Source organism: Pseudomonas sp. E315, assembly GCF_055406205.1.
This window is the reverse complement of record NZ_JBUZPJ010000003.1, coordinates 1-57,671: the sequence shown is the minus strand read 5'-3', so window position 1 is coordinate 57,671 and position 57,671 is coordinate 1. Positions and strand designations below refer to the sequence as shown.

Sequence of the window (57,671 nt, the reverse complement as noted above, 5' to 3'; positions counted from 1 at the left end):
CAGTTTTTTAAAATAATGGCTCTCCAGCTCATCGGCATAGATGATTTCGATACCTTGCAAAGCATCTAGCGCCTGACCGTAGTGCTCTACCAAACTATCAAGCACTTCTTGGCGTTCACGGGAGCTGAGTTCGAGTGTATTTAGTTCAGCGTGGGTGCGTACATGTTCTTGCAGAGGGTCAACGACAGCTTCCAGGCTATTAATCAGGTTGAGTGACTGCTCTTTGATGCTGGGTAGCTTCAGATATTGCAGTTGCAGTTCTTTAATCGCCAAGACGCTGAGCGCGCTCGCTGCGCGCCTGTCGACCAATCGTGCGATTGGCTCAGGTATGGGTATGCCCAAGTTATAGAACTCATCCAAATAGCGTTCTTGGAGTTCAAGCCAATAAATACTGCGCTCGTTGATCATGACCGTTCTTTTGAGGTACAGCACATAACCTATGGAGTCGAGAGGCCCCGAACTGACCTTGCTGGCATTTTTTATGAAAAAGGGTGCCCATTCTTTTTTAAGTGCTTCGCGGCTGTCTTCTGATACTAAGAATGCTTTACTGGTATTGAGCAGGATCCGCTGTATCAGGTAGGCCACGAACTTCAAAGGGAGGGGGATTTGGAGTTCTGTACGCTCTTTGTTGCTGTCTAATAATTGCAGGTAATGGTCTGTCTGTGTTTGCAGCAGGTTGTGGTACTTCTCACGATAAGTAGCACTTTGCTCGGGGCTCATTGAAGCACTTTCTGTCACGGCCTCTGTAATGTCTATTTCTCGGTCTTGAATTTTTTGATTTTCGATGAACTGCTCATAGGTAGCTTGTAGCTCGCTAACTCGCTGAGCTTTGCGCTGGCGTATGGCATCCATCCGCTTGGGTGGATTGCCACCATATAAACGCAGTCGTAGATCCAGCGACCAATGGCCATCATCATCGACTCTTAAATAAGGCCCCTGAACGTTGTGGTCTAACGGGTCGACAATCATCGCGCCTTCAGGCTCTAGACTGACCCGGTACAGATTGTCTTCCACCAAGGCATGCCACTGGCCATCAATTGAATACAGGCCTTTATTGGGGCTATGGGCTGTGGGTTGCGGCAGTGGTTCAGTACGCGGCACTTCAAACTGCGAGAGTCGTGAGCGCTGGCTGGGCGTTAAGCGGTTATGAGCACTGGCGAAACTGAAATCCAGAAGCGTACTTTGGGCGCCGGGCACTTCGCCCGGGAGAACAACAGTACCGGCCACGACGGGCGAAGGTGGCGGCTCAGGCCATTGTTTGGCAATGCGCGCGGGCACGCGAGCGCGCACGACTTGCTCTTTGATGCCCGCGGGTAGCGGGCTTGCAGGTGGCGAATTGGGGAGCATTTGAAACAGCAGCATCCCAAGATTGAGCAGCATGTCGACCACGGCAAGCTCTCGTGTGGTCGGGTCGTCGCTGTCGAGGGCCGGTATGTCCTTGTTCGCGGCCGCGGCCAGCATCAATAGCCAACTGGTTAACATCGCCGGGCCACGTAAAAAGGGCAGTAACAGGGTGTTGAAGAGCAAGCCGCTGCCTTCAAGAAACACGCCCCAACGGCTTTCACTATTGGATACCGAGTCTTTGTCTGCTTGATCGATCAAGGCCTTGGCGTTAGCGCTGTAGAGAAACTGCAACAACTTGCCGTTGTGTTGACACTGCATCAACTCATCACTGACACCATCAACGGACAGCTCGGCAGGTTGTGGGGTTTCAATCGCAGAGAGTTCACTGCCTTGCCCAAAGCGCACGTAATGCGGTTCTTGAAAGCCGCCATTGTCGTAAATCGGCCGGGCCACGTCTGGCAGCCAGACTAGAACGCTGGTTTGCAGCTCCCCGGGTATGGAAATGGCTTCTAATAGTGCTGCTCGCGAGCTGAACTCATGCAAGGACTGGTCGTAAAGCGGTCGGTACAAGAGGTGGGGGCCAGACGTCATGTCTGTGGATTCAATGATGTACATATTGCTGACCACATCAGGGCGTGCGCCAGCTCTGCGTATCAATGCCAGATGGCGAATGACCACTGGTTGCCCATCGATTTGACGTTCGCCTGTTTCGCGACGCATTAATGCCGCGACATAACGAGCGCCCAGAGCGGTCAAGCCGTTTTCTTTCTTGAGGCTCAGCTCCAATGCTTGCAGGGGCAGTTGCACGCGCAGTTGTTCGGCAAAAAGCTGTTCACGCGCGAGTGCGTCCGGGGTGTCATCTAAAAGTAAGTTCTGGAGTTTTTGTGGGTATTGTTGGCCAATATTGACTTGTTCGATCAAGCCGTTGCGCTGGGTGATGTAGTCAGGTGTCAGCCAGATGGGCAGAGTCAACCCGAGACGATGGCGCAGCGTGAGTGGGCCTTGAGGTTTGCCCAGCAGGTTCTTCAGCGCCAGATCGGTCAGGCTCATTGTTACTTTTTCGGTGATGCCAACGGTTCCGGGAAAGCCGGCTGCGATCAAGAAGGTTAATTCAATGTCATCCGGGAGCGGGATTTCAGAAGGGGGCGCCGTGGTTGCTTCTTGCTCCAGACGTTTTTGATCAAGCCGCATTTGTTGGCTCAAGGCATCAACAGTGAATGCGCGGATGTCGGCGATGCCACTGAGAAACGTGCGGCCTTGGTTGTTCTTTTTGACGTGGGCCAGTGCGAGGCTGTATTGGCGGTACAGTGTTTGTTCGGCAACAGAAGCGTGCTGCAACCAATCGGGTAGATGCTCTTTTAGCGTGTTGAGTGCTGGAAGATCGGGTTGCGGGGCGTCCAACAAATATTGCGCAGGGTCGGTAAGTTCCTGACAGATTTTTTGCAGCGCGCTCAACCCGACATGAGTGGGCAGTTTCAGTGCCCCGAGGCGCTCCAATTGCTGAGCCAGGATGACCCCGGCCTGAGCATCGAAAATATTGCCGTCCAGCTCGTAACGTTTGATCCGGATCTCATCAGCTGAATATCGTTTGCCGAGGCGTTGTGCTCCGTACTCAATGAAGGCGTCCAGTGAGGGGAAGGCATTCACCGCGCCATCAGGTTTACAGAGCAGCGCCACATTGGAGCGAACTAACACCAGCAATGAACTTAACCAAGTGTTGGTGGCGTCGCTGTTGATAAAGGTGGTCTCCAGACAATAGGCGTGAGTTGGGTCCTCGGGGTATTGGCGGATTCGTTCCTCGTATTCGGGGCACTGGATCACTTGACTGAGGGTTTCAAGGGCGAGGTCACTTAAAGTACCTGGCTTGAGCGTATTCATGCTCAAGGTGTCCTTGAGCACATCGCTGAGCCAGAGCCAACGGCTGACCCCGGTATCGGTGTTACTAGCCCAATAGTCGCTCAGAGCATTTTGTAGGCCAATGGGCACACTCCAAGGCAACTCCTTGATTAAAGTTTCGAGTACCTGCATGTCCAAGCTGCTGCCGGTTGGCTCCAGCCAGTTGCCAGCCTCATCAGACAAAAAGTAATGCTGGTGGTCAATTGGGCTCAGATCAATGGGCGTGCCATTGGCCAGATAATCCAGAACCAGCGGCATGAGCATCGACAACTCCCAGCCACCACCCGGGCGAGGGGTGGCCAGCCGCACGTGCGGTAAATCCAGACGCAGCGAGGGGTATTTCTCAGTAATGGCATCGCCAAGCATTTGTTGGGTGACGTCTTGCAGTGTTGGGCGACTGGCAAACTGTGCTCTCACAGCATTTGCCGGTGGCACCCAAGCAGGTATTGAAGAAGGGGTAGGCATGAAAACTCCTTTTGGAACCGCAATGGGGTCATGTGACCGATTGCGCATTTACGCCAAAAAGCCTTCAGCTCAGGTGTTATCTAAATATGTTGCGGGGTTAGATCGCTGGACGACGAAGTGTGATGGGTGTTTTTTTAAATCTTGATTCTCTGTTATTGCGGGTATATACATACAAAATGTTACCAACCCAATGTTTGTGTACCCATCTTCGGCGAGCCTCGCGTGGCATCAGCCGGCATTACGACGGCGCCCTCGATGGCTTCGGGATCAACGTTGCGCAGTATTCGTTGATGAGCAATCTCAAGCGCCTTGATCAGCCGAGTATTTCTTCGCTGGCAGAAGCGATGGGGCTCGACCGCAGCACATTGGGGCGTAATTTGCGGGTGCTTGAGCATGCAGGTTTGGTGAAGTTGACTGAGGGTGAAGACCAACGCAATCGTGTGGTTTGCCTCACTGATGCGGGCGAAGAGCGATTGTTGGCCGCCTTGCCAGCTTGGGAGGCCGCGCAGCAGCGTTTGATTGAGCGTTTGGGTGAAGATCGTCGCCAACAACTGGTAGAGCTATTGAATGAGCTGGCAGGTGCGGACTGAAGCATCTGTTGTACGAGTAAATGTGGGTATATACCCGCTACGGAGAATAACAATGACATCGGTGTGGCGTACCAGCGGTTGGGTGCTGCTTGGCAGTGCGTTGATTTTGGCGCTGTCGTTGGGCGTGCGGCATGGGTTCGGGCTGTTTCTGCCGCCCATGAGTGCTCAGTTTGGTTGGGGGCGAGAGGTGTTTGCGTTCGCCATTGCTTTGCAGAACCTGATCTGGGGCTTGGCTCAGCCTTTTACCGGAGCGCTGGCTGATCGCTTTGGTGCGGCTAAAGTTGTTGTGATCGGCGGCGTTTTGTACGCCGTGGGTTTGGTGTTGATGGGCTTGTCCGACTCGTTAGTGACCTTGTCGTTGAGTGCGGGATTGTTGATTGGTATCGGCTTGTCAGGCACTTCTTTTTCGGTGATTTTGGGCGTAGTGGGTCGTGCCTTGCCACCCGAAAAACGCAGCATGGGCATGGGGATTGCCAGCGCAGCCGGGTCGTTTGGCCAGTTCGCAATGCTGCCCGGCACCTTGGGTTTGATTGGCTGGCTGGGTTGGTCGTCTGCGTTATTGGTGTTGGGTATGTTGGTCGCGTTGATCGTGCCGTTGGTGAGCATGCTCAAAGACCGTCCATTGCCCACTGTTGGGGGTGACCAAACCCTCAAACAGGCTCTGCGCGAAGCGTGCAGCCATTCTGGTTTCTGGCTGCTGGCCTTTGGTTTTTTTGTCTGCGGTTTTCAGGTCGTGTTTATTGGCATCCACCTGCCCGCTTATCTGGTGGACCAGCATCTGCCTGCGACTGTGGGCACCACCGTGCTGGCCTTGATTGGCCTGTTTAATATTTTTGGCACTTATACCGCTGGTTGGTTGGGTGGACGAATGTCCAAGCCGCGTTTATTAACCGCCTTGTACTTGGCGCGTGCGGTGGTCATTGTCCTGTTTTTGTGGCTGCCTGTGACGCAGCTCAGTGCTTATTTGTTTGGCATGAGCATGGGCTTTTTATGGTTGTCGACGGTCCCTCTGACCAATGGCACGGTCGCCACAATGTTCGGCGTGCGTAACTTATCGATGCTGGGCGGGATCGTCTTCTTGTTCCATCAATTGGGCGCTTTCCTGGGTGGTTGGCTGGGCGGCGTGGTCTATGATCAAACCGGCAACTACGATTTGATTTGGCAAGGTTCGATTGTATTGAGTGTATTGGCGGCGGCTTTGAATTGGCCGGTACGTGAGCAACCCGTCGCGCGTTTGCAAGGGCAGGGGAGTATGGCGTGAGTTCAACATGGATATGGCTAGGGGCCGTCACTGCTGGCGCTTTGCTACTGGCTTTGGCCTGGTGGGGCTGGCAGCAGAGCGGTTTGGCTGTGATGCAGTTAGGTATGGGCGCTTGCTAGCGTGTATCTGCGCTCGGTTAAGCTGCGTTGAAAACAGGCGCGGAATGCTTGTTTACACGACGCAAACTCTGCTTTATCGCCTGTTTTCGTCTGCCTAACCTTCGCTCGAAAACATTTCGTACAGGCCCTGGGATCGGGGTGCTGGCGAGTAAGTTCTGGGCCTGCCACTTCTTTCAAGGACACCTGTCATGTTTAAACGCTGGATGGCGATGCCTGTATTGCTGTTGATGTGCGCCGGCGCAGTGGGTGCAACTCAATGCCCACCCTTATTGGAGGGCTCGTTGCCCAAGCTACGGGCCAAGGAGCCCATTGATCTGTGCCAACGCTTTGCCGGCAAGCCGCTGTTGATCGTCAATACCGCGAGTTTTTGCGGCTTTGCGCCTCAGTTCAAAGGGCTTGAGGCTTTGAATCAACGTTTTAAGGGGCAGGGGCTGGAACTGATTGGTGTGCCGTCTGATGACTTCAAGCAAGAGGCTAAAGACGGCGAAGAGACAGCCAAGGTCTGTTACGTCAATTACGGCGTGACCTTTACCATGACGGATCCGCAAAAAGTCCGCGGGGCTGATGCAACGCATTTGTTCAAAGTGTTGGCTGAGCAAAGCAGTGCACCGAAGTGGAACTTCTATAAGTACGTGGTAGATCGACAAGGCAATGTTATCGCCAACTTCTCAAGCCTGACCAAGCCAGACAGCCCTGAGTTGATTGAAGCTATAGAAAAAGCCATCGCTTCAAAGCCATAAATCCTACGCAATAAAAAGCCCTGCCTCGGTGAAGAGAGCAGGGCTTTTTTAATTCAGCAGACGAGGGGATTAACGTCGTGGTGAATTAGAAGCGGTAGGTCACACCCAAGGCATAACCGTTAGCGCTGTTTTCGTATTTGGCGCTGTAGTTGTTAAGCAGGTTAGAGTCGTGAACCTTGACCGACTCTTCCTTCAGGTAGGAGTAAGCCATATCAATGGTCAGATCGTCAGTCACGTTATAACCGGCGCCCAAGCTGAAGATCGTCCGGTCACCGGTAGGAATACGTGGTGAGCGGTTTTCGTTGTTGGTAGGCGACTGGTCGAAAGTCAGACCGGTGCGCACAACCCACTGCTTGTTCAACTGATACGAAGTACCAATGGCGTAGGCCCAAGTATCGTGCCAGTTCTGATCTTCTTTGATGGTAGTGAACAGGCCTGGTGCATAAGCACCACCTGCACCCGTTACGCCTTTGTTTTCGACGGTGATGTCTTTAAGGCGGCTCCAGCGGGTCCATGTGGTACCAGCATAAAGCTTCCAGGCATCAGTCAAATCTTGAGTAACCGACAGGTCCCAAGATTCTGGCGTGTCGATTTTCAGCGAAGCGTCATAACGGCCGCTGTTGAGCAGGCCGTTGGCCGAGGTGCCAGGGCTCGCGGAGATAGTCGTGTGGCCTTCGAGCTTGTATTTAACTTTGGAGTGGTAAGTCAGGCCTACACGGGTGGTATCCGTGGCTTGTACCAGCACGCCGAAGTTAAAGCCCAGGGCGGTATCGTCGCCCTTGATTTTCACATTGTTGTCGCCCAACAGAGGGTTGAACGTGATATCTGATTCCAGGGTGCCAGCGATGCGGTTGATCGTTGGGCCAAAACCAATCGAAACCTTGTCGTTGAAGGCGTAACTGACAGTTGGTTGCAAAGTGACAACTTTAACTTCACTTTTGCTGCCGAAAGCACGGCCCTGGAAGCCGCTTTCATAGTCGGTCACCAGGCCGAAAGGCGCGTAAACACCAAAGCCTACGGACCACTGATCGTTGAGCTTGTTCGTGTAAAAGCCCATAGGTACGCCGGTGAACGGCACCATGTCGCCTTTGTTACTACCCGAGTATTTACCCGAGGCATCTTTGATATCGCTCGAAGCATCAATCACGGCGATGCCGCCAGTCACTTGCTGACCATTGAGACGAGACATACCGGCAGGGTTACCGAAAACGGTACTTGCATCGTCGGCAGAAGATGAGCGACCTGCGAAACCGGTCCCCATACCGCTAACGCTTTGTTCGTTGAGGGCGAAGCCGCTTGCGAAAATCTGGCTGGAAGCCAAAGTGACGGCGAGGCTAAGTGTGGTCTTGAGCATTACTTTTTTCATTATTAGAACTCCTTTTGATCACCGGATGGAAAGCTACCAACATTTTTGTTTAAGCGCTATAGGCTAAATCGCAGGAGATAGCCTTGTTTTGTAGGACAATCCTACCGGTTTTGGGTCTTTTCAACGTTATTGTGGGTAGGCTAAATCTCAAGCCACTTGGTTGAGAGGTGTAACGCAGGTGCGCCACGCATCAGTGAAATCGCGTAAACGTCCTTGTGGTTCAAAGGCTTGGCGCCAGACTCTTGCCATGCCGAGTAGATTATCGGCCGTGGGGATGGCTAACTTTTGCTCTTCTATCAGCAACCAGGCAATGGCCGTTGCATAGCGCAAATTAACCGTGAGCTCTAAATGCGGGCTGCACAAGAAGGCATGCTGACTGGCCAGTCCGCGAACCAGGCTGGCCAAGTCTGGGTCTTGGGCCAAGTATTGATCCCATAATGCGGCGTGACGGGCTTCACGAATGCAGTAAAGCCCGTGACCACGACGATCATGCAAGGCCGACCCCAAATTGGACTGGCTGGCCGCAATACCTAGCAACAAAGCTTCTGCATCCGGGTTGTCTTGACCCATATAAAGAAGCGTTGGCCGAATGACGTAAAGGCTCAACTCCTTGGCAGCGATACCCATATTGTCCTCGACGCCTGAAAATAACCGGCGACACCCAAATGCTTGGCAGCGATGAGTCGGAAGGGAACGCCGGGAGCGAGTGAAACCGCTCAAGTTGAAGTGTAGTGTCATATATTCGTTGTAACAGGCTGTTTTAAAAACATTTGAAGCTTCGGGCCAGCGGCAATAGATCTGCAAGTACTTAAGCGATTCTGGATATTTCTTAAATCTCAGTCAGCAAAAAGCCCTGCTAATCAGGCAGGGCTTGTTGTGTAGGCGCTTACTGCGTGATCAGGCGATCAATGCCTGACGAGTACGCTCGATCACAGCTTGCAGAGGTTCTGCGCTGGAATATTGATCGGGGTACAGACGTTCGCTGTGACGAGCGATGCCGTGTTCGTTGACCAGAGTAAAACTAAAGCATCCTTTGCGAGCGGCCATAATCAGGCAGTTCATTGGGGCAAAGGCGTTGGTTAGGGTGCGAATGGCATCCTGAGTATGGATTTGAGTAGACATAGTTATTAGGTGTTCCTACAAATGACACGGATATGATCCGTGCTGCGTTAAAACGTTCCAGTGACGTCGAGCCATCTTTGGCTGGACGAAGAACCTGACTGGAACAAAGCCGCCAGTTGGAGCGCATTAAGTATGTGGCGCTTGGGCTGGCAGGTAGGTACTTAGGAGGGCAGGCAGTCACAACAAGAGCTAAGGTTCCGTGCTCTGGGTGAAGATCCTGATCAATTTGCAGGTTGGTTCGGTCAGAGTAAAAGAACTTCGCGATACCCTTTGCTTCTGTTCAAAGGCCGTATCGTCGCAAGATTTACCTGGAAACCATCGAGGGGGTCGATCCCGTGTATCAGCGCATCTTCTCTTTAGGGGAGGCTTGCTGAGGGGATTTGTTCGGCCCGAATTGACTTTCAGCTTGGTACTAACGCTGCGGATACTAACGGCTTGAATTTTCAAATGCAAGTGTGCTAGCAAAATACTTCTATTGCATGGCTTAAATCATCTCGAAAACGGGCACTTATAAAGAGGGTCAATGGAGCTGCGCCGGTGCATCACTTAGACCCTTTTTGCAGAAAATCCAGCGACTGAGCCGCGCTGAGCCGTAAGGGGGCGTTTCGGGAGTCATGGCCTCTAAGGCACGAAGTCCTACATTTTCTACACAACAATTACCCTGTTGTTTCGTCATGGTGTGAACTTGTGCACATTCGCAGTGCAAGGTTTTAAAGGCTTGAGGGCTTTGTAGCTGTAGGTTGCTTAGCCTGTAAGGCAAATTTAAGTCAATGAAAAACATCGTTTTTTTTAATTGGTGAAAAAAGCGTCAGTTTGAGCGGAGCCCCCGAGCTGTGGGCGTTTGGTGGGATTAAACGCGGGTTGTCCACTGACTTATCCACAGGATCTGTGGATTGTCCCGTGCGTTCGCTCTAGATCAAGGGTGTAGACTTTTTTCGACTTTACCCAAACGAAAAAAGGAGTAGAGTGGCGCGCCTTCTGTTCTGTCCCACAGTGTTATATGAAGTTTCGTACGACCTCATCATCTGTTACTCGCCCCAACCCACCACCTGAACCGCCAAAGCGCTTTGCTTTGCGGGTTGCTATTTGGTTACTCGACAACCCACGGCTGGGCGCCAATCCGAATGTGAAACATGTGGCTGGTCATTTGCTCAAGCAACCCGCTCGCCAAGGCGTGGTGCTGGCACAAAGCCGATTGGGTCAGCTCATGTGTCGTGATTGCGGCAGCGCCCGCGACCGGCGGATTGGCCACGAACTGTTGCGCCAAGCGGCGCGCGCCGGTGACGTGATTGCCCAGCAAGAGCTGAACAAGATCGAAGACTGAGCTGTCTTCGGCTGGACAGCTTAGTTACCCTTGCTCTTTTACCTTGTGTGGAGGGGCTATGGCCCTGGACCTGAGCAGCATTTTGCTGGGCTTGGCCTTGGCGGGCGTTCCGTTACTGGCGTACATCTGGCAATTACAACGCCGTGCTGGTGGGCACCAAGCCGAACTGACGTTACTCGATGAGCGTCTGAATACAGCGCAGCTGGCTCAAGAAGGCCTTAACGCCCAGCTTGACGCGTGTCGTGATGAAATCAGCGATCTTGGGCAGGCTAACGCAGCCAAACAAGCCGAACTGGCTGCGCTGCGTCGTGAAGTTGAGCTGCTGCAGTTAGAGCGTGATAACGCTCGCGATGCGGCCCATGCCTGGAACCTTGAACGTAGTCACAAAGAAACTGAGCTGCGGCGTTTGGATGCTCATGCAGCAGCATTGGCGGCGGAGTTACGTGAGCAACAAGACAGTCATCAGCAACGTTTGAACGACCTGCAAGGTTCGCGTGATGAGTTGCGAGCGCAGTTTGCCGAGCTGGCGGGCAAAATTTTTGATGAGCGCGAGCAACGGTTTGCTGAGACTAGCAATGAGCGCCTCGGCCAGTTGCTCGATCCGCTTAAAGAGCGCATTCAGTCCTTTGAAAAACGGGTTGAAGAAAGTTATCAGCAAGAGGCCCGTGAGCGTTTCTCTCTGGGTAAAGAGCTTGAGCGCTTACAGCAACTGAACCTGCGCTTGAGTGATGAAGCCACCAACTTGACCCGCGCTCTAAAAGGCCAGAAAACCCAAGGCAACTGGGGTGAGCTGATTTTGGAGCGTGTGCTTGAGCATGCTGGCCTTGAAAAAGGCCGCGAGTATCAAACCCAAGTCAGCCTCAAAGGGCCGGATGGCGAGCGCTTTCAGCCCGACGTGTTGATTATGTTGCCGGGCGACAAGCAGGTGGTGGTGGACTCCAAGGTTAGCTTGACGGCTTATCAGCAATACGTTGGCGCCGACGATGAAGTCATAGGGCAGGCCGCGCTCAAACAACATGTGCTGTCGCTGCGCAATCATGTGAAAGGCTTGGCCGGCAAGGACTATAAGCGGCTTGAAGGGCTGCACAGTCTGGATTTTGTGTTGTTGTTCGTCCCGATTGAGGCTGCATTTTCAGCGGCGTTGCAAGCCGAGCCCAACCTGTTCCAAGAGGCTTTTGATCGCAATATTGTGATTGTGAGCCCAACCACTTTGCTCGCTACTTTGCGGGTGATCGACAGCCTTTGGAAGCAGGAACGCCAAAGCCAAAACGCCCGAGAAATCGCCGAGCGGGCAGGTTGGTTGTATGACAAATTCGTGCTGTTTATTCAGGACTTGGACGAAGTGGGTAATCGTCTTCAGCAGTTGGATAAAGCCTACGGTGCTGCGCGCAATAAGCTGACCGAAGGCCGCGGCAACCTGGTCAGCCGCAGTGAGCAGCTCAAGCTGCTGGGGGCCAGGGCCAGTAAAAGCCTGCCGGCTGACCTGTTGGAGCGGGCGCTGACGGACATCGACGGGGTGGCGCACCCCGCCGAGTAAGCTCACAGCGGCACATGCCGACTCAGTAATGCCCGTAATGCCGCAGGTTTTACGGGTTTAGCCAGGTATTCCAAGCCTGCGGCGTGGACTTCGGCAATCATTTCAGGTCGGCCATCGGCGCTGATGACAACCCCCGGCACCGGTTCGCCCAATTGCGCTCGCAGCCAGCGCATGAGTTCTGTTCCGACCTCGCCATCATCCAGATGGTAGTCGACCAACACCAGCTGCGGTCGTACGCCCTCAGCCAGCAAGGCTGCGCACTCCTTGCGGTCGCGTGCTGTCCAGACTTGGCAGCCCCAGCGGGTAAGCAGGCTTTGCATGCCGATCAAAATACTGTCTTCGTTGTCGATGCACAGCACTTGCGCCCCAGTGACGGGTTGGCCATTTTGTTCGGCCACAACCGGCTGCGGCGCAACTTGGCTGCGGGCTAAAGGCACGCTGACACTGAACACGCTGCCAAAGCCCGGCCACGAGCGTACTTGCAACTTATGGCCCAGCACTCGGCACAAGCCGTCGGCAATCGCTAACCCAAGGCCAAGGCCTTTTTCGGCGCGTGTCTGGTGACTGTCCAAACGTTTGAATTCTTCAAAAATGACCTGCAGCTTGTCTTCAGGAATACCGGGGCCGCGATCCCATACTTCAAGGCACAGCTCATCGCCGCGTCGACGAACACCCAGCAATACCGGGCCTTTGGCGTAGCGAAACGCATTGGTCAGGAAGTTCTGCAATATGCGGCGCAGTAACTTGATATCGCTGCTGACGCGCAAGCGGCTGCTGCGCACTCTGAAGCTCAGGCCTTGTTCTTGTGCTTGGGCGGTGAATTCATTTCCCAGGGTGTCGAACAGGTCGTTGATCGCAAAAGGTTTGATGTCAGGAGTGAATTTTCCGTTTTCAAGACGCGAAATATCTAACAGGTCGCTGATCAAGTCTTCGGCTGAGCGCAATGAGCTGTCCAGATGTTGCACCAGCTTTTTCGCTTCTGGGCTCAGACCTTCTTCTTGATGGGAGAGGGCGGCGGAAAACAGTCGGGCGGCGTTCATCGGCTGCATCAGGTCGTGGCTGACGGCTGCTAAAAAACGGGTTTTGGATTGGTTGGCTGCTTCAGCAACCCCTTTGGCGTCGGTCAGCGCCTGATTAAGCTCTGACAGTTCGCGTGTGCGTTCGGCTACCCGCTGCTCCAGTCCTTCATTGGCTTCGGTCAGTGCCTGCTCGGCTTCGCGGAACGCGGTAATGTCAGTAAAACTCATCACGAAGCCGCCGCCTGGCATTGGGTTGCCGATCAATTCGATCACCCGGCCATTGGGGAACAAGCGCTCAGAGGTGTGTGCCCGACCTTGGCGCATCCAGTGCAGGCGGCGGGCCACGTGTACTTCTGCTTCTCCGGGGCCGCACAGGCCGCGCTCTGCATTGTGGCGGATGATGTCGGCAATCGGGCGGCCCACGCTGATCAGGCCGTCGGGGTAATTGAACAACTCCAGATAGCGGCGATTCCATGCCACCAGCCTGAGTGACTGGTCGACCACGCTGATGCCCTGAGTGATGTTTTCAATGGCGCCTTGCAGCAATGCGCGGTTGAACTGCAACACTTCTGACGCTTCATCCGCAATACGTACCACGTCTTCTAGCTGCATTTCCCGGCCTTCAATGGCCGCTTTTACTACTGCGCGGGTTGAGGATGCGCCGAGTACGCCTGCGAGCAGGCGCTCTGTGTGAGCAATCCATTCATCATTGGCGTTTTGGTTGGGGTTGAAGCCTTTGCCCTGACGATAAGCGAAGCGGATAAAGCTCTGGCGGGCGCGTTCTTCTCCGACAAAGCGTGCCGCGAGGGTCAGCAGGTCGTTGATCTGTACCGAAAGCATGGAGCGACCGCTGGGGTGGCTGCTGATCTCTTGGCCAATAAAGCGCCCTGCTTGCCAGTGTTCCGACACGCGTGTGCGCGACAACACAGACACCCAGGCAAACAGCGTGAAGTTACCGGCCAATGACAGCACAACGCCTTGGGTCAGCGGAGTAATCGGCAGGCCGAGCGGGTTGCTGTGTAACCACGCCAGCCCCGGGAAGTGGCTTAACTGCCAACCCAGGCTGTGTGCGATCAGTGGCAACACCAAGGTGTAAAACCAAATAAACGTGCCGGCTGCCAGGCCCGCAAAAACACCACGTCGGTTGGCTTGCTTCCAATAAAGAGCGCCGAGCATGGCAGGAGCCAGTTGAGTGACCGCAGCAAAGGCAATTTGGCCGATGGTGGCCAGACTGGCCGTCGAACCGAGCAAGCGATAACTGACATAGGCCAGCAGCAGAATGACCACAATCGACACACGACGCACCGAGAGCATCCAGTGGCGGAACACCTCGAACGGTCGCTCGGCGTTTTTGCGCCTTAGCAGCCACGGCAGCAGCATGTCGTTGGAGACCATTGTTGACAGGGCAACGCTGGCGACAATCACCATACCAGTGGCGGCGGATGCCCCCCCAATAAACGCCAACAATGCCAGCGCAGGATGGGCTTGGGCTAGCGGCAGGCTGATCACGAATGAATCAGGCAGCACCGAACTTGGCAGCAGCATCTGCCCGGCCAGTGCGATAGGGACTACAAACAGTGCGGCCAGTATCAGGTAAGCCGGGAACACCCATTTAGCCAAGCGCAAGTCTTGCGGCTCAATGTTTTCGACCACTGTTACGTGGAACTGCCGCGGGAGGCAGATGATCGCCATCATTGCCACCCCGGTTTGCACCACCATTGAGGGCCAGTTGATGGTTTCTTTCCAATACTCCTCTAAGCGCGGTGCCAGCATCGCTTGGCTGAACAGGTCGTCAAAGCCGTCATACAGGCCGTAAGTCACAAAAGCACCAACGGCCAGAAAGGCAAATAGTTTGACCAGTGACTCGAAAGCGATCGCCAGCACCATGCCTCGGTGGTGTTCTGTAGCATCCAGGTTGCGCGTGCCAAACACGATGGTGAACAGCGCCAGCACCAGCGACACAATCAGTGCGGTGTCTTGGGCGCGTGTCCCGGTAGCGTCGGCGCCGGCACCAATCAGCAAGTTAACGCCCAGCACGATGCCCTTGAGTTGTAGCGCGATGTAAGGCAAAACCCCCACCAGGCAGATCAAGGCCACCACAATCGCTAACGACTGAGATTTGCCGTAGCGGGCAGCAATAAAGTCAGCGATGGAGGTGATGTTCTCCTGTTTGCTGATCATCACCATCTTTTGCAAGACCCAGGGCGCAAACACCAGCAGCAACACCGGGCCCAGATAAATTGGCAAAAACGCCCACAGTTGTTCAGCCGCCTGACCTACGGCGCCAAAGAATGTCCAGCTGGTGCAGTACACCGCCAGCGACAGGCTGTAGACCCACGCGCGAATTTTCGGCGGCAACGGTTTGCTGCGCCGGTCACCATAAAAGGCAATGGCAAACATGATGGCCATATAGGCCAGAGCGACGGCGGCGATCAGCCCGCTGGACAGCGACATGGAGACTCCTGAACGTGTAATGCCCGGTAGCAATCCAGCTCCGGGGGGCTAGTCTCGCATGATGTTCAAACGGCGTCAGTGTCGACCATGGTCTGAGCGCGGCCAAGGGTCGCAGGGCTTGAAGTCAGTGGTAAAAATTCATATCTGCATAATCGATAACAGATAGAGAAATTACCCGTTATATAGATATTCGATTTGGTTCTACTCTTTAGATCACCTCATACGAGGAGCAGGAGGAACCCATGACTTGCCCTAACAAAGCCCGAGCCGATTTTCGGCCGTTTAGCCAACTACAACACCCGCGCGAAGTGATCCGCCAGTTCACGCCCAACTGGTTTGCCGCGACCATGGGCACAGGTGTTCTCGCATTGGCCTTGGCCCAGTTGCCGGTGCATATCCCCGGTATTCACGCCTTCGCCGAAGGGTTGTGGTTGTTCAATATTGGTTTGTTCATTCTGTTCAGCGTGCTGTATGGCGCACGCTGGGTGATGTTTTACGATGAGGCGCGGCGTATTTTCGGTCACTCCACGGTCTCGATGTTCTTCGGCACCATCCCAATGGGGTTGGCCACCATCATTAATGGCTTTCTGTTATTTGGCGTCCCGCGCTGGGGCGCTGCGATGGTAGATGTGGCGCAAGTGCTGTGGTGGCTCGATGTCGCGATGTCGCTGGCATTTGGGGTCATGATTCCCTACATGATGTTCACCCGTCAGGAGCACAGCATTGATCAAATGACAGCCGTTTGGTTGTTACCTGTGGTTGCCGCGGAGGTGGCTGCGGCCAGTGGCGGGTTGTTGGCCTCCCATCTGGTTGACTCGGTTGCGCAGTTCCATGTGCTGATTACCAGTTATGTGCTGTGGGCATTTTCGGTGCCTGTGGCATTCAGCATTCTGACCATTTTGATGCTGCGCATGGCGCTGCATAAACTGCCCCATGAAAGCATGGCTGCATCGAGTTGGTTGGCTTTGGGGCCGATTGGCACCGGCGCGCTGGGCATGTTGCTACTGGGGGCTGATGCACCTGCAATCTTCGCCGCCAATGGTTTTGTCCGCATCGGTGAAATTGCTGAGGGGATAGGTCTGATTTCAGGCGTTGCCCTGTGGGGCTTTGGTGTGTGGTGGTTGTCGATGGCGGTGTTAATCACCATTCGTTACTTCCGTTCAGGCATCCCGTTCAATCTGGGGTGGTGGGGCTTCACGTTCCCGTTGGGTGTTTACTCCCTGGCAACTTTGCGGTTGGGGAGCCTGCTGCACCTGAGCTTTTTCGATGTGGCTGGTTGTGTGTTGGTTGTGATGCTGGCGCTGATGTGGCTGGTCGTCGGGGCGCGGACCGTGAAGGGGGCTTATCGCGGCGAGCTGTTTGTATCACCTTGTATTGCGGGGCTTAAAAAGTAACAAACGTTGTCCAAGTTCTGTGTTTAGTGCTCAAGGAGGTCGCGTGAAACACAGAACTTGAACAACAGTGTGGCTTGAGTGTTAAAACTGCACTCCAATTACAAAGCCCTTCGGCGTTACTTGAGTGCATGGACGATGAGTCACCCGTCACAGTTCAGTTTGTTGAGGAAGCGTCGCTTCCTGCCTTTTTTCGTAACCCAGTCTTTGGGTGCCCTTAATGACAACCTGTTTAAACAGTCATTAATCCTGGCGATTCTCTACAAGTTGAGCATCGAAGGGGATCGCGGGATTTGGGTCAATTTATGTGCGCTGCTATTTATAGTGCCGTTCTTTTTGTTTTCGGCCTTGGCCGGGCAATTTGGCGAAAAGTACGCCAAAGACCGCCTGATTCGTCTAATCAAACTTGGCGAAATAGCCATCATGGTAGTAGGCGCTATTGGCTTTGCCTTCGATCATCTGGTGTTGATGCTTGTTGCGCTCTTTGCGATGGGCACGCACTCGGCGTTGTTCGGGCCAGTGAAGTACTCGATTTTGCCGCAAACCCTGCACGAGGACGAACTGGTCGGTGGTAACGGTTTGGTGGAAATGGGGACATTCCTGTCGATTCTGGCGGGCACCATTGGTGCGGGGATCATGTTGTCCTCAAACCATTACGCGACCGTTGTTTCGTTGGTCATTGTGTCGGTGGCGGTGTTGGGCTACCTGGCCAGTCGTGCGATTCCGAATGCGCCTGCGGATACGCCCAACTTGCGTTTGAACTGGAACATTTTCAGTGAGTCATGGGCTACATTGCGCATGGGCTTGAACCAGACACCCGCGGTCTCACGGTCAGTGGTCGGTAACTCGTGGTTTTGGTTTGTGGGGGCGATTTATCTCACGCAGATTCCGGCCTATGCCAAAGACTGGCTGCAAGGTGATGAAACGGTCGTTACGTTGATTCTTACGGTCTTTTCGGTCGGTATCGCCCTGGGGTCGATGCTGTGTGAAAAGCTTTCGGGGCGTAAGGTTGAGATTGGGCTGGTGCCGTTTGGCTCGCTGGGTCTAACCGTATTCGGCCTGTTGTTGTGGTGGCATTCCGGGCCGTTGCCGCACAGCCTTCAGGCCTATGACTGGTTGGGCGTGTTGGGCTTTAGCCAGGCGTGGTGGGTGCTGTTCGATATTCTTGGGCTGGGCATCTTTGGCGGTTTTTATATCGTCCCGCTGTACGCATTGATCCAGTCGCGTACCGCAGAAAACGAGCGGGCGAGGGTGATTGCGGCCAACAACATCCTCAATGCGCTATTTATGGTGGTGTCGGCGATTGTCACCATTGTGTTGTTGAGCGTGGCCAAGCTGACGATTCCCGAGTTGTTCCTCGTGGTATCGCTGCTAAACATCGCCGTTAATACCTACATCTTCAAAATTGTCCCTGAGTTCAGCATGCGCTTCATGATTTGGCTGCTCAGCCATTCCATGTACCGCGTGCAGCACAAAAACCTGGACGCGATTCCTGATGAGGGCGCGGCTTTGCTGGTGTGCAATCACGTGTCATTTGTAGATGCGCTGTTAATAGGCGGCGCAGTGCGTCGTCCTATTCGCTTTGTGATGTATTACAAGATCTACAACTTGCCAGTGCTCAACTTTATCTTCCGCACAGCCGGCACTATTCCGATTGCAGGGCGCAGTGAAGACGAAGTGATCTATGAGCGGGCCTTTCGCAAGATTGCCGAGTATTTGAATGATGGCGAGCTGGTGTGCATCTTTCCGGAGGGCAAGTTGACCACTGATGGAAGCATTAACGAGTTCAAGGCGGGGGTTACGCGAATTTTGGAGCAGACCCCGGTGCCGGTCATTCCGATGGCATTGCAGGGCTTGTGGGGCAGCTTTTTTAGTCGTGATCCGAAGAAAGGTGTCTTCCATCGACTCTGGTCACGAGTGACATTAGTGGCGGGGGAGCCGGTTGCAGCCAGCGATGCCACCCAAAAACTGCTGCGTGAGCGAGTGGCGCAATTACGCGGCGAGCGCATGTAAGGCATATGCCGGCACCTCGTAGGAGCTGCCGAAGGTAGCGAGCTTTTAAGAGCAGAGCTCGTAGCCTTCGGAGCGCCTACGAAAGCGCTGGCGGTTTTGCATCTTGGGTGTAGACGGTGTTAAGCGCTCATCTTGAGGCCCACCAGCCCGGCAATGATCAGCGCAACACTGGCCAGCCGGAACAGCGCCATAGATTCACCAAACAAAATGATACCGGCGATGACCGTGCCGACGGCGCCAACGCCTGTCCAGATGGCATAGGCGGTGCCCAACGGCAGCTCTTTCATGGCTAGGCCGAGCAAACCAAGGCTAACGGCCATTGCTGCAATGGTCAGTGCGGTGGGCAAGGGGCGGGAGAAACCATCGGTGTATTTCAGGCCGACGGCCCAGCCAACTTCAAACAGGCCTGCGAACAACAAAATAATCCAGGACATACTGCCTCCATCAAATGATGGGGTCGTCCCCAGAATAATCACTCAATGAGTCGCAAGGTCGTCCTCGCAGTGCGCAGTATATTGCCCACGATTAATCTGACACGCAACCCCTGAAATTTCAGTTCACTGTAGCTTTGGCTGCGTCATCGCGATCTTGTTTCTCACTCATGCGACGGAAATACGTCGACAGCAGCGCCCCAGAGATGTTGTGCCAAACACTGAACAGCGCGCTGGGCACCGCCGCCAAAGGTGAGAAGTGCGCGCTGGCCAATGCGGCCCCGAGCCCTGAGTTTTGCATGCCGACTTCCAGCGCCAGTGACTTGCGTTGGGCCAGTGGCAGTTTGAACAGGCGCCCGGTGAAGTAGCCGAGCAAATAGCCGAAGCTGTTGTGCAACATCACTACGGCCATAATCAACAGACCTGACTTGGCGATCTGCGCTTGGCTGGCAGCCACTACAGCGGCGACGATAATCACGATGCTGATCACCGAGACCAGCGGCAAAACGTCCACAGCAAAACGTACGCGTGCGCCCAGCAGGCGTTGCGCCAATACACCAAGCACGATAGGCAGCAGCACCACTTGAAGGATCGACCAGAACAGCTCCATGAATGAAACCGGCAGCCAGGCGGAGGCCAGCAGCCATATCAGGGCAGGGGTCAGCAAGGGGGCGAGGAGGGTGGTGACAGCAGCAATGGCGACCGATAACGCCAAATCGCCGCGGGCCAGCCACGTCATGACATTGGAAGAGGTGCCACTTGGGCAGCAGCCGACAAGAATCACGCCCACTGCGATTTCGGGCGGCAAGTGAAACACTTGGCAAAGTAACCACGCCACGCCGGGCATGATCACGAAATGAGCAACCACGCCCAATGCTACGCGCCAAGGGTGGCGAGCCACTTCGGCGAAGTCTTCGAGTTTGAGCGTCAGGCCCATGCCGAACATCACCAGGCCCAATAGCGGCACGATGGCGCCTTTAAGGCCCACAAACCAGTTGGGCTCAATAAACGCCAGCACGGCGAAAATCAGCACCCAATAGGCAAAGGTGTTGCCGACAAAGCGGCTTAAAGCAGCGAGTGCGCGCATGGTGTTCCTTTTTATGATTATTGTGTTGGAGCGATACGCTGTAGTCGCTGGCGCTGCCTGCGATGGGTTGCGCAGCGCCCCTGCCTTTGTTGGTGAACCAATGGCGAAGGCCCTGCGGCCCTTATCGCAGCCTGTGGCAGCGACTACAGCTAACGGAGGTTTAGATGCCCTGCGGGATTTCTTCGCCGCCCAATGCTTCAAACAGCTGCGGCAAGAACTCGCCGAAGGTCAGCATCATCAGGGTAAAGCTGGCATCTTGCTGGCCCAGATCGTCATCGCCGCCGTCCTGTTCGGCCTGATCTTGCAGCAGGTCTTCAAACTTCAAACGCTTAACAACCAGTTTGTCGTCCAGTACAAACGACAGCTTGTCCTGCCAGGCCAATGACAGCTGAGTCACCACTTTGCCGGTGCTCAAGTGCAGTTGGATTTCGTCGCTGGTCAGATCCTGACGCTTGCAGCGAATGATCCCGCCATCTTCGTGGGTGTCGCGCAACTCACACTCGTCGAGGACAAAGAAGTTATCAGCGGCTTTTTGGGTTTTGACCCATTCAGTCATGATCGCGCTTGGCGCCACTTTGACGGCCAATGGCCGCACGGGCAGCGAGCCAATCACTTCACGCAAGGTAGACAGCAAGTCTTCGGCGCGTTTAGGGCTAGAGGCGTTAACCAGAATCAAGCCTTGTTTGGGCGCGATGGCGGCAAAGGTCGCTGAGCGACGAATAAAGGCGCGAGGCAAGAAGGCCTGGATGATTTCATCCTTTAGCTGATCGCGCTCCTTCTTATAGACCTTGCGCATTTGCTCGGCTTCGATCTCTTCGACCTTGTCCTTTAAGGCGTCCCGTACGACGCTGCCCGGCAGGATACGTTCTTCTTTACGAGCGGCGATCAGCAAGAAGTCTTGGCTGGCGTGAACCAGAGGCGCGTCTTCGCCTTTGCCGAAAGGGGCAACGAAACCGTAGGTGGCTAATTCCTGACTTGAACACGAGCGGGCCGGTTTGGTGGCCAGTGCAGTTTCCAGCACCTGCGCATCAAAAGGCAGATCTTGGGTCAGGCGATAGATAAGCAGGTTTTTGAACCACATGGGGTGAATCACTCCTTTATACAAAGACGGCATTATTCGCTTCATAACCTTATAGGCCAACCCTGCGCTAAGCCTTTGTCACGCATAAGAAAATTATTTTAAAAAGTGCTTGCCAGACTATAGGACGCTACGTAGAATGCGCGCCACACCGAGAGTGAAAGGGTGATTAGCTCAGCTGGGAGAGCATCTGCCTTACAAGCAGAGGGTCGGCGGTTCGATCCCGTCATCACCCACCATTCGCTCACAGTGTTACGCGCAGCGGTAGTTCAGTCGGTTAGAATACCGGCCTGTCACGCCGGGGGTCGCGGGTTCGAGTCCCGTCCGCTGCGCCATATTTTTACCATAAGCCCCTTGAACGCTTGTGGTTAGGGGAAGCCCGCTGAATGCGGGCTTCTTCTTGAAAGGCTTCGATCTTACAGTTTTCTGTTGGGTCAAAGAGCAGGGCGTTGGAAACGGTGGTTTTTAAACGATTTTGAAAAAAGTCTAATAAAAACAACCACTTACACAAAAAGTGTGAGAGAATGCGCCCCGCATCGAGAGTGAAGTGAAAGGGTGATTAGCTCAGCTGGGAGAGCATCTGCCTTACAAGCAGAGGGTCGGCGGTTCGATCCCGTCATCACCCACCATTCGCTTTCAGTGTTACGCGCAGCGGTAGTTCAGTCGGTTAGAATACCGGCCTGTCACGCCGGGGGTCGCGGGTTCGAGTCCCGTCCGCTGCGCCATATTCGGAATACAAGCCCCTTGAACGCTTGTGATCCACAAGAAGCCTGCCAAGTGCAGGCTTTTTTTTGCGCGTGTGTTTTTAGTGCCCGTAGCAGCTATCGACGGCTGCGCTCGATGGCGCCGCCGTCGTAAAGTCACTCAGTGCAGTGGTCTGATTGATCGGGGGCAGACGTAAAGAAAGCTGCGTGCTCAATCGCAGCCCTCGTCAGCGATTACCCAGGTTGACTCAGAAATCCCAGCGTGTGCTCAGCATCACGTTGCGCGGATCACCGTAGTACGACGAGTTATAGAACCCAATGTTGGTGTAGTACGACTTGTCGAACAGGTTATTGACGTTGAGCGTGGCCGATAGCTGTTCGGTGAGTTGATAGCGTGCCATCAGGTCAACCAGCCAGTACGGGTCTTGTGAGAATTTTTCTTGGGCGCCGCCCTTGCCCCAGTTGGTGAGCACTTGCCAGCCTGTGCCCTGCCAGCGAACGCCACCGCCCAGGGTCAGTTTGTCGAGTGCGCCGGTTAGCTTATAGCTGGTGTAGAGGTTGATCTGGTCTTCGGGCTCCCACGTTGATACCTTCTTTGCACTCTGATCGCGGCTGACCTTATGGGTGTAGCCCGCTTGTAGCTGCCAGCCGGGCATGAGTTCGCCCGAAACTTCTGCTTCGTAACCCTTGGTCGTGGCTTTGATGCCTTTGTAGGCGTAATCAATGTCCGGGTTGGTCGGGCGCGCGTTGTAGGCCATGTCGGCTTCGGGGCGGTTATCTTGATGGACTTCAAAGTACGCGAGACTTGAGTTTAAGCGGCCATCAAAGAACTCGCCTTTCAAGCCCAGCTCATAGTTGGAGCCTTCATCGGGCTCTAGCATTTTGTTGTTGCGGTCTCGGTAGTAAGACTGCGGCAAGAAAATCTCGGTATAGCTGGCGTAGGCCGAAAAATTGTCATTGAGGTCGTAGATCAGCCCCGCATAAGGAAGCACTTTGCCAGTGTCTTTGGCTTGGCTGGTGCCGCTTAGGCTGTAGTTAGCGACGCGCGTACCCAGCATCAGGGTTAAATCATCCATCAAGCTGAAGCGGCCCGTGACGTAAGTACCGGTCTGGCGCGTGATTTCGTCGTTTTTCGAAGTGACCTTTCCCCAATCCGGCTCAAGGCTATCGCCGTCCCAGTGGTAGTAGTCGTAAGCGTTATTGATCATGACGGCATTGGTGTAATCGTTGCCTTTCCAGTGCGATCGGGACACCGAGCCGCCGATTACCAGCTCATGTTCGCGGCCCAGTAAGTCGAACGGGCCTGTGGCGTATACGTCGCCGCTGTCGCTGACGTATTCGCCGGTGTATTTGCGGGCCAGCATTTTAGCTTTGCCAGTGGTTACATCAGGGTCGAGCAGTGCGCCGAGCGGTGCGTTGTAGCCGTTAATCTGATGGTTGTATTGACCCTTTGCGACCCAGCCATTTTCAAAGGTGTGCTCGAGCGTGGCAAAGGCTGTGCGTGTGTATTGCTCCCAACTGCTCCATTTTGCGCCGTTGTTGAACGAGCGCGGGGTGCTGATGCGATCGCCAGCGGAGTTAAACAGCGAGGCGCTGCCTGACCAGCTGGAACCTTTGGGGTTGTTATCTTGATAATCGGCGCCGAGGGTCAGCAGGGTGTCGGGCGTCAGATCCACTTCCAGAATGCCGTAGTAAACCTCGCTGTCTCGTTTGTAGTGATCCATGAACGAGTGCTTGTTCTGATAAGCCGCCACGGCCCGACCGCGCACATTACCGCTCTCGGTTAATGGCCCGCTCATATCAATTTCGGAGCGGTAGTTGTCCCACGAACCCGCACCCAAATCGATATGGCCTTTGAATTCGCGGGTCGGTTTTTTTCGCACCATATTGATAGTGCCGCCGGGGCCGCCCGCACCAGTGAGTAACCCTGTAGCGCCTTTCAGGACTTCTACCCGGTCATAAATTGCAGTGTCGGTGAGGGTGTGACCAGCAGAATATTGCGGGTCTTGCAGGATGGGAATGCCATCGTACTGGAAGTTTTTAATCGCAAAACCACGCGAATAGTAGCTGGTGCGGTCGCTGTCGTAAGTGGCCACAGTGATGCCGGGGGTATGGCGCATCACGTCATCGATAGAGTTGAGGCCAAAATCGTCCATCGCTTGGCGGGTCACCACCGATATCGACTGCGGGGTTTGGCGCGGGGTCAACACCATGCGTGTAGCCGTAGCGATGCTGCCAGGCGTGTAGGACCCCGAGCCTTCGGTAATCGTTCCCAGTTGGTTGGCGCTGACTTGAGTTGCGCCCAGCTCCAGCGTGCCGTTTGCCGTGGGTAATGCGTCGAGCCTATAACCGTTGGCGCTTTTGACTACGGTAAAGCCGCTGCCGCGCAACAAGACTTCGAACCCGGACTGCTCGTTGTAAGGGCCATGCAGGCCGGGCGTGGTCAGGCCATCAAGGTTGTGGGACTGAAAAACAATCGCCACTCCCGCCTGCTGCGCAAACCGATTTAATGCGCTGCCCAGTGGCCCGGCAGGAATGTCGTAGGTTTGTACAGACATCGATTGCGCCTGCGCCATTGTGGTGCTCAGCACCCCGGCGGCCGAGGCAACAATCAAGTGAATGGCCAAGGTTAGTGGCGCGCAGGCTCTCGGGCTAAAACGTGCGCGGTGGGAGTAGGGAGTCAGCATGGGAAAACGCAGTCCTTTATGGGTCTATGTACCTTCCTTGACGGTTGACTCGGAAAAAGCGGAACGAATGCGAATTATTATTCTTTAGGGTCGGGCGTTTGACTGACCACAATCAGCCAAGGCGTATAGGTTTTAATCTTCAGTGGCAGGGTGTCGGCGATCAGTTGCAGTGCCCGGTCGGTGTCGTCCAGTGGCAAGACGGCTGACACGCGAAAATCTGCCAAAGCCTTGCGATCAAATTGGATATGGCCGCGTCGATGGCGAGCAATTTCATCGAGCACCTGGGGCACGGGTTCATTCTCAACCACCAGTTGATGACGCCGCCAAGCCTCATTAATGCTCGACGGATCAATGGTGCCTGACAACTCGATTGAACTGGGGCTGATCACTGCTTGTGAGCCGGCATCCACGTCCAGCGTTTGTTGCTCGTTGGCACTTTGCGCCGCTACACGTGATTGCAGCATGCTCAGTAGCGTGGTTTGGGGTTGGCGTTTGACCACGAAACGGGTACCCAGTGCGCGCATGCGGCCTTGAGCGGTTTGCACAATAAACGGGCGCGTACTGTCGTGAGCAACGTCGACCAATACTTCGCCTTGCAGTAATTCGATGAGTCGCTGCTTGCCATCGAAACGCACATTGACCGCGCTAGTGCCGCTGAGGGTAATGGTTGAGTGATCACTAAGGCGCAAGGTTTTCCAGTCGTTGGGGCCGGTGCTGATATCGGCCATCCATTGCTCTGGGTAGTTGCTTTGCAATAGCAACGTGATGGGCAGTGCCAAGCAGCAGGCAATCAGCAGGGCGCGGACGGCCTGTTTGCGTTGTGTTGAACGTTTGCGCCCGCTAAATGCTGCGTTAAGTCCCGCTTTGGCAGGGGCGCTTTGTTCACGCAAAGACTGTAAGCGCGCAATGACATCCTGCATGCGAAGGGCGGCGGCTGTGTGCTGTGGGCTGAGTTGCTGCCAGCGCTCGAACTCAGCACGTAATGCCTCGCTGAAGCCTTCTTCGTGCAGGCGAAGTATCCACTCAGCGGCTTGCTCATCTATGGTTTGGCGCGAAGCTGGCATGGAAGATCAGGTGTCCAGACTGTGGCTGCAATGCAGCAAGGCTTGAATCAGATACTTGCGAACGGTGCGGTCTGACAGCGCCAGTTGCCGGGCAATCTCGGTCTGGGTGAGGCCGTCCAGGTAATACAGCACAAACGCTTGGCGTGCCTTGTCGTGCATTCCTTCCAGAATAAAAGCGATCTGTTCGAGTGCTTCGAGGGTGGTAAGAATGTGCTCGGGCGATTGAAAGCCTTCAAGTGCTTCGGCTGTAAGAGCCAGTTCTTTCAGATAGGCGTTTTCGATCTGTTTGCGTCGTGCTTGGTCGATGATCAGTCGGCGAGCCGTTGTGCTCAAAAAGGCTCGAGGTTCGCGTAGGGTGGCGACCGACTCGCGGGCCTTGAGGATTCGGGTGAAGGTGTCCTGTGTAAGATCGGCCGCGTTTTGAGCGCAGCCAAGCTTTCGGCGTAACCAGCCAAACAGCCAGCCATGATGCTCGCAGTACAGGTCAGAAATCGCGGTCTGAAACGGAGGTTCACCCGAGGACATAAGACTAGGCTCAAACGCTATTGAGAATAATTGCTAATTCTGGGCGTAAGCCGTGAGTAAACGCAAGGCAGGAATAGGTTAGAGGGGCGGGTGGATGTGTTGCAGGGCAAGCTTGCTCGCGATTCAGGCACCGGTAAACAGGCGGGGTTACCGAGGTGATGCCTTCGCAAGCAAGCTCGCTTCTACGGGTCAGGCTTTGGTGATTAAGTTGCCCGCATGCAGGCCGCATTCTTTTTGGGTGGCTTCTTCCCACCACCAGCGCCCTTCGCGCTCGTGCTGGTTAGGCAGTACCGGGCGAGTGCAAGGTTCGCAACCGATGCTGATAAAACCGCGCTCATGCAGGCTGTTGTAGGGCAGCTCCAGCATGCGGATATAGCCCCACACTTCCTCGCTGGTCATTTGTGCCAGTGGGTTGAACTTGTACAGCGCACGCTCGGCTGTGGAGAATGCCCCGTCTATTTCCAGTGCGGCCACTTGGCTGCGGGTGCCGGGGCTTTGGTCGCGGCGCTGGCCTGTGGCCCACGCCTTGACGGTTGATAGCTTGCGGCGCAGCGGCTCGATCTTGCGTACACCGCAGCATTCGCCATGACCGTCTTTATAAAAGCTGAACAGGCCTTTTTCTTTGACGAAAGGCTCAAGTTTGCTTTGATCCGGTGAGATCAGTTCGATTGGGATGTTGTAGTGCTCGCGTACTTGCTCGATAAATCGGTATGTCTCGGGGTGTAAGCGGCCGGTGTCGAGGCTGAACACCTTAACGTTTTTGTTGAGTTTCCAGGCCATGTCCACCAGCACCACATCTTCGGCGCCGCTGAAGGAGATCCAGAGTTCGTCGCCAAAATGTTCAAAGGCGAGTTTGAGGATGTCTTGCGGTGATTTGTTGGCGTATGTCGCGGCAAGTTCGGTGACGTCGAACGGATGGCTCATCAGGCGGCTTCCTACAATGATTGGCGCTGGGCGCTCTCTAGTGGGCGAGATGGTAGCAAAAACCGCGCGCTACAGGGTTTGCAGGGTATCGAGCAGCACTTTGACTTTGGTGATCGATTCTTGGTATTCGTCCTGCCAGTCAGAGTCGGCAACAATTCCACCGCCCCCCCAGCAACTGACGTGATCGTCTTTGATCAGCAGGCTGCGAATGGCGATTGAGCTGTCCATCTCGCCGCGTACATCCAGGTACAGCAACGAGCCGCAGTAAATGCTGCGTCGTGTCGGCTCCAGTTCATCAATGATCTGCATGGCGCGAATTTTTGGGGCTCCGGTAATGGAGCCGCCCGGAAAACTGTCGCCAATCAAGTCCAGTGCATCTTTGCCTTGCGCCAGCTCGCCAGTCACGCTGCTCACCAAGTGGTGAACATTGGGGTAGCTCTCCAGCGTGAATAGCTCTGGCACGCGCACTGAACCTGTTCGGCAGGTGCGACCCAGGTCGTTGCGCAGCAGGTCGACAATCATTAGATTTTCAGCGCGATCCTTAGGGCTGGCCAGCAGTTCGGTGGCGTTGGCAGCATCTTCGGCGCTGTTGTCGCTGCGCGGGCGTGTGCCTTTGATTGGGCGGGTCTCCACCTGATTGTGGCTTACGCGCACAAAGCGCTCAGGTGACAGGCTCACGATGGCGCTGTTTTTGGGCAGGCTCATAAAGCTCGAAAAAGGCGTCGGGCAAGCTCCTCGTAAGGCGCAATAGGCAGCCCAGGCATCACCTTGGCAGGGCGCGCTGAAACGCTGGGTGTAATTGACCTGATAGCAGTCGCCGGCCTGAATGTAGTGCTGGATTTTTTCAAGCGTCTGTTGGTACTGCGCGGCACTGATATCCGGCTGCATGGGCTGCTTGAGCGAGAAGGTCGCCATTGGCGGCTGCGCGGTCTGCGCGAACAGTTGAGTCAGGCGCGTGCGTTCGTTCGTGGACAGGCTTGGGTGAAACACCAGTTGGCTAGTGGCCAATTGATGGTCGCTGATCAATGCCCACGCATACAGGCCAAGCCGGGCATCAGGCAATTGCAGGTCATCTTGCGAGCTGGTCGGCAGGTGCTCAAGTTGACGGCCGAAGTCGTAACTCAGGTAGCCGATCAGGCCGCCGGCAAAAGGCAGTTCGCAGTGGGAAGGCAGTGTGGCGTTGCCCAGTTGCTTCAGTGCGTCGCGAAGGCGCTGTAAAAAAGCACGCCCCGACTCGTCAGGCTGTACCGTGAGTTCTTCCAGAGGCCAGGCGCTGAGCAAGTCATAACGTCCGCGCTCTGCCGTCGGACGGCCACTGTCCAGCAGTACGGCGCCGGGGGCATGACGCACAGCGGCAAAGTAGTGGGCCGGATTGGCGTGGTAAGGCAGGGGGTGTACAGAGCAGGTCAACATGTGAAGCCAATCAGCCATCGGAGCGGGGTGCTGATTGTAGTCCTCTGTAGGACAGTGGCGCTATGCAACTGCGCGGTGATTGTGTCGCGGCGAGCTTGCTGGCGATGGCTGATGCAAGGTGGTGTGCGCATCGCAAGCAAGCTCGTCTTTTACAGGGTTATTCGTTTTGCGGGATGTGCCCGAAGAGTTCCTGTGCAAAATGCACGCGTTCTTCAGGGGTTTGCTTGATACCTTTGGCCGCCAGTTCGGCGAGGTGAGCCTCTACCGCGTGGGTGCGCAGGGTCAGCCCGCAGTCGTTGGCGATCTGGATGTTTAAGCCCGGGCGGGCGTTAAGCTCCAAAATCAATGGGCCTTTGTCTTGGTCCAGCACCATGTCCACGCCGATATAGCCCAAACCACACAGCTCATAACAGCCCGCAGCCAGCTTCATGAAGCCGTCCCAGTAGGGCAGTTGTACGCCGTCTACCGCGTTGGTGGTGTCCGGGTGTTTGCTGATGATGTTGTTCAACCATGTGCCGCGCAGGGTCAGGCCAGTGGCCAGATCGACACCGACGCCAATGGCGCCTTGGTGCAGATTGGCCTTGCCGCCGGACTGGCGGGTGGGCAAACGCAGCATGGCCATGACCGGGTAGCCCATCAGCACAATAATGCGAATGTCGGGCACACCTTCGTAGCTGATGCTTTTGAAGATTTGATCCGGGGTGACGCGGTACTCGATCAGTGCCCGGTCGCGGTGACCGCCCAGCGAGTAGAGGCCGGTCAGGATGCTGGAGATCTGATGTTCGATTTCTTCGTGGCTGATGATTTTGCCCGAGACAGTGCGAAAGCGGTCTTCGAATCGGTCAGCAATGACCAGAATCCCGTCACCGCCCGCGCCTTGCGCGGGCTTGACGACGAAGTCGCTACGGCCACCGATGATTTCGTCGAGTTTTTCGATTTCTTTCTCGGTGGAAATCACGCCGTACATTTCCGGCACGTGAATGCCGGCTTTGATTGCGCGCTCTTTGGTGATGATCTTGTCATCCACAATCGGGTACAGGCTGCGTTTGTTGTACTTGAGTACGTAGTCCGCATTACGCCGATTGATGCCCATGATGCCTCTGGCTTCCAGGGCCTTCCAGGTCTTCCAGAAGCCAAACATCAGGAGTCAGCCTTCAAGAAGGCTTTGAAACGCATCAGCTCGGTCAGGCGGTAGCCACGATAGCGACCCATTGCCAGCATGAAGCCCACCAGAATCAGCAACACAGCCGGGAAGGTGAAGACGAAGTACACCAGCTCCGGGATGCTCATGATCAGGTGTGCCAGCGATGCTGCGAACAATGTGCCGACCGCAACCTTCATCGCATGCCCTGCGCCGCGCTCTTCCCACGTGATCGACAGGCGTTCAATGGTCATGGTCAAAATCACCATCGGGAACAATGCCACCGACAACCCGCGTTCAAGGCCCAGCTTGTGGCTGAACAGGCTAATAGCGGCGATCAACATCACCACGAACGTCAGCACCACCGATAGCCTTGGCAGCATTTGCAGCTTCAGGTGTTCAAGATAGGAGCGTAGCGTCAGCCCGAGCGCCGTGATCACGGTAAACAGAATGATCCCGAAGCCCAGTTGGGTTTCGCGGAACGCCAGCGCAATCAACACCGGCGTAAAGGTGCCCAGCGTTTGCAGGCCAATCAGGTTGCGCAGCACCAGAATCACCAACACGCCAATCGGGATCATCACCATGATCATGAAGGTTTGCTGGGTTTGCAGGGGCAGGCCGTACAGCGAGTATTCGAGGAAGTTGGCGTCGGTGTTTTCGTCGGTCAGCTTGGCCAGGCGAATGGCGTTCATTTCGCTGTTGTTCAGGCTGAAGGTGACGTTGGCTTTTTTACCGCCATCGACAGTGACCATTGGCTCATCGCCCACCCACCACAGCAGGCGGTCAGACGGCAGGCCTTGCTCGCCCGTCTCCGGGTTGAAATACAGCCAGTCGTTGCCATTGAAGCTGCGCAGCCATAGCTCAGGGTTTTGCGGCTGGTCAGCCACCAGGCGAATGGTGTGAACCTTTTCCATTGGCACGTGGGCAATCGACAACAGCAACTCAATGACCTGCGCTTTATGCGGCGTCGACGGGTCGCCTGCCAGCAGCAGTTTTACGTTGTCATCGTTGGGGTTGTTCACCCGCTTGATGGTTTCGCTGATAAAGGTCTCGACGTCTGCCGAGTGCTGGCGAATCGGTGCGAGCAGTGCCTCGGCAGCAATTTTTTCTGGGCCTTCGACGGCAATGCTGTCACGAAAAACCGGGCCTTTGACCTTGGTTTTGTCGCCCGAGTAACGCTTGGTCAGTACCAAACGGTAGTAAAGGGTTTGCTTGCCGCTAACCCGGCGCGCAGACCAGGTTACTTTGCGGTTGCCATCCACCCGATTGACGCTCACCCCGTAGTTATTGGAGATGAAGCTTTCGTTGAGGCTGACGTAGTCGCGGTTCAATGGCGGCACGAACATTTGAATTTTGACCGGGTCTTTGGAGCTGGCCACAAATTCAACTTTGGCGTCGATGTTCCACAGATCGTCTGTTGCGTCTTCGGTCACAGGGATGCCGAGGACGAAAATCTGATAGGCCGTAATCGAAATGCCCAGCACCACAAGGATGGTGATCAAGATTTTCAGGTGAAGGGTAAGAGCGCGCATTTCAATTACTCTGCGGTTTGAGCGTTGGCGGCGCAGGCAGGTTTGCCAGCAGCGTATTTAAGGCTTGGGTCGACCAGCGCATCAAAGCGTTTTAGTGCTTCGGAGCCAATCAGCAGCGGGTATTGGAACGCACTACGGTCGGTCAAGTTCACTTCAATGGTGCGTAAAGCTTTACCCATGCAGATTTGCAAGGCAATAACCGGGCGCGACGTGTAGTTCTTGTCGGACTCAGGATCATAGTCGCCAGCGCGGCGTTTGATCTTGCTGACCCGTGCCAGCGGGCGTTCGATGGGGTGCGAGTGGGCATCATCAATGGCCAGATAAAAGCGCACCCAACTCTCGCCGTCACGCTTGAAACGTTTTATGTCGCGAGCGCTGAGCGAGGCGGTTTTAGCGCCCGTGTCGAGTTTGGCAGCCACTTGCAGGTCGATACCTGCCAGTTCGGCGTATTCATTAAGGCCGTATACGGTTTTTTCGGCGCCAAAGCTCAAGCTCGGCACGCATAACAGGCAAAGAAGGGTGTAAAGCGGGAAAAATTTCATAAATCCGGGCACGGTCTCTTGCAATCTTTGGGTCAAGGCGACTGGCACAAGCGCAAGTTTCCTCGTGCGGCTGCCCAATGGGTGAGGGCAGGGCTGATGCGGTCGGCATTCTAACATGATGGTTTTATGGCGTCAGCGCTGAGGCGGCTTGAGCGGCCACTATGTGTTGTCAATTGAATCAAGGTCGCATTAGACGATTGTCGACAATCTGTATTTATCCTTTGACTGTTTGCGTTGATATGGCTAGTTTTGGCGCTATTGATTTGCAAGGTGTCGACAATATGCTGCAGGCAGTAGAGCAAGCGCTCATTCCCCAAGACGATTCTGAAACCTTGTCCGAGAACGTCTTCAGGCGTATTCAAGCGGCCATCGTCAAAGGTGAAATTGCCCCCGGCAGCAAGATTTCCGAGCCAGAGCTGGCTCGCACGTATGGCATCAGCCGTGGCCCATTGCGCGAGGCGATCCACCGCCTTGAAGGCCAGCGCCTGCTGGTGCGGGTGCCACATGTTGGGGCGCGAGTCGTGTCCTTGAGCCACGCGGAGCTGATTGAACTCTACGAAATTCGTGAATCCCTGGAAGGCATGGCGTGCCGTTTGGCCGCTGAGCGCATGAGTGATGAAGACATTGCTGAACTGCGCCGCGTGCTGGAAACCCATGAGCGTGATGAGGCGTTTCAGGCGGGCGTTGGTTACTACCAGCAAGAGGGCGACTTCGACTTTCACTACAAAATTATCCAGGGCAGCGGAAACCGCACGCTGACCCAAATGCTCTGCGGGGAGCTGTATCAGTTGGTGCGCATGTACCGCATCCAGTTTTCCGCGACGCCTAATCGCCCGCATCAGGCGTTTGCCGAGCACCACCGTATTCTCGATGCCATTGCCGATCGCGACGGCGAATTGGCCGAGTTGTTGATGCGCCGACATATCGGCGCCTCGAAACGCAATATTGCGCGTCACTACCAAGACAGCGCCCAGCAGACAGCCACTCCACGAGGTGAGTCATGAGCAATAAAAACAGTCCAGGCCAGCGTTTCCGTGATGCAGTCGCCAGCGAACATCCATTGCAAGTGGTGGGCGCGATCAATGCCAACCACGCACTATTGGCCAAACGCGCCGGTTTTAAGGCGATTTACCTGTCAGGTGGTGGTGTTGCGGCGGGTTCGCTGGGCGTGCCAGATTTAGGCATCACAGGCCTGGACGATGTACTGACCGATGTGCGCCGCATTACAGATGTGTGTGACCTGCCGCTGTTGGTGGATGTGGACACGGGGTTTGGCTCCTCGTTCTTTAACGTGTCCCGCACCGTTAAGTCGATGATCAAGTTTGGCGCCGCAGCCATTCACATTGAGGATCAGGTGGGGGCCAAGCGTTGCGGCCATCGCCCTAATAAAGAAATCGTGTCGCTGCAAGAAATGGTCGATCGCATTAAAGCGGCAGTCGATGCGCGTACCGATGACAGCTTTGTGATTATGGCGCGCACTGACGCGCTGGCAGTTGAAGGGCTGGAGTCTGCGCTGGAACGTGCGGCGGCCTGTGTTGAAGCCGGTGCTGACATGGTCTTCCCCGAAGCCATCACCGAGCTTGAAATGTACAAGTTGTTCGCCAATCGTGTGAAAGCGCCGATTTTGGCCAACATCACTGAGTTCGGCGCCACACCGCTGTACACCACCGAGCAACTGGCCGGGGCTGATGTTTCGCTGGTGCTGTACCCGCTGTCGGCGTTCCGTGCAATGAACAAAGCGGCAGAAAATGTGTACACCGCCATCCGTCGCGACGGCACCCAGCAAAACGTAATCGACACCATGCAAACCCGTATGGAGCTGTACGACGCCATCGACTACCACGCGTTCGAGCAAAAACTCGATGCGTTGTTTGCATCAAAGAAGTAAAGATCAACAGATCGCAGCCTCGTTTCACTCGACAGCGCCTACAACAGCGTCGAGCGCAGTCAATGTAGGAGCTGCCGAAGGCTGCGATCTTTTAGAGCAAGACTTGCCGAATCCCTAACAAATTCAAGATTGGAGAGCGCAATGGCCGAAGCAAAAGTATTGAGTGGTGCCGGATTACGCGGCCAGGTAGCCGGGCAAACAGCACTGTCGACCGTGGGCCAAGAAGGTGCGGGCCTCACTTATCGTGGTTATGACGTACGTGAATTGGCCGCAGAGGCTCGCTTCGAAGAAGTGGCCTACCTGCTGTTGTATGGCGAACTGCCGACTAAAACCGAGCTTGATGCCTACACCGCCAAGCTAAAAACGTTGCGTGACTTGCCTCAGGCACTCAAAGAAGTGTTGGAGCGCATCCCTGCTGATGCCCACCCGATGGACGTGATGCGCACCGGCTGCTCGTTTTTGGGCAACTTGGAGCCGGAGCAAGACTTCTCACAACAACGCGATAAAACCAACCGTCTGCTGGCCGCCTTCCCGGCGATCATGTGCTACTGGTATCGCTTCAGCCATGATGACGTGCGCATCAATTGCGTGACTGACGAAGCGTCGATTGGCGGTCACTTCCTGCACCTGCTGCATGACAAGAAACCAAGCGAACTGCACGTCAAAGTGATGAACGTCTCGCTGATCTTGTATGCCGAGCATGAATTTAACGCCTCCACCTTTACTGCGCGCGTCTGTGCCTCGACCTTGTCCGACCTCTATTCGTGCATCACCGCTGCCATCGGCTCGCTGCGTGGCCCGCTGCACGGCGGCGCTAATGAAGCAGCGATGGAAATGATCGAACGTTTCGGTTCGGCTCAAGAAGCGGTTGAGGGCACTCTCGGCATGCTGGCGCGCAAAGACAAGATCATGGGCTTTGGCCACGCGATCTATAAAGACAGCGATCCGCGTAACGAGGTGATCAAGGGCTGGTCGAAAAAACTGGCAGATGAAGTGGGCGACACCGTGTTGTTCCCGGTTTCTGAAGCGATCGACAAAACCATGTGGGAACAAAAGAAGCTGTTCCCCAACGCCGATTTCTACCATGCCTCGGCGTATCACTTCATGGGCATCCCGACCAAGCTGTTCACACCGATTTTTGTGTGCTCACGCCTGACAGGCTGGGCCGCGCATGTGTTCGAGCAGCGCGCCAACAACCGCATCATTCGCCCAAGCGCCGAGTACATCGGCGTCGAGCAGCGCAAGTTCGTGCCAATCGAACGTCGCTGACAAGCAGGATGACCTTTGCCCTGTCGGTGCGTGCTTTTAACGCGATTTAACAGCTCGCGAGCAAGCACGCTCCTACAGGGGGCATCTTCAGACTTAACCGTGATCGAGTCCCACGCCATGAATACTGAATTTCGCAAAACGCTACCGGGCACCCGGCTGGATTATTTCGACACCCGTGCGGCGGTCGATGCGATCAAGCCCGGTGCTTACGACACACTGCCTTACACCTCCCGCGTACTGGCCGAAAACCTGGTGCGCCGCTGCGACCCTGACACCCTGAATGCTTCGCTGAGCCAACTGATTGAGCGTAAGCGCGACCTGGACTTTCCGTGGTTTCCGGCGCGTGTGGTGTGTCACGACATTTTGGGCCAGACCGCTCTGGTCGATCTCGCCGGTCTGCGTGACGCCATTGCTCTGCAAGGCGGCGACCCGGCCCAAGTTAACCCGGTGGTGCCGACGCAATTGATCGTCGATCACTCGTTGGCCGTGGAGTGCGGTGGTTACGATCCCGAGGCGTTTGAAAAGAACCGTGCCATCGAAGACCGCCGCAACGAAGACCGTTTCCACTTTATTGAGTGGACTAAAAAAGCCTTCAAAAACGTCGATGTGATCCCGCCTGGCAACGGCATCATGCACCAGATCAACCTGGAGAAAATGTCGCCAGTGATCCAGGTGCGTGATGGCGTGGCGTTCCCGGACACTTGCGTAGGCACTGACAGCCATACGCCGCATGTCGACTCTCTGGGGGTTATCGCCATTGGTGTGGGCGGTCTTGAGGCTGAAAGTGTGATGCTTGGTCGCGCCTCTTGGATGCGTCTGCCAGAAATCGTTGGCGTTGAGCTGACCGGCAAACTGCAACCGGGCATTACTGCTACCGACATGGTGCTGGCGCTGACCGAGTTTCTGCGTAAACAAAAGGTTGTGGGTGCATGGCTGGAGTTCTTCGGTGAAGGGGCTGCGGCACTGACGCTGGGCGACCGCGCCACTATCTCCAACATGGCTCCGGAATACGGCGCCACGGCTGCGATGTTTTACATCGACCAGCAAACCATTGATTACCTCAAGCTCACGGGCCGTGAAGACCAGCAAGTGCAGTTGGTCGAGAGTTACGCCAAGCTCACGGGTCTGTGGGGCGACAGCCTCAAGGGTGCGCAGTACGAGCGCAGCCTGAGCTTTGATTTGTCGTCTGTGGTGCGCAACATGGCAGGCCCGAGCAACCCGCACGCCCGCGTCGCGACCTCTGATTTGGCTGCCAAAGGCATTGCTGGGCAGTGGGATGACGTGCCAGGGCAAATGCCGGATGGCGCCGTGATTATTGCCGCCATCACCAGTTGCACCAACACCAGTAACCCGCGCAACGTGATCGCGGCCGGTTTGATTGCGCGTAACGCCAACAAGCTGGGTTTGACGCGTAAACCTTGGGTTAAATCGTCGCTGGCACCGGGCTCTAAAACCGTTGCGCTGTACTTGGATGAGGCCGGTCTGACCGACGAGCTGGAGCAATTGGGTTTTGGTGTTGTGGCCTTTGCCTGCACCACGTGTAACGGCATGTCCGGTGCGCTGGACCCGAAAATCCAACAGGAAATCATCGACCGCGACCTGTACGCGACGGCCGTGTTGTCGGGTAACCGCAACTTTGACGGGCGCATTCACCCGTATGCCAAACAGGCCTTCCTGGCTTCGCCGCCGCTGGTGGTGGCCTACGCGATTGCGGGCACTATTCGTTTTGATATCGAAAAAGACGTGCTGGGGCTCGATGCCAATGGCAACGAGATCCGCCTGAAAGACATCTGGCCGAGCGACGAAGAAATCGACGCCGTGGTCAAGGCGTCGGTTAAGCCGGAGCAGTTCCGAAAGGTCTACATCCCGATGTTCGCGATTCACGAAGACACCGGCCCTAAAGTTGAGCCGCTGTACGACTGGCGCCCACAAAGCACCTACATTCGTCGCCCGCCGTATTGGGAAGGCGCATTGGCTGGCGCGCGTCCGCTCAAGGGCATGCGCCCGCTGGCGGTGCTGCCAGACAACATCACCACTGACCACTTGTCGCCGTCCAACGCGATCATGCTCGACAGTGCCGCCGGCGAGTACCTGGCCAAAATGGGCCTGCCGGAAGTCGACTTCAACTCCTACGCAACCCACCGTGGCGATCACCTGACCGCCCAACGTGCAACCTTTGCTAACCCGAAACTGTTCAATGAAATGGTGATCGAGGACGGCAAGGTCAAGCAGGGCTCGCTGACCCGCCTTGAGCCAGAAGGCAAAGTGATGCGCATGTGGGAAGCGATTGAAACCTACATGGATCGTAAACAGCCGCTGATCATCATTGCGGGTGCGGACTATGGTCAGGGCTCGTCCCGTGACTGGGCTGCCAAGGGCGTGCGTCTGGCCGGTGTTGAGGCGATCGCCGCTGAAGGTTTTGAGCGGATTCACCGTACTAACCTGGTGGGCATGGGGGTGTTGCCGCTGGAGTTTATGCCGGGCACAAACCGTAAAACCCTACAGATCGACGGTAGCGAAACTTACGACGTGATTGGCGAGCGTACGCCACGCGCAACGTTGACGCTGGTGATCACCCGTAAAAATGGTGAGCGCGTTGAGGTGCCGGTGACCTGCCGCCTTGATACCGCTGAAGAAGTGTCGATCTACGAAGCGGGCGGCGTGTTGCAACGCTTTGCTCAAGACTTCCTGGAATCGGCCACCGCCTAAATACCTGATGGGAGCTGCTGAAGGCCGCGATCTTTTGAGACTCACAAACTGATCGCGGCCGCTGACCCCTCCCACGACACGCTTAAGGACTGTATTAAATGGCCCACGCAGCGCAAATCAAAATTCCCGCCACTTATATGCGTGGCGGCACCAGTAAAGGCGTGTTTTTTAGCCTGTTGGACTTACCCGCTCTGGCTCAAGTGCCGGGTGCGGCCCGCGACGCCCTGTTGCTGCGGGTGATCGGCAGCCCTGACCCGTATGAAAAACAAATCGATGGCATGGGCGCGGCCACTTCCAGCACCAGTAAAACAGTGATCGTGAGCAAGAGTCTGCACGCCGATCATGACGTCGACTATCTGTTCGGTCAGGTCTCTATCGACAAGCCGTTTGTAGACTGGAGCGGCAACTGCGGCAACCTGTCTGCGGCGGTGGGTTCGTTTGCGATCAGCAGCGGTCTGGTGGATGCCAGCCGCATTCCGCAAAACGGCACGGCAGTCGTGCGTATCTGGCAAGCCAACATCAGCAAAACCATCATCGCCCATGTACCGATTACCGATGGTGCGGTACAGGAAACGGGTGACTTTGAGCTCGATGGCGTGACTTTTCCAGCCGCAGAAGTTCAGTTGGAATTCCTTAACCCAGCGGCGGATGAAGAGGGCGCAGGCGGCTCGATGTTCCCTACCGGCAAGCTGGTGGATGAGCTTGAAGTGCCGGGGGTTGGCACGTTGAGCGTGACCCTGATTAATGCGGGTATTCCGACGATTTTCGTCAATGCGCGGGACATTGGTTACACCGGCGCCGAGCTACAAAATGACATCAATAGCGACCCTAAAGCGTTGGCGATGTTTGAGACCATTCGCGCTCACGGCGCACTGCGCATGGGCCTGATTGAAAGGCTGGAAGACGCCGCCAAGCGCCAACACACGCCCAAAGTAGCCTTCGTGGCCGCACCCCTTGATTACGTATCGTCCAGCGGTAAGCCAGTGGGCGCCCAAGACGTTGACTTGCTGGTGCGGGCATTGTCGATGGGTAAATTGCATCACGCCATGATGGGCACGGCGGCGGTGGCCATTGGCACGGCGGCTGCTATACCGGGCACATTGGTGAACCTGGCGGCTGGCGGTGAGCTGCGAGATGCGGTGCGTTTTGGCCATCCGTCGGGCACCTTGCGCGTTGGCGCACAAGCGCAGCAAGTTGACGGCGAGTGGACGGTCACCAAAGCCATCATGAGCCGTAGCGCGCGCGTATTGATGGACGGCTGGGTACGCGTGCCGGGTGATTCGTTTTAAACCGGGTTGTCTCTAACCCGCATAGGAGCTGGCGATCTTTTGACGCGTGTTAAACCGCTAAAAGATCGCAGGCCCCGCCAGCTCCTATACGCCATTTAAGTGGGCACTCCAGACCCGCGCAATCAAGATGAACCTGAGGATGGAACACGACACTCACACACCTTTATTGGAGCAGCCTCCCATGAGCGCAAACGTCGACCTCAATAATCGCCCGGACTACGATCAGGTGTTGCAGGACATCGCCGATTACGTCCTGACCTACACCATCACCTCGCCTGAAGCCCTGAACACTGCACGCAATTGCCTGATGGACACACTGGGCTGCGGTCTGCTGGCGTTGCGTTTTCCTGAATGCACCAAACATTTAGGCCCCATCGTGGAGGGCACGGTGGTGCCGTTTGGTGCGCGAGTGCCGGGGACTTCATTCAGGCTCGATCCAGTCAAGGCCGCGTGGGACATCGGCTGCATTGTGCGTTGGTTGGACTACAACGACACGTGGCTGGCGGCAGAGTGGGGCCATCCTTCGGACAATCTGGGCGGTATTTTGGCGGTGGCTGATCACCTGTCACAAAAGCGTGTCGCCAATGGCGAGGCGCCGCTGACGGTACGAGCAGTGCTTGAGGCGATGATCATGGCCCATGAAATACAGGGCGTGATTGCGCTGCAAAACTCTTTCAATCGTGTGGGGCTGGACCATGTGTTGTTGGTCAAAGTCGCGTCGACGGCGGTGTGCGCCAAGCTGATGGGGGCCAATCGTGAGCAGTTGCTGGCTGCACTGTCCCATGCGTTTGTGGATGGGCACGCGTTGCGCACTTATCGCCATGCACCCAACGCCGGGTCGCGTAAATCGTGGGCGGCGGGTGATGCGTCGAGTCGCGGGGTGCGTTTGGCCGATATTGCGCTGCGTGGGGAGATGGGCATTCCGGGTGTGCTCACAGCGCCGCAATGGGGTTTTTATGATGTGCTGTTCAGTCATACCAACAAGGATTTGGCGCTCAAACCTGAAACTCAGCGTCAGTTCAGCCTGGAGCAGCCTTACGGCACCTATGTGATGGAAAACGTGCTATTCAAAATCAGCTTTCCGGCTGAATTTCATGCCCAAACCGCTTGCGAAGCAGCCGTCACTTTGCACCCGCAGGTGAAGGATCGTTTGCACGAGATCGAGAAAATCGTAATTACAACCCACGAATCGGCGATCCGGATTATTTCCAAGCAAGGCAAGCTGGCCAATGCGGCAGATCGCGATCACTGCCTTCAATACATGACTGCCGTGCCGTTGGCGTTTGGCAATTTGGTGGCAGAACAGTACGAAGACGATTTCCATGCGGCGCACCCCATCATTGATGAGTTGCGCGACAAAATGGTGATCGTCGAAGACCCGCGCTACACCCGTGAATATCTGGAGGCCGACAAGCGCTCGATTGCCAACGCCATTCAGGTGTTTTTCAAGGACGGCACCCGCACTGAGCAAGTGGTCGTCGAGTACCCCATTGGCCATCGTCGTCGCCGCGCCGAAGGCATTCCATTGCTGGAAGACAAATTTAAGGCCAATTTGGCGACGCGATTTGTGGGGCAACGTTGTGCCGAAATTTTCGAGCTGTGCAAAGACCAGGCGAAGCTGGAGGCAACGCCGGTTAATAAATTCGTTGATTTGTACGTGATTTAAACGGCTGCACTCCAAGCGTGGGAGCTGCCGAAGGCTGCGATCTTAACGATCAAAAGATCGCAGCCTTCGGCAGCTCCCACGTGTGTTTCAGTTATTTAAATCGGCGCTCAACGCCTTTTTCGACCAGGATCTTGGCGGAGATTTCTTCCACCGAAAAGTGCGTGGAATTGATGTGAGGGATGTTTTCACGCTTGAACAGGTTTTCAACTTCGCGCACTTCAAATTCGCATTGGGCAAAACTGGAGTAGCGGCTGTTGGGCTTGCGCTCGTTACGGATAGCGGTCAGGCGATCAGGGTCGATGGTCAGGCCAAATAGCTTGTGTTTGTGCTGGCGCAGGGCCGCGGGCAGTTTCAGGCTTTCCATGTCGTCTTCGGTCAGTGGGTAGTTAGCCGCGCGAATACCGAATTGCATCGCCATATATAAACAGGTTGGCGTTTTGCCACAGCGCGATACGCCCACCAGAATCAAGTCGGCTTTGTCGTATTTGTGAGTACGAGCGCCGTCATCGTTATCGAGGGCAAAGTTCACCGCCTCGATACGCTCCATGTAGTTGGAGTTATGGCCAATGGAATGGGACTTGCCCACGGAGTAGGACGAGTGTTCAGCCAGCTCTTGCTCCAGCGGGGCCAGGAAGCTAGAGAAGATGTCGATCATAAAACCGTTGGAGGTGGCCAAGATCTCGCGAATGTCCTGATTAACAATGGTGTCGAAAATAATCGGACGAACGCCGTCTTTTTCAGCGGCGTTATTGATTTGTTGTACCATTGCCAGCGCTTTTTCCACGCTGTCTATATAAGGGCGTGTGAATTTGCTGAAGGTCACATTTTCGAATTGTGCCAACAAACTTTGGCCGAGGGTTTCGGCGGTGATGCCGGTGCCATCGGAGATAAAGAAAGCAGATCGTTTCATTTGCGCCTTGGGCCTTAAGCTGGTGACGATTCTTGGATATGATAGGCGCGATTTTGTCGCCCTGAATGGCAGGCAGTTTCACTTATTTTCCAGGTCCAGGCCACAATCGCTGTGATGCCCCCCTTGATGAGCATTCAGCGCCCTGAGCTTTTCCAACACAGTTAGTGGAGAGATCACCTTGGTAGAGTACGTAGTTTCCCTCGATAAGCTCGGCGTCCATGATGTAGAGCATGTGGGGGGCAAGAACGCATCCCTCGGCGAGATGATCAGTAATCTTGCAGGCGCTGGTGTTTCGGTTCCCGGTGGTTTTGCCACCACGTCCCAGGCATACCGTGATTTTCTTGAGCTGAGCGGCTTGAACGACCAGATCCATGCGGCGCTCGATGCGCTGGATGTTGATGACGTTAACGCCTTGGCCAAGACTGGCGCCCAGATCCGTCAATGGATCATGGAAGCCGAGTTCCCTGAGAAGCTCAACGCTGAAATTCGTACCGCTTTCGCGACCTTGTCTCAGGGCAACCCGGACATGGCCGTTGCGGTGCGCTCTTCAGCTACCGCTGAAGACTTGCCGGACGCCTCTTTTGCGGGCCAGCAAGAAACCTTCCTGAACATTCGTGGCGTTGAAAACGTGATTCGTGCGGCCAAGGAAGTGTTTGCTTCCCTGTTCAACGATCGTGCGATTTCTTACCGTGTGCACCAGGGCTTCGATCACAAACTGGTTGCCTTGTCGGCAGGCGTGCAGCGTATGGTGCGTTCCGAAACCGGCACCGCTGGCGTGATGTTTACCCTCGACACCGAGTCGGGCTTTCGTGATGTTGTGTTCATCACGGGTGCTTACGGTTTGGGCGAGACCGTTGTACAGGGCGCGGTCAACCCGGACGAATTTTACGTTCACAAGCAAACGCTGGAGGCGGGTCGCCCAGCGATTCTGCGCCGCAACTTGGGCAGCAAAGCCATCAAGATGATCTACGGCGACGAAGCCAAGGCCGGTAAGTCGGTCAAGGTGATCGACGTTGAAAAGGCTGATCGTTCGCGCTTCTGCCTGACCGATGCTGAAGTCAGCGAGTTGGCCAAGCAGGCGATGATCATCGAGAAGCACTACAAGTGCCCGATGGACATCGAATGGGCCAAAGACGGCGACGACGGCAAGCTTTACATCGTTCAGGCCCGCCCTGAAACGGTCAAAAGTCGCACCCAGGCCAATGTCATGGAGCGCTACCTGTTGAAAGAAACCGGCACGGTGCTGGTTGAAGGTCGCGCCATCGGCCAGCGCATCGGCGCCGGTAAAGTGCGGATTATCAAGGACGTGTCCGAGATGGACAAAGTCCAGCCGGGCGACGTGCTGGTGTCGGACATGACCGACCCGGACTGGGAACCGGTAATGAAGCGCGCCAGCGCTATCGTCACCAACCGTGGCGGGCGTACTTGCCACGCGGCGATCATCGCGCGTGAACTGGGTATTCCGGCTGTAGTGGGTTGTGGCAATGCGACCCAACTGTTGAAAGACGGTCAGGGCGTGACGGTGTCCTGTGCTGAAGGCGACACGGGCTTCATCTTCGAAGGCGAGCTGGGCTTCGATATCAAAAAGAACTCCGTTGATGCCATGCCGGAGCTGCCTTTCAAAATCATGATGAACGTGGGTAACCCGGATCGTGCGTTTGATTTCGCGCAGTTGCCGAACGCTGGTGTGGGCTTGGCCCGACTGGAATTCATCATCAACCGCATGATCGGCGTGCACCCTAAAGCGCTGCTGAACTACGATGGCTTGCCACAGGAAATCAAGGACAGCGTCGACAAACGTATTGCTGGCTACGACGATCCAGTGGGCTTCTACGTTGAGAAGCTGGTTGAAGGCATCAGCACCTTGGCTGCTGCGTTCACACCGAAAAAAGTGATCGTGCGTCTGTCGGACTTCAAGTCCAACGAATACGCCAACCTGATCGGCGGCAAGCTGTACGAGCCGGAAGAAGAAAACCCGATGCTGGGCTTCCGTGGTGCTTCGCGTTACATCAGCGAAAACTTCCGCGATTGCTTCGAGCTGGAATGCCGCGCCCTTAAGCGTGTACGCAATGAGATGGGTTTGACCAACGTTGAAATCATGGTGCCGTTCGTGCGCACGTTGGGTGAAGCGAGCCAGGTGATCGACTTGCTGGCTGAAAACGGCCTCAAGCGTGGCGAAAATGGCCTGCGCATCATCATGATGTGTGAGTTGCCGTCCAACGCGATTCTGGCGGATGAATTCCTTGAGTTCTTCGACGGTTTCTCCATCGGCTCCAACGACCTGACTCAGCTGACGCTGGGTCTGGACCGTGACTCGGGTGTGATCGCTCACTTGTTCGACGAGCGTAACCCTGCGGTTAAAAAGCTGCTGTCCAACGCCATCCAGGCCTGTAACAAGGCGGGTAAATACATTGGTATTTGTGGCCAGGGGCCATCCGATCACCCGGATCTGGCACTCTGGCTGATGGAACAAGGCATTGAGAGCGTGTCGTTGAACCCGGATACCGTACTGGAAACCTGGTTTTTCCTGGCAGAAGGTCAAGCTCAGGCTTGAGTCGTTGAGAGAAGGGCGGGCAGCTAATCAGCTGCTCTGCTCTTTATAAGCAGTGGTAGGGCGAATTCCTTCTGTGGAGTCGCCCTTTTTTGTGCAAGAGCATTATGCAAAGCAGCAGTCATCTTTTTCCCGTTGCCCTGATCAGCGCTGAGCGTCGGGGTGATCTGAGCGAAGACGTTTATCGCTTGAAACCTGCTAACAGCCCGGATATTTCGGTGGAGTTAGCCGTGACGCGGCTGGGGCTGGCCGATGCCGGTGTGGCGAGTGGTGTGCCGGTCATTTTGCTGCATGGCAGTTTTTCCAATCGGCGTTTTTGGTACTCGCCCACAGGCGTGGGGCTGGGCGCCTTTTTGGCCCGTGCCGGGTTTGATGTGTGGTTGCCGGAGATGCGTGGGCATGGCCTGTCTGTGCGTAATCAGCACTGGCAAAAAAATCGTGTGGCGGACTACGCGCGCTACGATTTGCCCGCAATTGCTGCCTTTGTGCGTGAGCAAACCGGGCAAATCCCGCACTGGATCGGACACTCCCAAGGCGGTATCAGTTTGGCGGCAGCGCTGGGCGGTCAGTATCTGGGTGCTCCAGCTGTGGCGTCGGCAGCTTTTTTTGGCTGTCAGGTAAATCGCCGTTATTGGCCGTTGAAAATTCCACCGGTGGAGTGGGGTGCTTACCTTTTATTGAGGCGTTTTGCTCAGCTTTCGGGCTCGCAGCTTAAGCGTGGCCCAGAAGACGAACCCGTCAGCATTGCTCTGGAAACCCTGCGCTGGAATGGTTTTTTGGGGCGTTTTAAAGATTCTGAGCGTGATTGGTGGGCGGGTTTGGCCGAGGTGCAGTTGCCGATTTTAGCCGTGGCTGGTGCAGGCGATAAGCAAACACCGGAGTGGGCGTGTCGCAAGCTGTATGACCAGTTGGGTTCTGAGCAGCGGCAGTTTATTTGTTTGGGGCGTGAACAGGGCTTCAGCGCTGATTTTGATCATGTCGACATGCTGGCAAGCCAAGCCGCTCAATTGGAAGTGTGGCCGTTGGTGGCCAAGTGGCTTACTGATCAAGCTGAACCTGTGCTGAAAGTTGAGCCGCAAATGGCCTGCGCTTTGTAGTTCGGGGTTTCCGATAGACAAAGGTAACGGCTAAGATGTGACGCGCTGAGCAAATCCAGTCATTTTTTGTGGCTTGATTCGTTCTGTGTTTGCAATCTGCGATGTTAAAGCCAACCTTCGCCATTGCGTCTATATACAGTAGCTCACATGTTTTCTTTCCTGATGCGCCACCTTCTGCAGGAGTTTTTTCATGAATCACTACATCACCCCCGATCTGTGCGATGCCTACCCTGAGCAGGTACAGGTGCTTGAACCTATGTTCAGCAACTTTGGGGGGCGCGATTCCTTTGGTGGCGAGATCGTGACCATCAAGTGTTTTGAAGACAACTCTCGGGTCAAGGAGCAGGCTGAACTCAATGGCACAGGCAAAGTCATGGTGGTTGATGGTGGCGGCTCTCTGCGCCATGCCCTGCTGGGTGACATGATTGCCGAAAAGGCCTCCAAAAATGGTTGGGAAGGGCTGGTGATCTACGGCTGTATCCGTGATGTTGATGTGCTTGCTCAAACCGATTTGGGGGTGCAGGCGCTGGCCAGTCATCCGCTCAAAACAGACCGTCGCGGTGTGGGTGATGTGAATGTGCCGGTGACTTTTGCTGGTGTAACGTTTCGTCCGGGTGAGTTCATTTACGCCGACAACAACGGTGTGATCATCTCGCCGTCTGCTCTGAAAATGCCGGAATAAAGGCATCACCACTAAGGATCACGGATGTTCGAGGAAGACAACGCGCAATGGGGGCTGGTGCATGCACTGGTGCTGGATGGCGAAGGTGGGGCGCGTTCAATTGCTCGCACTGAACTGAATGAACTCCAACTGCAGGCCCACGAAAGCCTGTGGTTGCATTGGGATCGCAGTCATCCGCAAACCCAGAGTTGGTTACGCAGTTCGAGCGGTTTAAGCGAGTTCAGTTGCGACCTGCTGCTCGAAGAAAACACCCGCCCGCGTTTGTTGCCTTTGCCCAATAACGAACTGTTGCTGTTCTTGCGTGGGGTCAACCTTAATCCGGGTGCCGAGCCTGAAGACATGGTGTCGCTGCGCATTTTTGGCAGTGCGCAACGTGTGATTTCGTTGCGCATGCGTCCATTACGCGCCACTGATGAGCTGTTGGGGGAGTTTGAACAGGGCGAAGGGCCGAAAAACCCCGCCGAACTGATCCTCTATCTGGCTCAGCACCTAACCTTGAAGGTTCAGGATTTGATCGGCGAGCTGTCAGAAATCGTCGATGACGAAGAAGATAAAATAGATGCCGACGAACGGTATGCGCCTGAGCATGGCTCTATCTTGCAGATTCGTCGGCGGGCTGCCGGATTGCGTCGTTTTTTGGCGCCGCAGCGGGATATTTTTGGTCAGCTAACACGCACCAAATTGCCGTGGTTTACCGCCGACGATGCCGATTACTGGAACGAACTGAATAACAGCCTCACGCGCTATCTGGAAGAACTTGAGTTGACCCGCGAGCGTGTGGGGCTGGTGCTTGAGGCCGAAGACCGACGTTTGAATGTGCGTATGAGCCGCATTATGTATCGCTTTGGGGTGCTGACCGGGATCTTCCTGCCGATCACCTTTATTACCGGATTATTGGGCATCAATGTCGGGGGCGTTCCGTTCTCCAATGACCCGTATGGCTTTGCCGTCACGTGCGGTGTAATGCTGGTAATTGGTGTTGGGCAGTGGTGGTTTTACCGTCGTTTGCAATGGCTTTGAAGGCCGGTGATGTGACCTGGTTAGAATTGCCCGCGTCTTTCACAGACATACCGAGAGGTGCTTATGCACGATCCGTTTGAACAGTCTTTACGTGAAATGCTCAAGGCAGAGCCGTCCACCCGTGACGACGATGCCTGTCTGGGCCGAGTACTGAAAACCGCTAACCGTCAGGTTGGCGCAGGAGACCTTTTCAGTCTGCTGGGGCGCTGGGTGCAAGCACTGATGATTGCTTTGAACAGCGGTTCGGCTCATATTGCGCCCGTTTCGCGGCGCAAACCTGCTGCTCGCCCTGTTGATAAGGCTGATTGAACATGGAACTTGATCTCTGGACCCAGAGCCTGGTCACGGCAATGACTGCACTGTGGACTAAAATTGCCAACTTCATCCCCAACCTTTTTGGGGCGTTGGTAGTGGTATTGCTGGGCTTCGTGGTTGCCAAACTGCTAGACGCCCTGCTGTCTAAACTGCTTGCCAAGCTTGGGCTGGATCGCTTGATGGGCGGCACCGGCCTTACCAAAATTTTAGGACGTGCCGGGATTCAAGTCCCGATTTCGACCCTGATCGGCAAAATTGTCTACTGGTTTATTCTGCTGATCTTTCTGGTGTCGGCGGCTCAATCCTTGGGGCTTGAGCGCGTTTCGGCCACGCTGGATATTTTCACGCTGTATCTGCCCAAGGTCTTTGGTGCGCTGCTAGTGCTGTTGGTAGGTGTGCTGGTTGCACAACTGCTCAATGGCTTGGTACGTGGCGCTGCCGAGAGTGTGGGTTTTGACTATGCTGGCGGGCTGGGGCGCGTGGCTCAGGGCTTAGTCATCATCATCAGTATTTCGGTGGCGATCAGTCAGTTGGAGGTTAAAACTGACCTTCTTAACCACGTCATTGTCATTGTATTGATTACCGTTGGTCTGGCTGTGGCGTTGGCTATGGGCCTGGGCAGTCGGCAAATTGCGGGGCAGATTCTTGCGGGAATTTACGTGCGTGAGCTGTATCAGGTTGGGCAAGAAGTGCGTGTAGGCGAGGTAGAAGGGCAGATCGAAGAGATCGGCACGGTTAAAACCACGTTGCTGACCGAGGAGGGTGAGCTAGTCTCCATCTCCAATCGGGTCTTGCTGGAACAGCACGTGACCAGCCGCTGATGCGGTAAACCCTGCTAATGTATGCCGCCGCAAAAGGCCAGTAACTTGGGCTGCGGCGGACATTGACCTGACTGTCGGCACGACTTGTTTTGAATAAAACCCAATCGCTATCCATGCGCTATGATCCCCGCGAGCTCTCTGATGAGGAGTTGGTGGCGCGCGCGCATGATGAGTTATTCCACGTGACGCGCGCCTACGAAGAGTTGATGCGCCGGTATCAGCGAACGCTGTTTAACGTGTGTTCGCGATATTTAGGGAACGATCGCGATGCTGACGATGTCTGTCAGGAAGTGATGCTTAAGGTGTTGTACGGCTTGAAGAATTTCGAAGGCAAATCGAAATTCAAAACATGGCTCTACAGCATCACTTACAACGAGTGCATTACGCAGTATCGAAAAGAACGACGAAAGCGTCGCTTGATGGACGCATTAAGTATTGACCCCCTCGAGGAAGCGTCTGAAGAAAAGGCGCCGAAACCTGAGGAAAAGGGCGGACTTGATCGTTGGTTAGTGCATGTGAACCCGATTGATCGGGAGATCCTGGTGCTGCGATTTGTCGCAGAACTGGAATTTCAAGAAATCGCAGACATAATGCATATGGGTTTGAGTGCGACAAAAATGCGGTACAAGCGTGCTCTTGATAAATTACGTGAGAAATTTGCAGGTATTGCTGAAACTTAGTTCAGCGCAAATGGCTCTACGTGTAGGTAAGTTCTGATAGACTTGCCGCCGAGTTGTCCCCCGGTATGTGGGACTGCTTTACAATCACCAGATGGGGATTTAACGGATGAAACTGAAAAACACCTTGGGCATTGCCATTGGTTCCTTTGTAGCCGCAACTTCGTTCGGTGCCCTGGCACAAGGCCAAGGCGCGGTCGAGGGTGAACTGTTCTACAAAAAACAGTACAACGACAGCGTCAAGCACGTAGAAGACGGTTACAACCCAGGCGCATCGATCGGTTACTTCCTGACCGACGACGTTTCGTTGAACCTGACTTACGACAAAACTAATCACACCCGTTCGAACGACGGCACTGGCCATCAGAAAATCAAAGGCGACAACTTTGGTCTGAACGCTCAGTACCACTTCGGCACCGTAGGCGACGCTCTGCGCCCTTACGTTTCCGGTGGTGTTGCTCACAAGAGCATGACCAACGTACGTGAAGACGGCCACAGCGGTCGTGACCAGTCGACTTTCCTGACTGCAGGCGCTGGTGTTAAGTGGTACATCACTGACAACCTGTTCGCTCGTGCAGGCGTTGAAGCTGACTACAAACTGGACAACGGCAAGTGGGACTACGCTCCTACCGTTGGTCTGGGTATGAACTTCGGCGGCAGCGGTGGCAAAGTTGCACCAGCTCCAGTTCCAGCTCCAGCACCAATCGCTGAGCCAGAACCAGAAGCGCCAATCGCTGAAGTTGTTAAGGTTGAACTGGACGTTAAATTCGACTTCGACAAGTCGGTTGTTAAATCCCAGTACATGCCTGACATCAACAACGTTGCTGATTTCATGAAGCAATACCCAGCTACCAACACTACTGTTGCCGGTTATACCGACAGCGTTGGTACTGATGCTTACAACCAGAAACTGTCCCAGCGTCGTGCTGACGCAGTTCGTGCAGCTCTGGTTAACCAAGGCATCGAAGCTGGTCGTGTAGACTCTGTTGGTTATGGCAAATCTAACCCAGTGGCTACCAACGCAACAGCTGAAGGCCGTGCTCTGAACCGTCGCGTAGAAGCTACCGTTCAAGCTCAAGCTAATTAATTTTTAGCTAGGCTGCTCAGAAAAACCCGGCCTCGGCCGGGTTTTTCTTTGCCTGCGTTTTAACAATGGCTACACAGGTGCGCGACTGGTCCTCGCGTGTGCGACGGATGCCCGGCTATAATCGCGTACTTTTCACCCGCCTTCGAGTTCAATCAGCCCATGTATAACCTGGCCCGCCAGCTGCTTTTCAAACTCTCTCCAGAAACCTCTCACGATCTGTCTTTAGATCTGATTGGTGCCGGTGGTCGTCTGGGGCTCAATGGTTTGTTATGCAAGGCGCCCGCCAAAGTGCCTGTAACTGTCATGGGGCTGGAATTTCCAAACCCAGTCGGTTTGGCGGCAGGGCTGGATAAAAACGGCGCAGCCATTGATGGTTTTGCTCAGTTAGGCTTCGGTTTTGTTGAAATCGGTACAGTCACGCCGCGCCCTCAGCCTGGTAACCCAAAGCCTCGAATTTTCCGATTGCCTGAAGCGCAGGCCATCATCAACCGCATGGGGTTTAACAACCTTGGGGTTGATCACTTGCTGACCCGCGTTCAGGCGGCCAAATATTCCGGCATTTTGGGGATCAATATCGGTAAAAATTTCGACACGCCCGTTGAGCGTGCGGTCGACGATTACCTGATCTGCCTGGACAAAGTGTATAACCACGCCAGCTACGTCACTGTGAACGTTAGCTCGCCCAATACACCGGGCCTGCGCAGTCTGCAATTTGGGGATTCGCTCAAGCAGTTGCTAGAAGCCCTACAGGTTCGTCAGAACGAACTGACGCAGCGTCACGGTAAGCATGTGCCTCTGGCGATCAAAATTGCACCGGACATGACAGACGAAGAAACCGTTCTTGTGGCTCAGGCGCTGCTGGAAACGGGTATGGATGCAGTGATTGCAACCAACACCACGTTGAGTCGTGTAGGTGTTGAAGGTCTGGCCCATGGCGATGAAGCCGGTGGGCTGTCAGGCGCGCCAGTGCGAGAAAAAAGCACCCACACGGTCAAGGTGTTGGCTGCTGAATTGGCGGGGCGTTTACCGATTATTGCGGCTGGCGGGATTACAGAAGGCAAGCATGCGGCCGAGAAAATCGCTGCGGGTGCAAGTTTGGTACAGATTTACTCTGGGTTTATCTACAAAGGCCCGGCACTGATTCGTGAGTCGGTAGACGCTATTTCTGCATTGCCGCGTCGCTAACTCACCTGTTTAGTCAGGCCCAAATAAAAAGGGCTCCAATTAGGAGCCCTTGGGCCGAAGCCCGCCGTCCGGATAGAGCGGCAAGGTTTTAAGTTGTTGCGTTTTCGAGGTGATGTCGGAGTGTGCCCAGAGTTAGCCGACGGCGTGAAGTTCGTTGAGTCTGTGGATGCCCGCAGTGCCAGTCATACCGTCCCAGTTGTCGCCGCGTCCTTCTCGCCAGCCGTTAATCCAGGCTTGGCGTACCGACGGTAGAGTAAATGGGCAAAGCTCGCGGGATTTTCCGCTCACGCCATATTGGTATCCGCGTAAAAAAGCTTTTTCCAACGGATCACGCTTAAGTCTTCTCATAGGGTGTTGCCCTCACTTGTTGACTGTTTTATATCGCGTCGACCTGCTTGTCAGGTCGGGGCAGAATGCTTCTGCCGTTGGTGCTCGCTGCCGGCGTGGCGAGCATCTTCGTTGTCGCCTGTGCGGCAACAACCTGAGTTGAGTTCTAACCAATGCACCGGTAGGTGTGAATGATCGTTTTGTCATAAGGACGTAACGATAATGGTGTTAAGGCCATAAGCAGGCCAATTCAAATGCTGTCGAATATGACTTGAGCCACATGGGGCGAGTGTTTGCACGAATGATGCGTTTCATTCTCTGCTGCGAATGCCTGCATGTTTTAGTCGGGTACTATTCGACGAAGGGTCTGAATATAACCAATTGTTTCTAAATGAATGACCTGCCTCAGCGTCTAAACTCTTCATGCCACAAGGCATGGGCAGTCGCCGAGGTGGAACGGCACAGTTTCGTGCCACACGAGCGCTCTTCAAGAAAAGCGCTTGATTGAAAACGGAGCAGGCAATGCGTTGCCTGTTCACTGATAGCTAAAGGCTCTGGAATCCCATGTCGGATCGTTACGAACTCTTCCTTACTTGCCCAAAAGGCCTTGAAGGCTTACTCCTTGAGGAGGCCGTTGGGCTTGGCCTTGAGGAAGCTCGCGAGCACACCTCGGCCATTCGCGGCACTGCGAGCATGGAAACCGCCTACCGCCTGTGCCTGTGGTCACGTTTGGCCAACCGCGTGTTATTGGTGCTTAAGCGCTTCCCGATGAAAGACGCTGAAGACCTGTACCACGGCGTGCTGGACGTTGAATGGCACGACCATATGGTGCCGGACGGCACTTTGGCTGTTGAATTCAGTGGCCACGGTTCGGGCATTGATAACACCCACTTCGGCGCGCTGAAGGTCAAGGACGCCATTGTCGACAAGCTGCGCACAGCGTCGGGTGAGCGTCCATCAATCGACAAAATCAGCCCTGATTTGCGCATTCATTTGCGACTGGATCGCGGCGAAGCCATTTTGTCCCTCGACCTGTCTGGCAGCAGCTTGCACCAGCGTGGCTATCGCTTGCAGCAAGGTGCTGCGCCGCTCAAAGAAAACCTCGCTGCCGCCATTCTGATTCGTGCGGGCTGGCCGCGCATGGCCGCCGAAGGCGCAGCGTTGGCTGACCCGATGTGCGGTGTGGGTACGTTCCTGGTAGAAGGCGCAATGATTGCCGCCGACATGGCGCCGAACCTCAATCGTATTCACTGGGGTTTTGATGCTTGGCTGGGCCACGTCCCAGCTATCTGGAAAAAACTACACGAAGAAGCCACCGAGCGCGCTGAAATTGGCATGGCCAAACCGCCTCTGTGGATTCGTGGCTATGAGGCTGATCCGCGCCTGATTCAGCCCGCACGCAACAACATTGAGCGTGCAGGCTTGAGCCACTGGATCAAGATTTACCAAGGCGAAGTCGCGACCTTCGAACCGCGTCCAGACCAGAATCAAACAGGCTTGGTCATCTGTAACCCGCCGTACGGCGAGCGTTTGGGTGATGAGGCGAGCTTGCTTTACCTCTACCAGAACCTTGGCGAGCGCCTGCGTCAAGCTTGCTTGAACTGGGAAGCGGCGGTATTTACTGGCGCTCCGGATCTAGGCAAGCGCATGGGCATTCGCAGCCACAAACAGTATTCGTTCTGGAACGGCGCACTGCCGTGCAAACTGCTGCTGATCAAGGTCGTGCCAGATCAGTTCGTCACTGGCGAGCGTCGTACCCCGGAGCAGCGTCAGGCTGAGCGTGAGCAAGCTCAAGCCGATTTGCCTTCGAACATTGAAGCGCCGGGCAAGTACGAGAAGTTCAACAAAAACGGTAACCCGATCAAGCCAGTGCCGGTTGTGATTGAGCAGCCTCGTTTGAGCGAAGGGGGGCAGATGTTTGCCAACCGTTTGCAAAAAAACCTCAAGGCGCTGGGCAAGTGGGTCAAGCGGGAAGGTATCGACTGCTACCGCGTTTATGATGCCGACATGCCGGAATACTCCATGGCAATCGACCTGTATCACGACTGGGTTCACGTGCAAGAGTACGCGGCGCCCAAGTCGATTGATCCCGAAAAAGCCTCTGCCCGTATGTTTGATGCGTTAGCGGCTATTCCGCAGGCATTGAACATCGACAAGAGCCGGGTCATCGTCAAGCGCCGTGAGCGTCAGAGCGGCACCAAGCAGTACGAGCGCCAAAGTGCTCAAGGCAAGTTCACTGAGGTCAATGAAGGCGGGGTCAAGCTGCTGGTGAACCTCACGGACTACCTGGACACAGGTTTGTTTTTGGATCACCGCCCGATGCGCATGCGCATTCAGAAAGAGGCTGCGGGTAAACGCTTCCTCAACCTGTATTGCTACACCGCGACGGCCAGTGTGCATGCTGCCAAGGGTGGTGCTCGGAGCACCACCAGTGTTGATTTGTCCAAAACCTATCTGGATTGGGCGCGTCGAAACCTGTCATTGAACGGTTTTTCGGACAAAAACCGCCTGGAGCAGGGCGATGTGATGGTCTGGCTGGATGCCTGTCGTGAAGAATACGACTTGATCTTTATCGATCCGCCGACCTTCTCTAACTCCAAGCGTATGGAAGGGATCTTCGACGTACAGCGCGACCACGTTCAGTTGCTGGATTTGGCGATGGCGCGTTTGGCGCCGGGTGGCGTGTTGTACTTCTCGAACAACTTCCGCAAGTTCATCCTCGATGAACATCTGGAGGCGCGTTACGCGGTCGAAGAAATCACGGCCAGCACCATTGATCCGGATTTTGCCCGTAACAGTAAAATCCACCGTGCCTGGAAAATCACTGCCCGTTAAAGGGGAATGATTCAGGTATAAAAAACGCCCCCAACCGCACGGAAGGGGGCGTTTTTTTGGGTGCTGTAAACGCTTATTGGGCGATGGAGATCGCGCTGTTAGCCAATTGCGGCTGGCGATACAAGTCGAGCAGGACTTGGTCCAATACCGCAGACGCCCCCCACGGACGCGGGTCATTCAAAATCGCGACCACGGCCCAAGTGTTGCCATTGCTGTCGCGACTAAAGCCTGCAATAGCGCGCACGGTGTTGAGGGTGCCGGTTTTGATGTGTGCCTGGCCGTTCATGGCGGTGGTTTTCAGGCGTTTGCGCATGGTGCCGTCTTTGCCAGCAATTGGCATGGAGCTGATGAACTCGGCGGCATAGGGGCTTTTCCAGGCGGCTTGCAGCAGTTGGGCCATTTCGCGGGCACTGACGCGTTCTGCACGCGACAGGCCTGAGCCGTTTTCCATCACCAGATGCGGGGCAGTGATGCCTTTTTTTGCCAGCCACTGGCGTATGACGCGTTGTGCGGCTTTGGCATCGTCCCCGTCAGCGTCGGTGCGCAACTGCGCGCCCAAACTCAGGAACAGCTGTTGAGCCATGGTGTTGTTGCTGTACTTGTTGATGTCGCGAATGATCTCTGCCAAGTCAGGAGAGAATGCGCGGGCAAGCACTTTTGCGTTCTTTGGGACGGCGCCCTGACGATCCTGACCCTGTATGCTGCCACCCAGCTCTTTCCAGATAGCGCGAACGGCGCCTGCGGTGTAGGTTGCGTGGTCGAGCAGGGACAGATAAGTCTGAGAGTTGCAGCCATCGCCCAATTGGCCGTTAACCGTCACGACAACACTGCCGTCGGCTTGCGGGACGGGGTTGTAGCGCACGTCGCCCGCGCATTGCTTGGTGTTGACAGCTTTGACCTGATTGTCGACTCGGATGCTGGCAATCGGCGGCTCGACTGAAATCAGAACCTTGCCCGCATCATTACGTGCGACAAAGCGCAGAGCCTTGAGATTGACCATCAGCGAATCAGGCTTCACCAAGAATGGTTTGTTTTTGTCGTTGCCGTCGTCATCGAAGGCAGGCAGTTGCGGTTGGTCAAAAAAACCGCGATCCAGTATTAAATCGCCAGTTACCTGTTGCACACCATTGGCTCGCAAGTCGCGCATCAACAGCCAGAGTTTTTCCATGTTCAGCTTGGGGTCGCCGCCGCCCTTGAGGTACAGGTTGCCCTGCAAAATGCCGTTGTTCAGGGTGCCGTCAGTGTAGAACTCGGTTTTCCACTGGTGAGTCGGGCCGAGCATTTCCAGTGCGGCATAAGTGGTCACCAGCTTCATGGTCGAGGCCGGGTTCACAGAGACATCAGCATTGAAGACGGTAGGCGTGCCAGGGCCGCTCAGAGGCAGCATGACGAGCGACAACGCGTCGTTTTGCAGTTTGTTGGTTTTGAGCGCTTGCTGAACTTTGGGTGAAAGGCTGGTATTGACCGGCGCGGCGTGGGTCTGGAAGGCGAGCGGCAACATAAGGCCGGCCAGAAGCAGTGGTCGTAAAGATTTGATCATATGAAGTAAAACCCTGCAGGCGAGGGAGGAAAATACGAGGGCATGATGAAAAGTTCCCTCAATGGTCATAAAAGTGTTGGCATTATGCCCCAAGGTCACAGGGCTTGTGCATCAGCCTGATACACACGGGTGTGTATTAAATGTAGAAAACGATGAGCCGTCCACACGGAGCCGGGCATTCGTGGCCCTAAGCTGGTAAAGTGCCGCCCGTAATTACTTATGAGGATTGTTCAATGGCTACTAATCGTTCCCAGCGTCTGCGCAAAAAACTGTGCGTTGATGAATTTCAGGAACTGGGTTTTGAGCTGAACCTGGATTTCAAAGAAGACCTGTCGGAAGAAGCTATCGATGCTTTCCTCGAAGCGTTTTTGAAAGAAGCCATGGAAGCGAACGGCCTGGGCTATGTGGGCGGCGATGACTACGGTCTGGTTTGCCTGAGTAAGCGTGGTTCGGTCAGCGAAGAGCAGCGTGCCGCTGTTGAAGCTTGGCTCAAAGCTCGTCCAGAACTGACCAGCGTTGAAGCTAGCCCGCTGATTGATGTCTGGTACCCGGAAAAGCCAATCAATCCGGTAGCCTGATGTCAGGCATGAAGGCAGCCTGTGCGGTTGCCTTCATGTTTTTTACTGCTGAAACCCTTCGCCCGTTCTGGGTAGGTGTACAACACCCTTTAATGACGTCTGCCCACACAGTTTTGTGTGATTGCGCGTGGGCGTCAGGTTTTGTGATGTAGGCGCGTGTTGCACTCAAGACTCGGCGCATACAAAAACGGACGAGGGTTAGCTCGTCCGTTTTGTGTTCGGCAATTAAAGGTATGCCGATCAGTCGTAGATGACCTTCTTCTTCCAGTCAGATTCCGTCTCGTCGGTTTTAAGGCCTTCGGTCAGTTCATTGACCTCGTCTTTTGCTGGCTCAAGGTTGCTCAGCACCATCGCGTTAGCGCGAACCAATTGGGCTTCAAAGGTTTTAAGGTGCTCGCTGTACAGTGCTGGCTCAGGTTGCTTGCGCAGGTACTGAACACCGCGTTCGTAAGCAAGGCGCGCTTGGCCCGGCTGATTTTGCTGCATGGCGAGCTGGCCCAAGTTGTTGAAAAACTCGATATGCAGCACGACCAGCAAGTGACGGATTTCTTTAATCCACTGCTTGGCTTCGGTGGTGGGCAAAAAGCCGTCTTGCACAGCGCGGGTAATTTGGCCGTGCAGTGTTTCGAGCAAAAAGCGCACGTCTTTGGCTTTGGCTTCGGTGAGGATGGGGCCGGGCGGGTTATTAACCGGGATGGACTCGCCCTGACCGACAAGGCCGCTGAGTTCAGCAACTCGGGCTTTGATCGCAGAGTCGTGTTTTTTCAGGTGCAACAAGCGTTGAGTCGCGTTGAGCTCAAGGCGGGTCAACAAATGCTTTAGGCCAGGTGACATCAGTTGGCCAGGGAAGGTCTCGTTCACTTCGCTGCAGCGGCGAATGCGGTCAGTCAGCTCGACCATCAGACGCGCTTTTTCCAGCTTGTTGTTTTCCACCACATGGTTCATGTAACCGATGGCGATCAATAAGACGATCCCGGCTACTACAAGCAGGGTGATCATGGATGGTGTCAACGTTAAAACCTCTTCAGGGTGGTGATTGGGCTTGGACTAGGACTTGGAGTGTCTAAACGGTCTTGGTCGGGCGGTCTCACTTCTATATAGGTCATTGAGCGTCTGGCAGATACGCATAGTGCCACTATTGAACGATGCCAACTATAACGTCTTGCAAGATGGCGGAATATAGGCGTCAGGAGTTGGGCGCCAGACGGCGGGGTAAACGGGCGCTCAGGAGGGGAAGTCATTGATTTCAATATATTTTCATATTGGGGTTGACGACTTCCCAAACCATCCCTAGAATGCGCGCCAATTGCAGCGTAAAGCACACAGCAAAACGCAGTAACCAGTGAAGTTGTAGCGTGTCCCCTTCGTCTAGTGGCCTAGGACACCGCCCTTTCACGGCGGTAACAGGGGTTCGAGTCCCCTAGGGGACGCCATTATTGCGGGAATAGCTCAGTTG

Annotated in this window: 44 protein-coding genes and 5 tRNA genes (1 of these 49 running past the window's edge); 29 read left to right on the top strand and 20 right to left on the bottom strand. The window is 55.1% G+C overall.

All coding sequences use genetic code 11. The annotated features are described in order from the left end of the window. Positions 1-3,705, bottom strand: partial view of a dermonecrotic toxin domain-containing protein gene (locus ACZRJQ_RS05660; protein WP_463977401.1) — the 5' portion only. 963 nt of this gene lie to the left of the window's left edge; the window shows 3,705 of its 4,668 coding nt (coding positions 1-3,705); its start codon is at positions 3,703-3,705; the stop codon falls past the left edge of the window. A 176-nt stretch (positions 3,706-3,881) separates the two neighbouring features. Between ACZRJQ_RS05660 and ACZRJQ_RS05655 the strand changes: the two genes are divergently transcribed. The 3 genes from ACZRJQ_RS05655 to ACZRJQ_RS05645 all read left to right on the top strand — a co-directional run bounded on the left by ACZRJQ_RS05655 (position 3,882) and on the right by ACZRJQ_RS05645 (position 6,415). Continuing rightward, complete coding sequence (locus ACZRJQ_RS05655; RefSeq protein ID WP_463977400.1) at positions 3,882-4,295, top strand: MarR family winged helix-turn-helix transcriptional regulator; 414 nt, start codon at positions 3,882-3,884, stop codon at positions 4,293-4,295. A gap of 52 nt (positions 4,296-4,347) precedes the next feature. Next, a complete protein-coding gene (locus ACZRJQ_RS05650; RefSeq protein ID WP_463977399.1) occupies positions 4,348-5,556 on the top strand; it encodes an MFS transporter in 1,209 nt (402 codons plus the stop codon). Between the two features lie 307 nt (positions 5,557-5,863). Then, positions 5,864-6,415 (top strand): glutathione peroxidase, encoded by a 552-nt coding sequence (locus tag ACZRJQ_RS05645; RefSeq protein ID WP_463977398.1) that lies wholly within the window; start codon positions 5,864-5,866, stop codon positions 6,413-6,415. A gap of 85 nt (positions 6,416-6,500) precedes the next feature. Here ACZRJQ_RS05645 and ACZRJQ_RS05640 read toward each other — a convergent pair whose 3' ends face one another. The 3 genes from ACZRJQ_RS05640 to ACZRJQ_RS05630 form a co-directional block, all read right to left on the bottom strand. Further along, positions 6,501-7,781, bottom strand: coding sequence for an OmpP1/FadL family transporter (locus ACZRJQ_RS05640; protein ID WP_463977397.1), 1,281 nt, complete (start codon positions 7,779-7,781; stop codon positions 6,501-6,503). Positions 7,782-7,928: 147 nt separating this feature from the next. Further along, the gene (locus tag ACZRJQ_RS05635; RefSeq protein ID WP_463977396.1) at positions 7,929-8,408 is read right to left on the bottom strand and encodes a hypothetical protein; all 480 of its coding nucleotides are present in this window, start codon (positions 8,406-8,408) and stop codon (positions 7,929-7,931) included. 270 nt (positions 8,409-8,678) lie between these two features. Next, positions 8,679-8,903 carry a hypothetical protein gene (locus ACZRJQ_RS05630; RefSeq protein ID WP_019407963.1) on the bottom strand — a complete coding sequence of 75 codons (225 nt, stop codon included), beginning with the start codon at positions 8,901-8,903 and terminating at the stop codon, positions 8,679-8,681. Positions 8,904-9,903: 1,000 nt separating this feature from the next. Between ACZRJQ_RS05630 and ACZRJQ_RS05625 the strand changes: the two genes are divergently transcribed. Beyond that, complete coding sequence (locus tag ACZRJQ_RS05625; protein WP_463977395.1) at positions 9,904-10,227, top strand: sel1 repeat family protein; 324 nt, start codon at positions 9,904-9,906, stop codon at positions 10,225-10,227. Between the two features lie 58 nt (positions 10,228-10,285). After that, positions 10,286-11,764 (top strand): DNA recombination protein RmuC, encoded by a 1,479-nt coding sequence (locus ACZRJQ_RS05620; protein ID WP_463977394.1) that lies wholly within the window; start codon positions 10,286-10,288, stop codon positions 11,762-11,764. Positions 11,765-11,766: 2 nt separating this feature from the next. Here ACZRJQ_RS05620 and ACZRJQ_RS05615 read toward each other — a convergent pair whose 3' ends face one another. After that, the gene (locus tag ACZRJQ_RS05615; protein WP_463977393.1) at positions 11,767-15,237 is read right to left on the bottom strand and encodes a PAS domain-containing hybrid sensor histidine kinase/response regulator; all 3,471 of its coding nucleotides are present in this window, start codon (positions 15,235-15,237) and stop codon (positions 11,767-11,769) included. A 242-nt stretch (positions 15,238-15,479) separates the two neighbouring features. Here ACZRJQ_RS05615 and ACZRJQ_RS05610 point away from each other — a divergent pair, with 242 nt between their 5' ends. Together ACZRJQ_RS05610 and ACZRJQ_RS05605 are read left to right on the top strand one after the other, a co-directional pair. After that, positions 15,480-16,631 carry a TDT family transporter gene (locus ACZRJQ_RS05610; protein WP_463977392.1) on the top strand — a complete coding sequence of 384 codons (1,152 nt, stop codon included), beginning with the start codon at positions 15,480-15,482 and terminating at the stop codon, positions 16,629-16,631. 135 nt (positions 16,632-16,766) lie between these two features. Next, positions 16,767-18,641: an MFS transporter gene (locus ACZRJQ_RS05605; RefSeq protein WP_463977391.1), complete on the top strand. Its 1,875-nt coding sequence runs from the start codon at positions 16,767-16,769 to the stop codon at positions 18,639-18,641. A gap of 119 nt (positions 18,642-18,760) precedes the next feature. Here the strand turns inward: ACZRJQ_RS05605 and sugE are convergent, their stop codons facing one another. From sugE to rdgC, 3 genes are all read right to left on the bottom strand, one after another. After that, positions 18,761-19,075, bottom strand: coding sequence for a quaternary ammonium compound efflux SMR transporter SugE (gene sugE / locus ACZRJQ_RS05600; protein ID WP_463977390.1), 315 nt, complete (start codon positions 19,073-19,075; stop codon positions 18,761-18,763). A 118-nt stretch (positions 19,076-19,193) separates the two neighbouring features. Further along, positions 19,194-20,159 (bottom strand): bile acid:sodium symporter family protein, encoded by a 966-nt coding sequence (locus tag ACZRJQ_RS05595; RefSeq protein ID WP_463977389.1) that lies wholly within the window; start codon positions 20,157-20,159, stop codon positions 19,194-19,196. 160 nt (positions 20,160-20,319) lie between these two features. Beyond that, positions 20,320-21,240 carry a recombination-associated protein RdgC gene (gene rdgC / locus ACZRJQ_RS05590; protein WP_463977388.1) on the bottom strand — a complete coding sequence of 307 codons (921 nt, stop codon included), beginning with the start codon at positions 21,238-21,240 and terminating at the stop codon, positions 20,320-20,322. A gap of 160 nt (positions 21,241-21,400) precedes the next feature. Here rdgC and ACZRJQ_RS05585 point away from each other — a divergent pair. From ACZRJQ_RS05585 to ACZRJQ_RS05570, 4 genes are all read left to right on the top strand, one after another. Further along, positions 21,401-21,476, top strand: a tRNA-Val gene (locus tag ACZRJQ_RS05585). 19 nt (positions 21,477-21,495) lie between these two features. Beyond that, positions 21,496-21,572: transfer RNA gene (locus ACZRJQ_RS05580), tRNA-Asp, on the top strand. A 218-nt stretch (positions 21,573-21,790) separates the two neighbouring features. Then, a tRNA-Val gene (locus tag ACZRJQ_RS05575) sits at positions 21,791-21,866 on the top strand. A gap of 19 nt (positions 21,867-21,885) precedes the next feature. After that, positions 21,886-21,962 (top strand) — tRNA-Asp (locus tag ACZRJQ_RS05570). A 227-nt stretch (positions 21,963-22,189) separates the two neighbouring features. Here the strand turns inward: ACZRJQ_RS05570 and ACZRJQ_RS05565 are convergent. From ACZRJQ_RS05565 to rloA, 8 genes are all read right to left on the bottom strand, one after another. Beyond that, positions 22,190-24,628, bottom strand: a complete 2,439-nt coding sequence (locus ACZRJQ_RS05565; RefSeq protein WP_463977387.1) for a TonB-dependent siderophore receptor — start codon at positions 24,626-24,628, stop codon at positions 22,190-22,192. Positions 24,629-24,705: 77 nt separating this feature from the next. Continuing rightward, the gene (locus ACZRJQ_RS05560; protein WP_463977386.1) at positions 24,706-25,692 is read right to left on the bottom strand and encodes a FecR family protein; all 987 of its coding nucleotides are present in this window, start codon (positions 25,690-25,692) and stop codon (positions 24,706-24,708) included. Positions 25,693-25,698: 6 nt separating this feature from the next. Then, positions 25,699-26,217 (bottom strand): sigma-70 family RNA polymerase sigma factor, encoded by a 519-nt coding sequence (locus ACZRJQ_RS05555; RefSeq protein ID WP_463977385.1) that lies wholly within the window; start codon positions 26,215-26,217, stop codon positions 25,699-25,701. Positions 26,218-26,406: 189 nt separating this feature from the next. Continuing rightward, entirely contained in the window at positions 26,407-27,141 is a 735-nt protein-coding gene (locus ACZRJQ_RS05550; RefSeq protein WP_463977384.1) for a phosphoadenylyl-sulfate reductase, read from the bottom strand. A 69-nt stretch (positions 27,142-27,210) separates the two neighbouring features. Continuing rightward, positions 27,211-28,554 carry an aminodeoxychorismate synthase component I gene (pabB, locus tag ACZRJQ_RS05545; protein WP_463977674.1) on the bottom strand — a complete coding sequence of 448 codons (1,344 nt, stop codon included), beginning with the start codon at positions 28,552-28,554 and terminating at the stop codon, positions 27,211-27,213. Between the two features lie 157 nt (positions 28,555-28,711). After that, entirely contained in the window at positions 28,712-29,695 is a 984-nt protein-coding gene (locus ACZRJQ_RS05540) for an alpha-L-glutamate ligase-like protein (RefSeq protein ID WP_463977383.1), read from the bottom strand. Next, complete coding sequence (gene rloB / locus ACZRJQ_RS05535) at positions 29,695-31,227, bottom strand: osmotic stress tolerance membrane protein RloB (protein ID WP_463977382.1); 1,533 nt, start codon at positions 31,225-31,227, stop codon at positions 29,695-29,697. The genes ACZRJQ_RS05540 and rloB overlap by 1 nt, the downstream gene beginning before the upstream one ends. 5 nt (positions 31,228-31,232) lie before the next feature. Beyond that, complete coding sequence (gene rloA, locus ACZRJQ_RS05530; protein WP_463977381.1) at positions 31,233-31,769, bottom strand: retropepsin-like aspartic peptidase RloA; 537 nt, start codon at positions 31,767-31,769, stop codon at positions 31,233-31,235. A 281-nt stretch (positions 31,770-32,050) separates the two neighbouring features. On the opposite strand from rloA, the gene ACZRJQ_RS05525 reads away from it, so the two are divergent. From ACZRJQ_RS05525 to prpD, 6 genes are all read left to right on the top strand, one after another. After that, positions 32,051-32,773 (top strand): GntR family transcriptional regulator, encoded by a 723-nt coding sequence (locus tag ACZRJQ_RS05525; protein ID WP_463977380.1) that lies wholly within the window; start codon positions 32,051-32,053, stop codon positions 32,771-32,773. Next, the gene (prpB, locus tag ACZRJQ_RS05520; RefSeq protein WP_463977379.1) at positions 32,770-33,657 is read left to right on the top strand and encodes a methylisocitrate lyase; all 888 of its coding nucleotides are present in this window, start codon (positions 32,770-32,772) and stop codon (positions 33,655-33,657) included. Before ACZRJQ_RS05525 ends, prpB begins: the two co-directional genes overlap by 4 nt. 141 nt (positions 33,658-33,798) lie before the next feature. Further along, positions 33,799-34,926, top strand: coding sequence for a bifunctional 2-methylcitrate synthase/citrate synthase (gene prpC / locus ACZRJQ_RS05515; protein WP_463977378.1), 1,128 nt, complete (start codon positions 33,799-33,801; stop codon positions 34,924-34,926). Positions 34,927-35,043: 117 nt separating this feature from the next. Further along, entirely contained in the window at positions 35,044-37,635 is a 2,592-nt protein-coding gene (gene acnD / locus ACZRJQ_RS05510; protein ID WP_463977377.1) for a Fe/S-dependent 2-methylisocitrate dehydratase AcnD, read from the top strand. Positions 37,636-37,733: 98 nt separating this feature from the next. Continuing rightward, the gene (prpF, locus tag ACZRJQ_RS05505) at positions 37,734-38,924 is read left to right on the top strand and encodes a 2-methylaconitate cis-trans isomerase PrpF (RefSeq protein ID WP_463977376.1); all 1,191 of its coding nucleotides are present in this window, start codon (positions 37,734-37,736) and stop codon (positions 38,922-38,924) included. Positions 38,925-39,105: 181 nt separating this feature from the next. Further along, complete coding sequence (prpD, locus tag ACZRJQ_RS05500; protein ID WP_463977375.1) at positions 39,106-40,590, top strand: 2-methylcitrate dehydratase; 1,485 nt, start codon at positions 39,106-39,108, stop codon at positions 40,588-40,590. A 91-nt stretch (positions 40,591-40,681) separates the two neighbouring features. Here the strand turns inward: prpD and ppsR are convergent, their stop codons facing one another. Further along, positions 40,682-41,500 (bottom strand): posphoenolpyruvate synthetase regulatory kinase/phosphorylase PpsR, encoded by an 819-nt coding sequence (ppsR, locus tag ACZRJQ_RS05495; RefSeq protein WP_463977374.1) that lies wholly within the window; start codon positions 41,498-41,500, stop codon positions 40,682-40,684. Positions 41,501-41,678: 178 nt separating this feature from the next. Here ppsR and ppsA point away from each other — a divergent pair, with 178 nt between their 5' ends. From ppsA to ACZRJQ_RS05450, 9 genes are all read left to right on the top strand, one after another. Then, positions 41,679-44,054, top strand: a complete 2,376-nt coding sequence (ppsA, locus tag ACZRJQ_RS05490) for a phosphoenolpyruvate synthase (protein ID WP_463977373.1) — start codon at positions 41,679-41,681, stop codon at positions 44,052-44,054. A gap of 104 nt (positions 44,055-44,158) precedes the next feature. Further along, on the top strand, positions 44,159-45,148 hold the full coding sequence (locus ACZRJQ_RS05485) for an alpha/beta fold hydrolase (RefSeq protein ID WP_463977372.1): 990 nt from the start codon (positions 44,159-44,161) through the stop codon (positions 45,146-45,148). A 190-nt stretch (positions 45,149-45,338) separates the two neighbouring features. Next, positions 45,339-45,830, top strand: coding sequence for a ribonuclease E activity regulator RraA (gene rraA / locus ACZRJQ_RS05480; RefSeq protein WP_463977371.1), 492 nt, complete (start codon positions 45,339-45,341; stop codon positions 45,828-45,830). Between the two features lie 24 nt (positions 45,831-45,854). Then, on the top strand, positions 45,855-46,850 hold the full coding sequence (locus tag ACZRJQ_RS05475; RefSeq protein WP_463977370.1) for a zinc transporter ZntB: 996 nt from the start codon (positions 45,855-45,857) through the stop codon (positions 46,848-46,850). Between the two features lie 63 nt (positions 46,851-46,913). After that, positions 46,914-47,159, top strand: coding sequence for a CrfX protein (locus ACZRJQ_RS05470; RefSeq protein ID WP_463977369.1), 246 nt, complete (start codon positions 46,914-46,916; stop codon positions 47,157-47,159). A gap of 2 nt (positions 47,160-47,161) precedes the next feature. Next, a complete protein-coding gene (locus ACZRJQ_RS05465; protein ID WP_463977368.1) occupies positions 47,162-47,986 on the top strand; it encodes a mechanosensitive ion channel family protein in 825 nt (274 codons plus the stop codon). A gap of 89 nt (positions 47,987-48,075) precedes the next feature. Further along, positions 48,076-48,666: an RNA polymerase sigma factor SigX gene (gene sigX, locus ACZRJQ_RS05460; protein ID WP_463977367.1), complete on the top strand. Its 591-nt coding sequence runs from the start codon at positions 48,076-48,078 to the stop codon at positions 48,664-48,666. Positions 48,667-48,772: 106 nt separating this feature from the next. Beyond that, the gene (locus ACZRJQ_RS05455; RefSeq protein ID WP_463977366.1) at positions 48,773-49,750 is read left to right on the top strand and encodes an OmpA family protein; all 978 of its coding nucleotides are present in this window, start codon (positions 48,773-48,775) and stop codon (positions 49,748-49,750) included. Positions 49,751-49,909: 159 nt separating this feature from the next. After that, entirely contained in the window at positions 49,910-50,935 is a 1,026-nt protein-coding gene (locus tag ACZRJQ_RS05450; protein WP_463977365.1) for a quinone-dependent dihydroorotate dehydrogenase, read from the top strand. A 132-nt stretch (positions 50,936-51,067) separates the two neighbouring features. Here the strand turns inward: ACZRJQ_RS05450 and rmf are convergent, their stop codons facing one another. Beyond that, on the bottom strand, positions 51,068-51,283 hold the full coding sequence (gene rmf, locus ACZRJQ_RS05445) for a ribosome modulation factor (protein WP_463977364.1): 216 nt from the start codon (positions 51,281-51,283) through the stop codon (positions 51,068-51,070). Between the two features lie 543 nt (positions 51,284-51,826). Here rmf and rlmKL point away from each other — a divergent pair. After that, positions 51,827-54,097 carry a bifunctional 23S rRNA (guanine(2069)-N(7))-methyltransferase RlmK/23S rRNA (guanine(2445)-N(2))-methyltransferase RlmL gene (rlmKL, locus tag ACZRJQ_RS05440; protein ID WP_463977363.1) on the top strand — a complete coding sequence of 757 codons (2,271 nt, stop codon included), beginning with the start codon at positions 51,827-51,829 and terminating at the stop codon, positions 54,095-54,097. 73 nt (positions 54,098-54,170) lie between these two features. Here rlmKL and dacB read toward each other — a convergent pair whose 3' ends face one another. Then, on the bottom strand, positions 54,171-55,637 hold the full coding sequence (gene dacB, locus ACZRJQ_RS05435) for a D-alanyl-D-alanine carboxypeptidase/D-alanyl-D-alanine endopeptidase (RefSeq protein WP_463977362.1): 1,467 nt from the start codon (positions 55,635-55,637) through the stop codon (positions 54,171-54,173). A 233-nt stretch (positions 55,638-55,870) separates the two neighbouring features. Between dacB and ACZRJQ_RS05430 the strand changes: the two genes are divergently transcribed. Beyond that, positions 55,871-56,215 carry a YggL family protein gene (locus tag ACZRJQ_RS05430; protein WP_463977361.1) on the top strand — a complete coding sequence of 115 codons (345 nt, stop codon included), beginning with the start codon at positions 55,871-55,873 and terminating at the stop codon, positions 56,213-56,215. A 240-nt stretch (positions 56,216-56,455) separates the two neighbouring features. Here the strand turns inward: ACZRJQ_RS05430 and ACZRJQ_RS05425 are convergent, their stop codons facing one another. Continuing rightward, positions 56,456-57,214 carry a hypothetical protein gene (locus ACZRJQ_RS05425; protein ID WP_463977360.1) on the bottom strand — a complete coding sequence of 253 codons (759 nt, stop codon included), beginning with the start codon at positions 57,212-57,214 and terminating at the stop codon, positions 56,456-56,458. A 358-nt stretch (positions 57,215-57,572) separates the two neighbouring features. Between ACZRJQ_RS05425 and ACZRJQ_RS05420 the strand changes: the two genes are divergently transcribed. Next, positions 57,573-57,648 (top strand) — tRNA-Glu (locus tag ACZRJQ_RS05420). Positions 57,649-57,671 lie beyond the last annotated feature (23 nt).

Bases quoted from the DNA above. Each gene is read 5' to 3' on its own strand.
- ACZRJQ_RS05465 (WP_463977368.1), top strand. From the start codon at position 47,162: ATGGAACTTGATCTCTGGACCCAGAGCCTGGTCACGGCAATGACTGCA.
- ACZRJQ_RS05645 (WP_463977398.1), top strand. From the start codon at position 5,864: ATGTTTAAACGCTGGATGGCGATGCCTGTATTGCTGTTGATGTGCGCC.
- ACZRJQ_RS05640 (WP_463977397.1), bottom strand. From the start codon at position 7,781: ATGAAAAAAGTAATGCTCAAGACCACACTTAGCCTCGCCGTCACTTTG.
- prpC (WP_463977378.1), top strand. From the start codon at position 33,799: ATGGCCGAAGCAAAAGTATTGAGTGGTGCCGGATTACGCGGCCAGGTA.
- ACZRJQ_RS05650 (WP_463977399.1), top strand. From the start codon at position 4,348: ATGACATCGGTGTGGCGTACCAGCGGTTGGGTGCTGCTTGGCAGTGCG.
- ACZRJQ_RS05455 (WP_463977366.1), top strand. From the start codon at position 48,773: ATGAAACTGAAAAACACCTTGGGCATTGCCATTGGTTCCTTTGTAGCC.
- prpB (WP_463977379.1), top strand. From the start codon at position 32,770: ATGAGCAATAAAAACAGTCCAGGCCAGCGTTTCCGTGATGCAGTCGCC.
- ACZRJQ_RS05630 (WP_019407963.1), bottom strand. From the start codon at position 8,903: ATGTCTACTCAAATCCATACTCAGGATGCCATTCGCACCCTAACCAAC.
- ACZRJQ_RS05635 (WP_463977396.1), bottom strand. From the start codon at position 8,408: ATGGGTATCGCTGCCAAGGAGTTGAGCCTTTACGTCATTCGGCCAACG.
- ACZRJQ_RS05555 (WP_463977385.1), bottom strand. From the start codon at position 26,217: ATGTCCTCGGGTGAACCTCCGTTTCAGACCGCGATTTCTGACCTGTAC.
- ACZRJQ_RS05525 (WP_463977380.1), top strand. From the start codon at position 32,051: ATGCTGCAGGCAGTAGAGCAAGCGCTCATTCCCCAAGACGATTCTGAA.
- ACZRJQ_RS05540 (WP_463977383.1), bottom strand. From the start codon at position 29,695: ATGTTTGGCTTCTGGAAGACCTGGAAGGCCCTGGAAGCCAGAGGCATC.
- ACZRJQ_RS05475 (WP_463977370.1), top strand. From the start codon at position 45,855: ATGTTCGAGGAAGACAACGCGCAATGGGGGCTGGTGCATGCACTGGTG.
- ACZRJQ_RS05655 (WP_463977400.1), top strand. From the start codon at position 3,882: ATGTTACCAACCCAATGTTTGTGTACCCATCTTCGGCGAGCCTCGCGT.
- acnD (WP_463977377.1), top strand. From the start codon at position 35,044: ATGAATACTGAATTTCGCAAAACGCTACCGGGCACCCGGCTGGATTAT.
- rloB (WP_463977382.1), bottom strand. From the start codon at position 31,227: ATGCGCGCTCTTACCCTTCACCTGAAAATCTTGATCACCATCCTTGTG.
- ACZRJQ_RS05560 (WP_463977386.1), bottom strand. From the start codon at position 25,692: ATGCCAGCTTCGCGCCAAACCATAGATGAGCAAGCCGCTGAGTGGATA.
- pabB (WP_463977674.1), bottom strand. From the start codon at position 28,554: ATGTTGACCTGCTCTGTACACCCCCTGCCTTACCACGCCAATCCGGCC.
- ACZRJQ_RS05610 (WP_463977392.1), top strand. From the start codon at position 15,480: ATGACTTGCCCTAACAAAGCCCGAGCCGATTTTCGGCCGTTTAGCCAA.
- ACZRJQ_RS05430 (WP_463977361.1), top strand. From the start codon at position 55,871: ATGGCTACTAATCGTTCCCAGCGTCTGCGCAAAAAACTGTGCGTTGAT.
- ACZRJQ_RS05625 (WP_463977395.1), top strand. From the start codon at position 9,904: ATGAAGTTTCGTACGACCTCATCATCTGTTACTCGCCCCAACCCACCA.
- rraA (WP_463977371.1), top strand. From the start codon at position 45,339: ATGAATCACTACATCACCCCCGATCTGTGCGATGCCTACCCTGAGCAG.
- ACZRJQ_RS05605 (WP_463977391.1), top strand. From the start codon at position 16,767: ATGAGTCACCCGTCACAGTTCAGTTTGTTGAGGAAGCGTCGCTTCCTG.
- prpD (WP_463977375.1), top strand. From the start codon at position 39,106: ATGAGCGCAAACGTCGACCTCAATAATCGCCCGGACTACGATCAGGTG.
- ACZRJQ_RS05470 (WP_463977369.1), top strand. From the start codon at position 46,914: ATGCACGATCCGTTTGAACAGTCTTTACGTGAAATGCTCAAGGCAGAG.
- prpF (WP_463977376.1), top strand. From the start codon at position 37,734: ATGGCCCACGCAGCGCAAATCAAAATTCCCGCCACTTATATGCGTGGC.
- rmf (WP_463977364.1), bottom strand. From the start codon at position 51,283: ATGAGAAGACTTAAGCGTGATCCGTTGGAAAAAGCTTTTTTACGCGGA.
- dacB (WP_463977362.1), bottom strand. From the start codon at position 55,637: ATGATCAAATCTTTACGACCACTGCTTCTGGCCGGCCTTATGTTGCCG.
- ppsR (WP_463977374.1), bottom strand. From the start codon at position 41,500: ATGAAACGATCTGCTTTCTTTATCTCCGATGGCACCGGCATCACCGCC.
- ACZRJQ_RS05425 (WP_463977360.1), bottom strand. From the start codon at position 57,214: ATGATCACCCTGCTTGTAGTAGCCGGGATCGTCTTATTGATCGCCATC.
- ACZRJQ_RS05565 (WP_463977387.1), bottom strand. From the start codon at position 24,628: ATGCTGACTCCCTACTCCCACCGCGCACGTTTTAGCCCGAGAGCCTGC.
- sugE (WP_463977390.1), bottom strand. From the start codon at position 19,075: ATGTCCTGGATTATTTTGTTGTTCGCAGGCCTGTTTGAAGTTGGCTGG.
- ACZRJQ_RS05550 (WP_463977384.1), bottom strand. From the start codon at position 27,141: ATGAGCCATCCGTTCGACGTCACCGAACTTGCCGCGACATACGCCAAC.
- rlmKL (WP_463977363.1), top strand. From the start codon at position 51,827: ATGTCGGATCGTTACGAACTCTTCCTTACTTGCCCAAAAGGCCTTGAA.
- ACZRJQ_RS05595 (WP_463977389.1), bottom strand. From the start codon at position 20,159: ATGCGCGCACTCGCTGCTTTAAGCCGCTTTGTCGGCAACACCTTTGCC.
- ACZRJQ_RS05485 (WP_463977372.1), top strand. From the start codon at position 44,159: ATGCAAAGCAGCAGTCATCTTTTTCCCGTTGCCCTGATCAGCGCTGAG.
- ACZRJQ_RS05620 (WP_463977394.1), top strand. From the start codon at position 10,286: ATGGCCCTGGACCTGAGCAGCATTTTGCTGGGCTTGGCCTTGGCGGGC.
- ACZRJQ_RS05615 (WP_463977393.1), bottom strand. From the start codon at position 15,237: ATGTCGCTGTCCAGCGGGCTGATCGCCGCCGTCGCTCTGGCCTATATG.
- ACZRJQ_RS05450 (WP_463977365.1), top strand. From the start codon at position 49,910: ATGTATAACCTGGCCCGCCAGCTGCTTTTCAAACTCTCTCCAGAAACC.
- rloA (WP_463977381.1), bottom strand. From the start codon at position 31,769: ATGAAATTTTTCCCGCTTTACACCCTTCTTTGCCTGTTATGCGTGCCG.
- rdgC (WP_463977388.1), bottom strand. From the start codon at position 21,240: ATGTGGTTCAAAAACCTGCTTATCTATCGCCTGACCCAAGATCTGCCT.